This is a genomic window from Bradyrhizobium sp. dw_78, from assembly GCF_018449525.1.
In the GTDB taxonomy this organism is placed as follows: Bacteria; Pseudomonadota; Alphaproteobacteria; order Rhizobiales; family Xanthobacteraceae; genus Bradyrhizobium.
Genome location: NZ_JAAVUS010000011.1, coordinates 56758 through 113203 on the forward strand (window position 1 = coordinate 56758; position 56446 = coordinate 113203).

At 60.4% G+C, this 56446-nt stretch carries 55 protein-coding genes and 3 pseudogenes (2 of these 58 running past the window's edge); 26 read left to right on the forward strand and 32 right to left on the reverse strand.

The features are described 5' to 3' along the window. The 4 genes and pseudogenes from HB630_RS24425 to HB630_RS24440 all read right to left on the reverse strand — a co-directional run. Window positions 1-329: the 5' portion of a nuclear transport factor 2 family protein gene (locus HB630_RS24425; RefSeq protein WP_213775274.1), read on the reverse strand. Its footprint begins 82 nt before the window's first position; only the first 329 of its 411 coding nucleotides appear in the window; the start codon lies at window positions 327-329; the stop codon falls past the left edge of the window. A 174-nt stretch (window positions 330-503) separates the two neighbouring features. Further along, complete coding sequence (locus HB630_RS24430) at window positions 504-1133, reverse strand: SDR family oxidoreductase (protein WP_213775275.1); 630 nt, start codon at window positions 1131-1133, stop codon at window positions 504-506. A gap of 83 nt (window positions 1134-1216) precedes the next feature. Continuing rightward, a pseudogene (locus tag HB630_RS24435) lies at window positions 1217-1339 on the reverse strand (alkene reductase); the annotation flags it as partial. Between the two features lie 122 nt (window positions 1340-1461). Continuing rightward, on the reverse strand, window positions 1462-2502 hold the full coding sequence (locus tag HB630_RS24440) for a histidine kinase dimerization/phosphoacceptor domain -containing protein (RefSeq protein WP_346656131.1): 1041 nt from the start codon (window positions 2500-2502) through the stop codon (window positions 1462-1464). 330 nt (window positions 2503-2832) lie between these two features. On the opposite strand from HB630_RS24440, the gene HB630_RS24445 reads away from it, so the two are divergent. Continuing rightward, window positions 2833-4176, forward strand: coding sequence for an inorganic phosphate transporter (locus HB630_RS24445; RefSeq protein ID WP_213775277.1), 1344 nt, complete (start codon window positions 2833-2835; stop codon window positions 4174-4176). A 192-nt stretch (window positions 4177-4368) separates the two neighbouring features. On the opposite strand, the gene HB630_RS24450 is transcribed toward HB630_RS24445, so the two are convergent. After that, the gene (locus tag HB630_RS24450) at window positions 4369-4779 is read right to left on the reverse strand and encodes a nuclear transport factor 2 family protein (RefSeq protein WP_213775278.1); all 411 of its coding nucleotides are present in this window, start codon (window positions 4777-4779) and stop codon (window positions 4369-4371) included. Window positions 4780-4903: 124 nt separating this feature from the next. Between HB630_RS24450 and HB630_RS24455 the strand changes: the two genes are divergently transcribed. After that, complete coding sequence (locus HB630_RS24455) at window positions 4904-5527, forward strand: TetR/AcrR family transcriptional regulator (RefSeq protein WP_213775279.1); 624 nt, start codon at window positions 4904-4906, stop codon at window positions 5525-5527. A gap of 222 nt (window positions 5528-5749) precedes the next feature. Here HB630_RS24455 and HB630_RS24460 read toward each other — a convergent pair whose 3' ends face one another. The 3 genes from HB630_RS24460 to HB630_RS24470 form a co-directional block, all read right to left on the reverse strand. Continuing rightward, window positions 5750-8155 (reverse strand): EAL domain-containing protein, encoded by a 2406-nt coding sequence (locus tag HB630_RS24460; RefSeq protein WP_213775280.1) that lies wholly within the window; start codon window positions 8153-8155, stop codon window positions 5750-5752. 799 nt (window positions 8156-8954) lie between these two features. Beyond that, entirely contained in the window at window positions 8955-9719 is a 765-nt protein-coding gene (locus tag HB630_RS24465; RefSeq protein WP_213775281.1) for a Crp/Fnr family transcriptional regulator, read from the reverse strand. A gap of 139 nt (window positions 9720-9858) precedes the next feature. Then, a complete protein-coding gene (locus tag HB630_RS24470; RefSeq protein ID WP_213775282.1) occupies window positions 9859-10248 on the reverse strand; it encodes a response regulator in 390 nt (129 codons plus the stop codon). A gap of 428 nt (window positions 10249-10676) precedes the next feature. Here HB630_RS24470 and HB630_RS24475 point away from each other — a divergent pair, with 428 nt between their 5' ends. Next, window positions 10677-11888: a histidine kinase dimerization/phosphoacceptor domain -containing protein gene (locus tag HB630_RS24475; RefSeq protein ID WP_213775283.1), complete on the forward strand. Its 1212-nt coding sequence runs from the start codon at window positions 10677-10679 to the stop codon at window positions 11886-11888. A gap of 250 nt (window positions 11889-12138) precedes the next feature. On the opposite strand, the gene HB630_RS24480 is transcribed toward HB630_RS24475, so the two are convergent. The 3 genes from HB630_RS24480 to HB630_RS24490 form a co-directional block, all read right to left on the reverse strand. Continuing rightward, the gene (locus HB630_RS24480) at window positions 12139-12483 is read right to left on the reverse strand and encodes a hypothetical protein (protein ID WP_213775284.1); all 345 of its coding nucleotides are present in this window, start codon (window positions 12481-12483) and stop codon (window positions 12139-12141) included. A gap of 230 nt (window positions 12484-12713) precedes the next feature. After that, complete coding sequence (locus tag HB630_RS24485) at window positions 12714-12911, reverse strand: hypothetical protein (RefSeq protein ID WP_213775285.1); 198 nt, start codon at window positions 12909-12911, stop codon at window positions 12714-12716. Window positions 12912-13375: 464 nt separating this feature from the next. After that, the gene (locus HB630_RS24490; RefSeq protein ID WP_213775355.1) at window positions 13376-14413 is read right to left on the reverse strand and encodes an IS110 family transposase; all 1038 of its coding nucleotides are present in this window, start codon (window positions 14411-14413) and stop codon (window positions 13376-13378) included. Between the two features lie 419 nt (window positions 14414-14832). On the opposite strand from HB630_RS24490, the gene HB630_RS24495 reads away from it, so the two are divergent. The 4 genes from HB630_RS24495 (at window position 14833) to HB630_RS24510 (ending at window position 21047) form a co-directional block, all read left to right on the forward strand. Then, complete coding sequence (locus HB630_RS24495; RefSeq protein WP_213775286.1) at window positions 14833-16872, forward strand: ParB/RepB/Spo0J family partition protein; 2040 nt, start codon at window positions 14833-14835, stop codon at window positions 16870-16872. Window positions 16873-17668: 796 nt separating this feature from the next. After that, window positions 17669-17980, forward strand: a complete 312-nt coding sequence (locus HB630_RS24500; protein WP_213775287.1) for a DUF736 domain-containing protein — start codon at window positions 17669-17671, stop codon at window positions 17978-17980. Window positions 17981-18200: 220 nt separating this feature from the next. Then, a complete protein-coding gene (locus HB630_RS24505; RefSeq protein ID WP_213775288.1) occupies window positions 18201-19319 on the forward strand; it encodes an IS110 family transposase in 1119 nt (372 codons plus the stop codon). A 537-nt stretch (window positions 19320-19856) separates the two neighbouring features. After that, window positions 19857-21047, forward strand: a complete 1191-nt coding sequence (locus tag HB630_RS24510; RefSeq protein WP_213775356.1) for a DUF932 domain-containing protein — start codon at window positions 19857-19859, stop codon at window positions 21045-21047. A gap of 230 nt (window positions 21048-21277) precedes the next feature. Here HB630_RS24510 and HB630_RS24515 read toward each other — a convergent pair whose 3' ends face one another. Further along, the gene (locus HB630_RS24515) at window positions 21278-21511 is read right to left on the reverse strand and encodes a helix-turn-helix transcriptional regulator (RefSeq protein WP_213775357.1); all 234 of its coding nucleotides are present in this window, start codon (window positions 21509-21511) and stop codon (window positions 21278-21280) included. A 233-nt stretch (window positions 21512-21744) separates the two neighbouring features. Here HB630_RS24515 and HB630_RS24520 point away from each other — a divergent pair, with 233 nt between their 5' ends. The 6 genes and pseudogenes from HB630_RS24520 to HB630_RS24540 all read left to right on the forward strand — a co-directional run bounded on the left by HB630_RS24520 (window position 21745) and on the right by HB630_RS24540 (window position 24436). Beyond that, a complete protein-coding gene (locus HB630_RS24520; protein WP_213775289.1) occupies window positions 21745-22008 on the forward strand; it encodes a DUF2285 domain-containing protein in 264 nt (87 codons plus the stop codon). A 175-nt stretch (window positions 22009-22183) separates the two neighbouring features. After that, a pseudogene (locus HB630_RS28500) lies at window positions 22184-22384 on the forward strand (DUF6499 domain-containing protein); the annotation flags it as partial. Window positions 22385-22493: 109 nt separating this feature from the next. Then, on the forward strand, window positions 22494-22967 hold the full coding sequence (locus HB630_RS24525; protein WP_213775290.1) for a DUF2285 domain-containing protein: 474 nt from the start codon (window positions 22494-22496) through the stop codon (window positions 22965-22967). A gap of 217 nt (window positions 22968-23184) precedes the next feature. Continuing rightward, window positions 23185-23466, forward strand: coding sequence for a helix-turn-helix domain-containing protein (locus tag HB630_RS24530; protein WP_213775291.1), 282 nt, complete (start codon window positions 23185-23187; stop codon window positions 23464-23466). Continuing rightward, window positions 23463-23975, forward strand: a complete 513-nt coding sequence (locus tag HB630_RS24535) for a DUF2840 domain-containing protein (protein WP_213775292.1) — start codon at window positions 23463-23465, stop codon at window positions 23973-23975. Before HB630_RS24530 ends, HB630_RS24535 begins: the two co-directional genes overlap by 4 nt. Then, window positions 23972-24436, forward strand: coding sequence for a S26 family signal peptidase (locus HB630_RS24540; RefSeq protein WP_213775293.1), 465 nt, complete (start codon window positions 23972-23974; stop codon window positions 24434-24436). The genes HB630_RS24535 and HB630_RS24540 overlap by 4 nt, the downstream gene beginning before the upstream one ends. 277 nt (window positions 24437-24713) lie before the next feature. On the opposite strand, the gene HB630_RS24545 is transcribed toward HB630_RS24540, so the two are convergent. Then, window positions 24714-25403, reverse strand: coding sequence for an antibiotic biosynthesis monooxygenase (locus HB630_RS24545; RefSeq protein ID WP_213775358.1), 690 nt, complete (start codon window positions 25401-25403; stop codon window positions 24714-24716). A gap of 225 nt (window positions 25404-25628) precedes the next feature. On the opposite strand from HB630_RS24545, the gene HB630_RS24550 reads away from it, so the two are divergent. After that, window positions 25629-26180 (forward strand): TetR/AcrR family transcriptional regulator, encoded by a 552-nt coding sequence (locus tag HB630_RS24550; protein WP_213775294.1) that lies wholly within the window; start codon window positions 25629-25631, stop codon window positions 26178-26180. Between the two features lie 328 nt (window positions 26181-26508). On the opposite strand, the gene HB630_RS24555 is transcribed toward HB630_RS24550, so the two are convergent. Beyond that, window positions 26509-27765 carry an alpha/beta fold hydrolase gene (locus tag HB630_RS24555; RefSeq protein WP_213775295.1) on the reverse strand — a complete coding sequence of 419 codons (1257 nt, stop codon included), beginning with the start codon at window positions 27763-27765 and terminating at the stop codon, window positions 26509-26511. A 303-nt stretch (window positions 27766-28068) separates the two neighbouring features. Between HB630_RS24555 and HB630_RS24560 the strand changes: the two genes are divergently transcribed. After that, entirely contained in the window at window positions 28069-28683 is a 615-nt protein-coding gene (locus tag HB630_RS24560) for a TetR-like C-terminal domain-containing protein (RefSeq protein WP_213775296.1), read from the forward strand. 176 nt (window positions 28684-28859) lie between these two features. Here HB630_RS24560 and HB630_RS24565 read toward each other — a convergent pair whose 3' ends face one another. Beyond that, entirely contained in the window at window positions 28860-29903 is a 1044-nt protein-coding gene (locus HB630_RS24565; RefSeq protein WP_213775297.1) for an aldo/keto reductase, read from the reverse strand. 85 nt (window positions 29904-29988) lie between these two features. Between HB630_RS24565 and HB630_RS24570 the strand changes: the two genes are divergently transcribed. Then, complete coding sequence (locus tag HB630_RS24570; protein ID WP_213775298.1) at window positions 29989-30576, forward strand: TetR/AcrR family transcriptional regulator; 588 nt, start codon at window positions 29989-29991, stop codon at window positions 30574-30576. A gap of 18 nt (window positions 30577-30594) precedes the next feature. Here HB630_RS24570 and HB630_RS24575 read toward each other — a convergent pair whose 3' ends face one another. Then, window positions 30595-30813 (reverse strand): S1/P1 nuclease, encoded by a 219-nt coding sequence (locus tag HB630_RS24575; protein WP_346656132.1) that lies wholly within the window; start codon window positions 30811-30813, stop codon window positions 30595-30597. 18 nt (window positions 30814-30831) lie between these two features. Here HB630_RS24575 and HB630_RS28505 point away from each other — a divergent pair. From HB630_RS28505 to HB630_RS28705, 6 genes and pseudogenes are all read left to right on the forward strand, one after another. Beyond that, window positions 30832-30984, forward strand: a pseudogene (locus HB630_RS28505) (peptidase); the annotation flags it as partial. Window positions 30985-31786: 802 nt separating this feature from the next. Beyond that, window positions 31787-32422, forward strand: coding sequence for a MarC family protein (locus tag HB630_RS24580; RefSeq protein ID WP_213775300.1), 636 nt, complete (start codon window positions 31787-31789; stop codon window positions 32420-32422). A 15-nt stretch (window positions 32423-32437) separates the two neighbouring features. Continuing rightward, entirely contained in the window at window positions 32438-32710 is a 273-nt protein-coding gene (locus HB630_RS24585; protein ID WP_213775301.1) for a hypothetical protein, read from the forward strand. Between the two features lie 148 nt (window positions 32711-32858). Further along, window positions 32859-33314 (forward strand): Hsp20 family protein, encoded by a 456-nt coding sequence (locus tag HB630_RS24590; RefSeq protein WP_213775302.1) that lies wholly within the window; start codon window positions 32859-32861, stop codon window positions 33312-33314. A 79-nt stretch (window positions 33315-33393) separates the two neighbouring features. Further along, complete coding sequence (locus tag HB630_RS24595) at window positions 33394-33885, forward strand: Hsp20/alpha crystallin family protein (protein ID WP_213775359.1); 492 nt, start codon at window positions 33394-33396, stop codon at window positions 33883-33885. Between the two features lie 270 nt (window positions 33886-34155). Further along, complete coding sequence (locus HB630_RS28705) at window positions 34156-34665, forward strand: amidohydrolase family protein (RefSeq protein ID WP_346656133.1); 510 nt, start codon at window positions 34156-34158, stop codon at window positions 34663-34665. Between the two features lie 353 nt (window positions 34666-35018). Here the strand turns inward: HB630_RS28705 and HB630_RS24605 are convergent, their stop codons facing one another. The 7 genes from HB630_RS24605 to HB630_RS24635 all read right to left on the reverse strand — a co-directional run bounded on the left by HB630_RS24605 (window position 35019) and on the right by HB630_RS24635 (window position 43232). Then, a complete protein-coding gene (locus tag HB630_RS24605) occupies window positions 35019-36602 on the reverse strand; it encodes an efflux transporter outer membrane subunit (RefSeq protein WP_213775303.1) in 1584 nt (527 codons plus the stop codon). 2 nt (window positions 36603-36604) lie between these two features. Beyond that, window positions 36605-38143, reverse strand: coding sequence for a DHA2 family efflux MFS transporter permease subunit (locus HB630_RS24610; protein ID WP_213775304.1), 1539 nt, complete (start codon window positions 38141-38143; stop codon window positions 36605-36607). Further along, entirely contained in the window at window positions 38143-39444 is a 1302-nt protein-coding gene (locus tag HB630_RS24615) for an HlyD family secretion protein (RefSeq protein ID WP_346656134.1), read from the reverse strand. Before HB630_RS24615 ends, HB630_RS24610 begins: the two co-directional genes overlap by 1 nt. Then, entirely contained in the window at window positions 39437-39907 is a 471-nt protein-coding gene (locus HB630_RS24620) for a MarR family transcriptional regulator (protein ID WP_213775306.1), read from the reverse strand. The genes HB630_RS24615 and HB630_RS24620 overlap by 8 nt, the downstream gene beginning before the upstream one ends. Before the next feature lie 441 nt (window positions 39908-40348). Further along, complete coding sequence (locus HB630_RS24625; protein ID WP_213775307.1) at window positions 40349-42193, reverse strand: glycoside hydrolase family 15 protein; 1845 nt, start codon at window positions 42191-42193, stop codon at window positions 40349-40351. A gap of 137 nt (window positions 42194-42330) precedes the next feature. Further along, window positions 42331-42558, reverse strand: a complete 228-nt coding sequence (locus tag HB630_RS24630) for a hypothetical protein (protein WP_213775308.1) — start codon at window positions 42556-42558, stop codon at window positions 42331-42333. Window positions 42559-42761: 203 nt separating this feature from the next. After that, window positions 42762-43232 carry a MarR family transcriptional regulator gene (locus tag HB630_RS24635; protein ID WP_213775361.1) on the reverse strand — a complete coding sequence of 157 codons (471 nt, stop codon included), beginning with the start codon at window positions 43230-43232 and terminating at the stop codon, window positions 42762-42764. Between the two features lie 518 nt (window positions 43233-43750). On the opposite strand from HB630_RS24635, the gene HB630_RS24640 reads away from it, so the two are divergent. Further along, the gene (locus HB630_RS24640; protein ID WP_213775309.1) at window positions 43751-44548 is read left to right on the forward strand and encodes a MetQ/NlpA family ABC transporter substrate-binding protein; all 798 of its coding nucleotides are present in this window, start codon (window positions 43751-43753) and stop codon (window positions 44546-44548) included. A gap of 145 nt (window positions 44549-44693) precedes the next feature. Here HB630_RS24640 and HB630_RS24645 read toward each other — a convergent pair whose 3' ends face one another. Beyond that, window positions 44694-45791: an aminotransferase class I/II-fold pyridoxal phosphate-dependent enzyme gene (locus HB630_RS24645; protein ID WP_249781029.1), complete on the reverse strand. Its 1098-nt coding sequence runs from the start codon at window positions 45789-45791 to the stop codon at window positions 44694-44696. 456 nt (window positions 45792-46247) lie between these two features. Here HB630_RS24645 and HB630_RS28515 point away from each other — a divergent pair, with 456 nt between their 5' ends. Beyond that, window positions 46248-46463, forward strand: a complete 216-nt coding sequence (locus tag HB630_RS28515) for a hypothetical protein (RefSeq protein WP_249781030.1) — start codon at window positions 46248-46250, stop codon at window positions 46461-46463. Window positions 46464-46495: 32 nt separating this feature from the next. Then, window positions 46496-47449 (forward strand): aliphatic sulfonate ABC transporter substrate-binding protein, encoded by a 954-nt coding sequence (locus HB630_RS24650; protein ID WP_213775310.1) that lies wholly within the window; start codon window positions 46496-46498, stop codon window positions 47447-47449. 86 nt (window positions 47450-47535) lie between these two features. Here the strand turns inward: HB630_RS24650 and epsC are convergent, their stop codons facing one another. The 6 genes from epsC to HB630_RS24680 form a co-directional block, all read right to left on the reverse strand. Then, a complete protein-coding gene (epsC, locus tag HB630_RS24655; protein ID WP_213775311.1) occupies window positions 47536-48486 on the reverse strand; it encodes a serine O-acetyltransferase EpsC in 951 nt (316 codons plus the stop codon). A gap of 139 nt (window positions 48487-48625) precedes the next feature. Then, window positions 48626-49855: an acyl-CoA dehydrogenase family protein gene (locus tag HB630_RS24660; RefSeq protein WP_213775312.1), complete on the reverse strand. Its 1230-nt coding sequence runs from the start codon at window positions 49853-49855 to the stop codon at window positions 48626-48628. Between the two features lie 63 nt (window positions 49856-49918). Next, window positions 49919-50917 (reverse strand): NrtA/SsuA/CpmA family ABC transporter substrate-binding protein, encoded by a 999-nt coding sequence (locus tag HB630_RS24665; RefSeq protein ID WP_213775313.1) that lies wholly within the window; start codon window positions 50915-50917, stop codon window positions 49919-49921. A gap of 19 nt (window positions 50918-50936) precedes the next feature. Beyond that, window positions 50937-51662, reverse strand: a complete 726-nt coding sequence (locus HB630_RS24670; RefSeq protein WP_213775314.1) for an ABC transporter ATP-binding protein — start codon at window positions 51660-51662, stop codon at window positions 50937-50939. Continuing rightward, complete coding sequence (locus tag HB630_RS24675) at window positions 51659-52525, reverse strand: ABC transporter permease subunit (RefSeq protein ID WP_249781031.1); 867 nt, start codon at window positions 52523-52525, stop codon at window positions 51659-51661. The genes HB630_RS24670 and HB630_RS24675 overlap by 4 nt, the downstream gene beginning before the upstream one ends. Next, complete coding sequence (locus HB630_RS24680; RefSeq protein ID WP_213775366.1) at window positions 52485-52895, reverse strand: hypothetical protein; 411 nt, start codon at window positions 52893-52895, stop codon at window positions 52485-52487. The genes HB630_RS24675 and HB630_RS24680 overlap by 41 nt, the downstream gene beginning before the upstream one ends. On the opposite strand from HB630_RS24680, the gene HB630_RS24685 reads away from it, so the two are divergent. After that, window positions 52889-53989, forward strand: coding sequence for an LLM class flavin-dependent oxidoreductase (locus tag HB630_RS24685; protein ID WP_213775316.1), 1101 nt, complete (start codon window positions 52889-52891; stop codon window positions 53987-53989). The genes HB630_RS24680 and HB630_RS24685 overlap by 7 nt on opposite strands. Before the next feature lie 10 nt (window positions 53990-53999). On the opposite strand, the gene HB630_RS24690 is transcribed toward HB630_RS24685, so the two are convergent. Both HB630_RS24690 and HB630_RS24695 read right to left on the reverse strand, forming a co-directional pair. After that, complete coding sequence (locus HB630_RS24690) at window positions 54000-55340, reverse strand: LLM class flavin-dependent oxidoreductase (protein ID WP_213775317.1); 1341 nt, start codon at window positions 55338-55340, stop codon at window positions 54000-54002. Window positions 55341-55406: 66 nt separating this feature from the next. Further along, window positions 55407-56446: the 3' portion of an acyl-CoA dehydrogenase family protein gene (locus HB630_RS24695; protein WP_213775318.1), read on the reverse strand. 184 nt of this gene lie beyond the right edge of the window; only the last 1040 of its 1224 coding nucleotides appear in the window; its start codon lies beyond the right edge, outside the window; the stop codon is at window positions 55407-55409.

Sequence of the window (56446 nt, forward strand, 5' to 3'; positions counted from 1 at the left end):
TCAGGCTGGCGGCGCGCGATCTCGATCGCACTGCCCGTCAGCGTGATTTTGCCTTCGTGACGGAAGCGGTAGTCGGCGCGCGCCAGAGCGATATCGCCATTGACGCCGACGAAATTGACCTTGGTTTCGATGGCGCCGGGCACGTTCGCCAGACCCGCGAGGCTCTTGCGGATCGCTTCATGCCCAATCACCGGGCTGGGGCCGTCGAACAGGACCGCATCCGGCTCATACAGCGAGACCCAGGCGTCGACGTTGCGGCCCTCGTTGAAAATCCTGGCGAATGTCGCATTGGTCTGGCTGGGATCAGTGATCTTGTAAGCTTTGGACATCAGTGGCTCTTGGTTGGGAGACCCAGCAGCCCGGTTTCCCCGCTGATCGGGAAAGGCATTGCAACGGCCGCTGCCTGATGACGCGCCGCGGATCGTTACGCGCGGCGCCGACAAAGAAGACCGTGCGGCCTCGTGAAAAAGCCACACCACTTCATCCGCGCCAGCGCAATCGTTTCACCAAGTTATCAGAGGAGCGCGGCGAAGCCAGGCGTCATCGGTCAATTGCTTGACGACGAACTTCGCGACGTCGCGGCGAGCCACGGTCCCGCCATGGACCCGGGATAGATCGGTTTGCGCATGCACCGACCCCTTGGCGGGCTTGTCGTTCAGGATTGTCGGCCGGACCAGCACCCAGTCGAGATCACTGCCGCGGACGACATCTTCCTGGCGGTTCTTGTCCTGGTAGACCTTCCTCAGCAGCAACGGCAGAAACAATCTGTCGTAAAGAAAGCCGCCGTGACCGCGGCTGTCGCCGGCCCCCACGCCCGTGATGCACACCAGGCGGCGTACCTTCCGGTCGTCCATCGCTTTCACGAGCGCGCGTGTTGCCGCCGAAAGAAGGGTGACTTCGCGGAAGGGACTCATGGGTGTACCCAAGGAGCTGATCACGCCGGAACAACCCTCGAGCGCGCGCAAGAGGGCCTGCTCGTCGCGGGCGTCGCCCTCAACGAGGTCGGCCCCGGCAAGATGGGTCGCCTTCGCCTTGGATCGCACCAGCGCCGTGACCGAGTGGCCCTGCAGGGCCGCTTCACGCACAATCTCGCGACCGGTGCCACCCGTTGCTCCCAGAATCAGGACTCGCATATCGACAGCTCTGCCATGAAGAACGCCTCCTGCTTGGAGTAGTGGGTGGTTGTCATCTCGCTGCCTCCGGAGCGTTCGCCGGTTCAGGCCGCCTTTGCGGTCTTGAGCGTTGGGTAGACGGTGTAGCCCTTCGGCCCCACGCCGTAGAAGCTCGACGGATCAGGCTTGTTGAGCGGCGCGTCGGTTCGGAGGCGCTCCACCACGTCGAAACGAGCCCCCGCGAATTTGCCGCCGGCGCCGACCGCTAGGATGGTTTCGCTCATCTATTTTGTCCTCGCGCGCAACGAAACATTTGTCGCCGCTCTTGTGGCAAACCCTCTAATCGCTTCTATCCGCCTGCGAAGGTGGCGTGAGTAACCGATACTGTCGTCCCCTTGGGACCGCTCATGGTGACGACCTGAGAATCGAGTTGCTTTGCAAGGGCTTTGACAATACCCGTTCCCAACCCGGTTTTCGGTTGGGCAAAAACGCCATCTGGCTTGCCCATTCCGTTGTCGGCGACCGAAAGCTTCCAGTCGGTCCCGGACACGTCGTATGCAACGGTAATCTGCCCGTCTTTCGTTTTTTCGTCGAAAGCATGCTTCAGCGCGTTTATGACCAGTTCGGTGACGATCAATCCCAGACTCTCGGCGTTGACGCAGGTCGAAAGTCCGCCCTTGCCGAGCACCTTCAAAGAAATTGAAGCGCTGTCACCAATCATTGAATGCGTGAGTGCGCCGCAGAGCGTGGTTAGATAGGGCAGCATTTCCATCGTCCCAAGGCCGGCTGCAGCGTGAAGATGTCGCTGCACGGCTGCAACCGATATGACCCTGTTGTGGGCGTCCTGCAGATGACGTCGTGTCTCCTCGGACTCCACGGATTTTGCCTTCAACATGATGATGCTGGCGATGATCTGGAGACTGTTGGCAACGCGGTGCTCGAGTTCATCGAGCAGCACATCCTTTTGTCGCAGCAACTCGTCCTTGTCGCGCTCCAGCGTACGTTGGACGGTAATATCCTCAACGCTGAGCAAGATATTCTTGTGCGCTTTCTCATAAAGAACGATGCAGGCATTCAACAGCAGGATGCGTTTTCCGATGCGAGGAAATTCATGCTCGACTTCATAATCATCCATCGTACCGTGGTCCGGTATGATTTTTTCCAGCAATGTTCGAAGCTTTGGAATGTCCCACTCGCCGGCGCCCAACGCGTAAAGATGCTTGCCCCGGGAATCGTCGGGATTGGTTGCGAACTTCACATAAAAGGATCGGCTCGCTGCGATGACCCGCAGGTCCTTGTCGAGAACGATGAGAGGTTCACGGACGGTGTCCACCATGGCCTGCGCAAGGGCACAGGCATCTTCGACTTCACTGAATTGCTTTTTGAACACGAACGGCCTTTCCCTCGGAGCGCGCGACACCGGGATAGCGAGGCGTAGACCGGGGTATGGAGAGGATACAGACCAACGGCCAGATCGAGACTTAGGTCCGTGTTGTAGCTGGATTATAAAGTGAGCAATATTGATCACCAACCTCGGGAGTGAGTGGCAAATCGCTCGCAATGTCGTCGACCGACTGATAGTCGGGTGCAGGCCAAGCCATGCGGTCTTTTGCGAAGTTTTTGCGACGCCGGAACAGAGAACAGTCGTCAGAGCTTGCTTCTGAAATCCGTTGAGGACACCGCATGCTCGTTTCCATTTCGCAGGGTTCGGCCCGCAGCATTGGCGATTCTGTCGGGTTGTTTCCTGCTGGTGCTGATCTTCGAATTCTCCAACGGCTTTCACGACACGGCCAACGCGGTCGCCACGGTGATCTATACCAACTCGCCGAAGCCGACCTACGCCGTTATATGGTCCGGATTGATGAATTTTCTCGGCGTGATCCTCGGTGGCATCGCCGTCGCCTACGCGCTGGTGGAGCTGATTCCGGCCGAAGTGCTGTCGCCGCCGGACGGCGAGGTCGCGGCGGGCATGCTGGTGGCGCTGTTCACCTCGGCGCTCCTGTGGAACGTCGGCACCTGGCGGCTGGGAATTCCCAATTCCAGTTCGCACGCCTTGATCGGATCGCTGATCGGAATCGCCATCGAGACCGCGCTGACGCATGGACGCGGGTTGCACGACGGCGTCGACTGGCAACAGGTCTGGAGCGTGCTGGGTTCGCTGCTGCTGTCGCCGATATTGGGCTTCGGCCTGGCGCTGCTGCTGTTCAAGCTGCTTAGCAAGGTGATCCACGACAAGCATCTTTACGAGCCCCCCGAGGGCGACAAGCCGCCGGTGTGGTGGATGCGCGGCCTCTTGGTCCTGACCTGCACCGGGGTGTCATTCGCGCATGGCACCAATGACGGGCAAAAGAGCATCGGCCTCATCATGCTGACGATCATCGGCCTGTTGCCGGCGTCCTATGCGCTGAACATGAATATCACGGCGCAGCAGATCGCCGGCGTCGCGCAGGCCATGCCGGCCGCCTCGAGCCTGATCGAGCGTTACGGCAGCGAGCAAAAGCAGGGCGGCCTCGAGGGCGTCCACGCCCTCGGCGATCGCTTCGGCCGCATCAAGTCGGCTGACGACATCCCGGAGAAAGAGCGGTCGGCGGTGCGCAACGATCTCAACCGCGTGCTGGAGCAGTTGAAGAACGCAGGCGAGGCCAAGGGCATCTCGGACGCCGACGAGAAGCAGGCCAAATCGATCCACGACGAGCTGATGAGATCGGTCGAATATGCACCGTGGTGGGTGCGCGTGTTGAGCGCGCTTTGCCTCGGGGCCGGCACCATGGTCGGCTACAAGCGGATCGTGAAAACGCTGGGCGAGGGGCTGGGCAACTCGCATCTGGTGCCAGCGCAGGGCGCGTCCGCCGAACTGGTCGCCGCCGGGCTGATCGGCTTTGCCGGTTTCTCCGGCTATCCCGTCAGCACCACGCATGTGGTCACCGGCGGCATCGCCGGAACCATGGTGGCGTCGGGCGCCGGCGTCCAGAGCGCCACGCTGTGGCAAATCGGGGCTGCGTGGCTGTTGACCCTTCCCGGTACGATTGCGATTTCAGGAGGGCTCTTTTATCTGCTGTCTTGAGCAAATGACGTGGCTTCCCCCCGATTTCGAAGCGGCAACGATAAGATCCGTCATCAAGATTGGATGCGTCGTCGGACCCTGAATGATTGGCAGGTCAATGCCGATCGGATTCTGAATCCGGCGATCCAGCCGCTTGAAGCAGATTCCTCCCATCGATGGCGGCTGTGACCACCGGGCTTAAAATTGTCGGCCTCAGGCCTTGCCGGATTCGGCCTCCCAAGCGGAGGGGACACTGGCACCGGTGGCGTGGTCGATGATGAACAGCCAGTTCCCGTCAGGCTGGCGGCGCGCGACTTCGATCGCGCTGCCCGTCAGCGTGATCTTGCCTTCGTGACGGAAACGGTAGTCGGCGCGCACCAAAGCGATGTCGCCATTGACGCCCACGAAATTGACCTTGGTTTCGATGGCGCCGGGCACGTTCGTCAGACCGGCGAGGCTCTTGCGGATCGCTTCATGCCCGATCACCGGGTTGGGGCCATCGAACAGCACCGCATCCGGCTCATAGAGCGAGACCCAGGCGTCGACGTTGCGGCCCTCGTTGAAAATCTTGGCGAATGTCGCATTGGTCTGGCTGGGATCGGTGATCTTGTAAGCTTTGGGCATCGGTGGCTCCTGGTTGGGTGACCCAGCAGCCCGGTTTCCCCGATGATCGGGAGTTTGGGGCTTTATCTGGAGTGATCACTCCCGTATAGTCTCGATCAGATGTTGGATGTCAAGGTTTTGTGGAGTGATCACACCAGAAAAAGCATGGGTGCGGCGTGGCAGCGGGCGGCGGCACGCCTTTGACCGCCAGACCGTGGTCGAAGAGGCCATGAAGCTGTTCTGGGAGCGCGGCTACGAGGGGACGTCCTTTGTCGACCTGATCGCGGCCATGGGGATCAGCGCCTCGACCTTCTACAATTCATTCGGCAGCAAGGAGCAGCTCTTCATCGAGGCGGTCCACCACTACATCACCGGCCCGGGGGGCGAGCGGGTGACGAAGATTTTCTCTGCTCCCCATGATACCTGCACAGCCTTCGAGTTGCTGCTTGAGGCGGCGGCCTTCGATTTCACCAATTCGAATTACCCTGCCGGATGCATGATCTCGCTGGCCGGCACCCATGTCCCGCCAGACCAGCGCTCGGTTCGCGATGCGATGGTCAAGTTCCGAGCCAATTTCGAGCACATGCTGAAGGATCGCTTGCGACGGGGCGTGGAAGCCGGCGACCTGGCGCCGGATACGGATGTGACCGAATTGGCCAGCTTCTTCGGAACCGTATTCCGCGGCATGGCGGTGCAGGCGCGCGACGGCAAGTCGAGGAAGCATCTCCGGGGATTGGCGAAGATCGCCATGCGGGCGTGGCCCGCGTAGAGCAAAGCCTTGCATGCATAAAGATTAGGTAAGGCGTCCACGGTTTTTCACCGCCGCATTCCGCGCGCCGATATCGACGCGCTGGACGAATGACGGCGAATTGTCGCCTGTGCGGGGACGGGGTGGGCATTGTCGCCAGCGCGCCGATTAGTCATTGGCTTCCGGTTGGGCTAGGCGGTCAGGGTTTGTGGTGGAGGAAGGCTGAAGTTGCCGCTAGCAGCGTCATGCGACGATGCGCAAACCGCTATCGGACAGCATCTTTTCGACCTCGGATGCCGGTCGCGGCGGATTGAAAAGATAGCCCTGGACCTCGTTGCATCCTTCCGATCGAAGAAGAGCCAATTGTTCGCTGGTCTCGACCCCTTCCGCGGTCGTCAGGATACCCAGACTCTTCCCAAGGCCCGTGACGGCCCGCACGATGGCGGCGGAGTCTTCGCGGGTGGCGAGCTCGTTCACGAACGAACGGTCGATCTTGATCTTGTCGAACGGAAAACTGCGCAAATAGCTCAGGCTTGAATAACCAGTTCCGAAGTCATCCATCGAGATATTGACGCCGAAGCCGCGCAGCTTGTGCAACGTGGCGAGTGTGGTCTCGGTTTCCTGCAGCAGTACCGACTCGGTGATCTCCAGTTCGAGACGGCCGGCTACCAGGCCGGAGTCGCTCAACGCCGAGACCACGGATGAGAGCAGGTGTCTGTTCTTGAATTGCGCCGGAGACAAATTCACCGCAACACGAACCGCCTGCGACCAGCTAGCCGCATCTCTGCAGGCTTTCCGAAGTACCCATTCGCCGATCGGGATAATCAATCCGGTCTCCTCCGCGAGCGGAATGAAGTCGAGCGGCGGGATGAGGCCGCGGAGCGGGTGGTGCCAGCGGACCAGGGCCTCAAAGCAGATGATGCGGTTGGACTTCAGATCATGGATCGGTTGGTAGTATACCTCGAATTCGCTTCGTTTCAGGGCCGCCCGCAAATCGATCTCCAGCAGGCGGCGGGCCTGCGCGCGGGCATCCATTCCGGCCTCGAAAAAGCGGTAGGTGCCGCGACCGTCCGACTTGGCCCGATACAATGCCAGGTCGGCGCTCTTCATGATCTGATCCGGGCCATCTCCGTCCGACGGTGCGAGCGAAATCCCGATGCTGACGCCGATCGTGAGTTGATGTGCCTGAATGACGTAGGGCGCCTCGACGGCCTCGATAAGGCGCCCGGCCAGCGATGACGCTTCCGAGGCCTGAACTTCGGCGCTGAACTGGACGATCGCGAATTCGTCGCCGCCCAGCCGGCACACCATGTCGCGCTCGCGCAGGCACGCGGACAACCGCTTGGCGACTTCCTTGAGCAGTTCGTCCCCGACGGAATGTCCCAGCGAGTCGTTGACCTCCTTGAAGCGATCGAGATCGAGACAAAGCACCGAGATGTGGTCGCTTGATCTGGCATGACGAAGCGCCAGATCCAGCTCTTCACGGAACTTGGCCCGGTTCGGAAGTCCGGTCAGCGAGTCATGGTGGGCCATGTGGGAAAGCTGGGCCTGCGCCTTGCGCCATTCGGTGATGTCCTCGACCGTTGCGACCCATCCACCACCTTGCATAGGCTGTTCCACCACCCGGATGACCCGACCCGACAAGGTTTCCATGATTTTGGTATTGGAGTTGCCCGCCTTGATGTCGGCCAGCACCCGGGCGAAAAATTCATCCGGATCTTCGGCAAATTCTCCCGCGGACTTCCGGTATTTGAACAGTTCCAGCAGAGACCGGCCCGTGATCTGGAGGCCGGATACACCCGTCATTTCGGCATATCGATTGTTGAAAAGCCTGACGTGGCCTTGGGCGTCGAACATGCAAAGGCCCTGTGACATGTTCTGCAAGGCCGTATCGAGCAAAATCTTCTGTCGCCGTAGTTCGAATTGCGACTGCCGCGAACTCAAGGCCGCCACCAGGCACATGCCGAGCACGATCGCGGCGGCGGCACCGATGATGTGCGAAAGGGAAGTCGACGATATCGAGAGAGCGTCAGCGGCCACCGTGGGGTCCGGGACGAACGTGATCGCCGCCATCGCAGTAAAATGAAGTGAAACGACGGCCATCGCCAGCAGCAGTGTCGCGAATAAGGTGTGCGCGAGGTCGTCGCTCTTCGCGGCCACCATCAAAGCCAGGGTGCCAAACGCACAGGCCAGCACCAGCGCTGCAACAACAAGATGGGTGGACCATAAGATATGTCCCGGTATCTGAAGGGCGAGCATCCCTGTGAAATGCATCGCCGCGACGCCCGCTCCTAACGTGGCGCCTCCGAGGCCAGGCGTCCATCGCGAAGGGACTTGCAGCGCGATCGCAAGACCGGCGCCGGTCACGACGGAGGCGATTAGCAGTGACACGACGGTCAGCGGGAAATCGTATCCGAACGTGGCGCCGGGATCGTAGGCAAGCATTGCAATAAAGTGCGTCGACCAGATTCCGCAGCCGCCGGCCGCGGCGTCCAGCAGCAGCCACCTCAGCCGCGCTTTCCCCGTGGTGGCCAGAGCCCTTTGAAACAGGCTGATGACGACGCCGCTCGCGAGAACACAGACGCCGGCCGCGAGCAGTACCAGGTACCAATCATGGTCTACCGCCAGGCAATGGAACACTTGGAACATTCTATGGACCGGTTGGATGGATTAGCTGTTGTTAACGCGCGTCAAATGGCATTGGCCTTAAGCGGCTGCCGTTTCTCGGACAACGTCCTTAACAAAGTACCCAGAAACAAAAGCCGCATGGACGTAGCTGCGTGGCTTTGTTGCTGTCACGTATGGCTCGCGATCCAGGCAACAAGAGATGCGCCCATAAATGGCGCCGGCGGACGGACTTGTTTGGCAACGAACAGGATCCGTGCATTCGCAAGCGCCGCGTCGGCGACGCAGCACTTGCGATTGCGGTCCGTGCTGGCGTCAGCGTCGGCGGCGGATCGCGCGGCTTTGGCCGCTTGGGGCGGCCGCGGTCGTTGTGTAGCCCATAATTTGAGAGCCATCCGGACGGCGCTCGACCTCGATTGTAAATCCGACAATTTAGGAACGATTTGGCTTTGCTCTCGTTAAATTCGATCTAACCCATCCAGAGTTTTGGCTTCCACTCTTTAAACATGCATTTGAGCGTGTCGGATGGCTAATGTTGCCAAGCAACCCAGCAATGGAGAAACCCGAATGGAATTGATTCTGATAATTGTGGTGCTCGTCCTGCTCTTCGGTGGCGGTGGATATTGGGGGCGCCGTCGAAGATATTGGTGAGCGATGACGCACTTGCACTCCGCGCCTGGCTTCCAAGCCCGTCGCGAGATTGATAGTGCCATTGCCGCCTGGAGTTCGGGATAATCGGGGTGACTCCAGTGCAGCAATGCACCATTAAGAACGTCAGCCGGCAGGTGGTAGAGTCGCAAAATCTGGCGACGGCTCTGTCGTATTACTCGCTCTTGCGTCGGCCCCTGTTATGACCCTGCACGGCGGTCGAGGGTGGCTTTAGAAACGCGTCGAAACGCTCTTTGACAATGGCATAGCACTCGCACGAGGCCTTTTCGAGGCCCGCGCGATCAAGTACCTGGATGGTGCCCCGACGATAGCTGATAAGGCCGGCCGCTTGCATCGACAGCGCCGCCAGCGTTACGGATTTCCGATTGGCACCGAGGATCTGCGACAGAAATTCATGCGTGTACGGAAGCGCTTCGCCCTCCGCCCGATCATGCATCATCAGAAGCCATCGGCACATCCGCTCTTCTGTCGTGTGCATCGCATTGCAAGCCACTGTCTGCTGGACCTGGGAAAGCAGCGTCTCCGAATAGCTCACAAATAGATCACGAACGTGCTCGCTGTTCTTGAACTCATATTGCAGCAGCTCGATCGGACAACGAACCGTGTGACCCTCGAGTTGAGCGATGCACCGGTTGAAGGAGACACGGCTGTACATGGCGGCGAAGAGACCGAAGGCTCCTTCGCGCCCGATATTGGCGGTCTCGATCGCGGCGCCATTCTCCAGAACCGTCAGCAGCGAGAGGACCGAGCCTTGCGGAAAATAAGCGTGCTTGAGAAGGCCGCCGGCATCGCAGACGATCTCACCAAGTTTGAACTCGATCGGTTGTAGATGGGGCTCTATCCGCTTGCGGCTGGCTGGCTCCAATGCGCCCAGCAATTGATTGCTTCGCAGGTCATGATCCATTTGTGCTTTTGGCATTATTTTGTGTCAATACGAACGGTTGACATAGCCCGCCGACAAAACATCGACGATGTCCAATGCTTGCTTGACTGTTTGAACGCAATTACACGGTTGGTCTGAGCAAAACAGCTCATATGTCGGGTCCGCAATGCGGACTTTACAACGGTGCCCTGGCGACAAGCGAACGCAGTTCCTCGATCATAGCTTCGGCCCGATAGGGCTTTCCGACAAAGCAGCTATTCGAAGGCAAATCCGACGGAGGCAGCTTAACCTGGCCTGATACGACGAGGATCTTTATGGATGGCCAGCGACCTCGAACCGCATGGGCTAGTTTAAGCCCATCCATGCTTCCGGGCATATTGATGTCTGTGAACAGCAAAGCAATGTCGGGGTGAGTTTCCAAAAGAGCAACCGCTTCATCCGCATCGGCAGCTTCCAACACCACAAAGCCTGCCTCCTCGGCGACTTCGACGGCAAGCATTCGCAACAGCGGTTCGTCGTCGACAATCAAGATAACGGGCAAGGAGCCGATGGGCGTCCCGGTCATCACGTCAATTCAGATCCGGGAAAAGCGGTTCCCCGGACGGGCTTTGATCAGCTTGATGGGACCAGACCTCTGCCATTCGCAGAAAGCGCGCCTTCAGATCCGCATTTGGAGTGCTGTTCGCCAGTTGTGTCAGTTCTGACGCCAGCCGCAAGCACTCCAGCTGTCGCCTATTCTCGGAATCGGGCACGAAACGCCTCCTGTCGCAGGAGTCATCGCACACCATCCCGGCTCCGGTCGGTGGTACACACCACAGAGCGGCAGCATACATTTCGGCTGCAAACAGGTCAGGTTCGCAAACGCCCATCACCTGTGAAAGTGAGCTGTTTTGCTCAGACTCTCATCGCTAAAACGGTCAAGCTTTAACCGGAGGGGCGTCGCCTGGTTCTGGAACTCATTGCTCGGCGACAGCCGTGTCCTCAGGATTCGCTATGTTGGTGTCTTTCGAAGCCGGCCGAGAGTTGTCCCAGTCTACCGCAGCCCCGCTGGTTCGAGACGAACTACCCTATCGGTTGCGACAGCAATCCCTGCTCGGCGAGTTCGGGCGCAATGCCATGCAGACACGGGACTTTCGGCAAATTCTTCAGCGCGCGACGGAACTTTGCGCCCAGGGACTGCAGGCTCGCTTCGCCAAGGTCCTGGAGTTTTTACCGGAGGAAGATCGCCTGATGGTGCGCGCAGGCGTTGGCTGGGGACCGGACACCATCGATGTCGTCTCTCTTTCCGCCGATCTTGGGTCGCCCGCTGGATACGCGTACCAGACGGGCGAGATGGTCATCTCCAACCATCTGGACGCGGAAACGCGCTTTCGGACGCCTCCGCTTTTAAAGGATAATGGCATCAGGCGCGCAATCAACGTGCTGATTGAACGGGGCGGAGAGGGCAAAGCCTTCGGCGTGCTGGAAGTCGATAGCCCTGATCCCGGCCGGTTTGATGAGGCCGATGCCGATTTTCTGACTGGCTTTGCCGGATTGCTCGGCATCGCCATCGAACGCCAGCAGGCCGACGCCAAGCTCCAGGAGGCGCTTGATCATCAAGCGTTGCTGACGCGAGAAATGAGTCATCGCGTCAAGAACAGTCTTACTTCCGTCGTTGGCCTGCTTCGAGTCCAGGCTCGCAGCTCCCAATCCGAGGACGTCCAGAACGCCCTGAAAGATGCGAGTTCGCGGGTAGCGACCATAGCCCAGGTCCATGATCATCTTTGGCGGGGGTCGCGGATCGGCTTCATCGACCTCGCAGATTTCATGAATGAGTTCTGTAAGAAGTTGCAGGGGACGACCGGAGGACACGCTCTGCACTGTCACGCCGACGCGATGTTACTTTCGGCCGACCATGCCATTCCCTTGGGGCTTCTGATCAACGAACTCGTTACCAACGCCGTCAAATATGCCTACCCAGCGGGTCCAGGCGCCATCGAGGTCTCCGCCCGCGAAATAAAAGGGCATCTGCACGTCGCAGTCTCCGACCAGGGCGTCGGCCTTCCTGACGGCTTCGACATCGATCAGCCCCGCGCCAGTCTGGGCTTCAAGGTGATAGCCGGTATGGTGCGTCAGCTTCAGGGGCATTTGACCGTCATCTCAAATGAACCAAGAGGCGCCCATTTCCTGCTCGACCTTCCGATCCTCCCCGAGCCGCAGGAATAGGACGTTCGGTCAACCCATTTGTTACCGGCAGGGTCTTCCGGGGCCCCATAGGCGTTCGATATAGTTTCTCGAAACCCTTCGCGCGTTGACTACCCGGTGGATGTCGGGACACGCACGCTCGGCCGCCTGAATTATCGTGTATTGTAGCGAACGCCAGCCGAGGGCTTTTTTCGAGCCGATCCAGGCTATGGGAACTGTTATTGTTCCTGCAGGGCTGCCAGTTATGGCATTTTAACGTTGGGTTCGCGCGTTACTGCTTGAGTTGGATTTGTTTGGTTTGGTTGGTTGCGGCGGCGTCGGTCACCACAACCAGTTTCGACGCCTCAATGCATAAGCGGGTGGCGTCTCGGAAGGTTATGCTGAATAGATCGGCTTTCGCGCCTTCCCGCAGCACATTTAGTTGGTCGGTCTCGTGAGATGTCGTCCAACAGCCGATCATGATCAGGGCGCGCGGAAGTTTGCGGCGTAGCCGTAGCGTCAGGGTTTTCACCAGCGTGGGGGAGGGCCCGTTGGCGCGCCGATCGTCGCGCGCGGCGCCGACAAAGAAGACCGCGCGGCCGCATGAGAGTGATGCGATCAATGCGGCTGTGATCACGCCATGGCTTCAAATGAATGGCAATATTGGGCGCATCCGCATTCGCGGACCAGGCTCTCGTGAACCGCGCCGCAAGAGCGTCGCGGCCATGCGGCATCGATCTTTCGCGCAGGAGCAGATCATGCCCACCGGAGCAGAAATGAAAAACCGGACCTTTATGCAGTAGCCACCTGCACAAAGGTCCGGCCTTATCTTACCTTGCCGCGATACCGAACGGCTGCAAGGACCCTTCATATCCTTTGCGAGAGGTTTTGCTTTGCATCTGGGTTGCGACCCGGAGGCTGCCATCTCTCGGTCGTGGATGCGATTACTTCTTTTTCTTTGAAGTCTTCTTTGCCACTTTCTTGGTGGCTGCCTTTGCGGTCTTCTTTGCCTTCTTCGCTTTCTTGGCCATGTCGTCCTCTGTAAAAAACTGGCTCAGTGAACATGCACACGCCGTGGATCGACATGCACAACATTGAGACGATACCACAAATGCAAAATTGATACCAACGCGTCGTGAACTCACTCTTGAGTCACTCGCCGGGGGCAGTCGGTCCCGCGTCCCGCCTTCGGCGGCGCTATGCTGACGCTCCTGCGGCTGCCCTGTTAACCGGTCTTCTCTAACCGGGGTTGAGACGTCAAGTACCAAATCTGATCCAATTACCGCATTGCCGTTCTGCCTTCTGAACCTACCGTGGTGTCAAGCTATCCGGCGATCGCGCTTCTCTTCGAGGTCGGAATCCCCGCCTCATGATGATGTTCGTGAAGAAGTGGCGGGACCATCTCGGGGACGCAGTCGTGGGGCAATGTGCTCGCGCTGCAGACCGGTTATCACCCTCGCCATTCCTCGTCCTGCCGGACTCCTTGACAGCCTCTCGGCCGTGTTCTTCTTGATCAGTGCAATCGGGTGTTAGGCTGCCGCTGCGGCCTCTGATTTCTCCCACCGGAAATCGCTGCCGTCGCACCACATACGGTGCAGGATGACGGATATCTTGCGAGCCACCGCGACCAGCGCATTTTTCATGGAACTGCGCTTGGCGATGCGGATGCCCCATGCCTTTAGCGAACACCACCGTCTAGTGTTGACCATCAATGAATGAGCGGCTTCAAGGAGGTGTTCTCGAGCAAAGGCATCGCCGCATCGGGTGATACGCCCGTTGTAATCAACCTCTCCGGACGCGTATTTGCCTGGGGTCAGTCCAAGATGGACGCCAACGTGCCGTGATTTGCGGAAGCGGCCTGGGTCATCGATGGTCGTCTTGAATGCCAATGCTGTCAGGGGGCCAACGCCAGGAACCGTCATGAACCGGCGGCAAGTAGCATCGCTGCGAACCAGGCGCCCAATCAGGCGCGTCAACACGCGTGCTTGTTCGCCAAGTATGCGCCGAGCTTCCAGCAATGGAACCACGAGGGCCTGTAAATCTCCATCATCCACGATCAGCTCGCGTACACGCTCTTCAAAGCGGCTTTGGCCGATAAGGCCCACTTTGAATCCGAAGGTTCGGAGTGCCGCCCGAATATGATTGTTGAGGTCGCGTTGCTTGTCGAGCAGGCACCGGCGACTGCCCATCAAAGCTCGGAGCTTTTGGCTGTCTTCGGATTTGATGTGAACCGCCTTAAACCACCTTGTTCGCATCATTTGCGCAAGCGCACGAGCGTCGTTGCGATCCGTCTTGACAGTTTGAGCCTGCATCACGCTCTTTGCGTGCCGGGTCTCAACACAAATGACGGATAATCCGCCTTCCGAAAGCCCCTTGTGCAGCCAGGAGGAACATTGAGCGGCTTCTAGCCCAATGCGCTGCAAAGCGAAGCGGGTATTTCTTAGCCAGGAAATTAGCGCCTCGGGTTCGGTATCCGTCACTCCTTCCCGGACGATATTTCCATCTCGATCAACGATGCAGATCGCGGTGCGCTTCAAAGACACGTCGAGTCCAGCGAAGTAATTCATCAGGATCTCCAGCTCATCTTGTTGGGCGAATCGATCCACGTATTATGCGCCCGAGAGGTCGGTGCCCGGTTACTTCATCTCGCGACCCGCGAGTGGTCTCCGCTGACGCTCCGCCCATACGCTTCTTTTTCTTATTGAAGAACTATGGGGCTCCGCCCCTCGCGCGCACCAGGGTAAAGCGCCGGCCAACGCCAGCGCCGACCCGAGCGGTATCCCCGGTCTTCCGCGCTTCGTCAGATCCTTAAATCGTCGCGGCCAGTCATGCGCTTGTGCAGACCCGCTCTTCGAGCGGCCCTTCAGGGCGGGCGATCCCCCTCCACTCGGGTCGCCCTGGCACTTGCTACCCCCGGTCTCGCCGACGGGCAGGGGTGCAGGCGCGAGGTGCGCCTCGCACCCATGCCCTCAAAAGGAGATTAATCATGTCGGCCAAGCACGTTGAAATCGTTACGGAGAGCGGGACCGAAAGTTTCATTCCGCTCCACAAGCTCAAGAAATCCCCGAACAATGCTCGCAAGACACCGCATAGCGAGGCGTCGATCGAGGCCTATGCGGCCAGCATCGCCGCCAAAGGCATCCTGCAAAATCTTGTCGTCGAGCCGGAATTTGATCCGGACGGCGTGGCGACCGGGTTTTATTTCGTCACCATCGGCGAGGGCCGCAGGCTGGCGCAGCTTCTGCGGGTCAAGCGCAAGGAGATCAAGAAGACCGAACCAATCCGCTGTGTCATCGACACCACCAACGATCCCCACGAAATCAGCCTCGACGAGAACGTCACACGCGAGAACATGCATCCGGCCGACCAGTTCGAGGCGTTCAAGAAATTGGCCGAGGAACGCGGGTTCGGCGCGGAAGAAATCGCCGCCCGGTTCGGCGTGACGCCGCATGTGGTGCGGCAGCGCCTGCGCTTGGGTGCGGTCTCGCCCAGACTGATGCAAATCTACCGCGACGGCGATCTGGCGATGGACCAGTTGATGGCCTTTGCCATCACCGAGGACCATGCCCGGCAGGAAGCCGCCTTCGAGCGGCTATCCCATAACCGCGATGCCAGCACGATCCGCCGTCTGCTGACCGAAACCAACGTTGCCGCCACGGATCGCCGCGCCATCTTTGTCGGCGCGGAAAAATATACCGAAGTGGGCGGCACGATCCTGCGCGACCTCTTCACCGAGGATCGCGGCGGCTATTTCGAGGACGCGGCGCTGCTCGATATGCTGGTCTTGGCCAAGCTGGGCCGTGAAGCCAACGCCTTGATGGAGGCGGAGGGCTGGAAATGGGCGCAGGTCTTTCTGGACTACCCACACAGCCACGGGCTGCGCCGGACCTATCCGCAGGCCGTGGACCTGTCGGAGGAAGATCAGGCCACGCTGGATGCCGCGCAGGTCGAGTTCAACAGCCTGACCGAGCAGCATGAGGGCGCCGAGGAACTGCCCGATGAGGTTGACGCGCGTTTCGGAGAGCTTGAGGCCGAGATCGAGCGGCTGGAGGCCAAGCGTCAGGCCTACGACCCCGCCGACATCGCCCGTTGCGGAGCCTTTGTCATCCTCAATCATGACGGGACGTTGCGCATCGAACGCGGCTTGATGCGGGCCGAGGACGAGAAAGCCGAGCCGGTAACGGTGAATGCGAACGGCGAAGGGGAGGGCGGCGACACCGGCGATGACGGTGGCGCAACCGGCCCGGACGGTGAACCCGGGGGTGACACCTTGGATGCAGAGGTCGAGGAGGCCGACGATCACAAGCCGCTGTCGGACATCCTGATCCGCGATCTCACCGCGCATCGTACCCTTGGGCTTCGCCTCGCCGTGAGCGAGCAGCCGGAAATCGCCATCGTTGCCGTGACCCATGCGCTATCGGCGCAAATCTTCTATCGCGGCGCGGACGCCCATGTTCTGGACATCCGCCCGGTCAGCACCGTGCTGGCCGGGCATGCCGATGGTATCGAGGATACCAAACCGGGCAAGGCTTGGGCGGATCGCCATGCCGGGTGGGCGGCGCAGATGCCGCGCGACGTGACCGATCTGTGGGCCTTTGTCGTGGCGTTGGACCATGACAGCCGCATGGCGCTGTTCGCGCATTGTGTCGCGTGGACGGTGAACGCGGTCAAATTGCCGTGGGAGGGTAAGCCCCGTAGCATGACGACAGCGAACAGGCTGGCGGAAGCGGTGTCGCTCGACATGACCGAGCATTGGAGGCCAACCGTGCGGACCTATCTCGGCCGCGTCACCAAGACGCGTATTCTTGATGCCGTGCGGGAAGCCGTCAGCATCGAGGCCGCTGACCGGATGGCCGACATGAAGAAGCAGGATATGGCTGAGACCGCCGAGCAGTTGTTGGCTGCAACCGGTTGGCTACCCGCGCCGATGCGGACGCCGCGAGTGGTCTATGAGCCCGCCGAACGACCGCAGGCGGGCGATGTGACCGAGAAGGATGATGAGGCCTATTCTGACGCAGCCGAGTGATCGGCGTAGCCGGGACCGTGTGAGCGGTCCCGGCTTGCTGTCACGCAACTGTCGGAAATCTTGGCCGCGCGCCTTCGGGCGCGCGGCCAAACGCATGATGCTCACGCCCGCGACCGGGCGCATTATCGAAAGCCAGACATTTTCCGCTGATAGGGGAAAGACGCGTTGAGGCCCACGCCCATGAATCCGGTCCGAAGGCGTGCGCCACATCAATCCAGTCGGATCAGTCGCCGTTGCGGCGCGACCAGATCAGCGCGAAGCTGGTGTCGATGCCCTGGCCTTTCACCAGCGAGGGTAGACCGTCTCGGGCGTATCGAACATCCCTGACATCGAGATTACGATCTGGACTTTACGGGTCTTCGGTAACGGGGACGCCAACCGGGCGCCGCGATGCTCATTCATGCTGCGTTGTTCACTCCGTCGCGCCCTTTGCTTTACGTTGATGCGTGAGTGCCAGTCTTTGCATGATCGGCGATGCCGTGTCCTGGCGCGGTGACGATAGCAGCAGTCACGGTGGTCTCCATCAGTCTGGTTGATGGGCGCGCCCCACGCGACCTCGAATGGACGGATCAAGCCCGAGGGACGGCTGCGCCTCGATCGCCTTCCCGCAACGGCTTCGCCGGCTTTTTTCCCCTGCCGCCAAGCAGCGGCATTCCTCGCGGAAAACAAAAAAGCCGGCTGCCGCCGTCCTCCGCTGCGCTGCGGGCCTGACGGCTGCGGGCCGATCCGCTCCCCGGGCCAAGGACCGCCATCGAGGCTGCGATGGTCGCGGCCCGACAACAGAACGGAGACCACCATGGCTACCATCGGAACCTTCACGGCGTCGGACAACGGTTACACCGGATCGGTCAAGACGCTCACGCTCAACGTCAAGGCGAAGTTCGTCGCGACCGAGAAGGATAACGACAAGGCGCCCGACTATCGCATCTTCGCCGGCACCACCGAGTTTGGCGCCGCCTGGAAGAAGACCGCGAAAGAGACCAGCCGCGAATATCTCTCGGTCAAGCTCGACGATCCGAGCTTCCCGGCCCCGATCTACGCCTCGCTGGTAAAGGGCGAGGGCGACGACAGCCACACGCTGATCTGGTCGCGCCGTAACGGCGACTGATCGAGACGGATCGACGCGCCCCGCCTCTTCGGCGGGGCGTTTTCCGCGCTTATGGCCACTGTCGCACTGAGGAAGAGGAAGACCTCCGGTCTGCTTGTTTGCAGGATGATTGCTAAGTCCGTATGTCCTTTGGCGCCCGGAGCCCAGGCGCCGCAAGTCTCCGGCATAGTCGAGCCGCCGCCGCTCATGAAGGCGCGGCGGCTCGACATCGGAGAGAGGCATGCAAAAGATTCTTTACGTTGGGCTCGACGTTCACAAAGCCAGCATTTCAGTCACTACTGCCGAGGAGGGACGGGACGGCGAAGTCCGTTTCATCGGCGCCATTCCCAACACGCCGGCGGATGTTGCCAAACTCGCCAAGAGACTGGCCAATGAGGGCCGTCGCTTGGCGTTCTGCTACGAGGCTGGTGGATGTGGGTATGGTATCTATCGACAACTCGTAGGTCTCGGCCACGGCTGCACGGTGGCGGCGCCGACACTGATTGCCCGCAAACCTGGTGAACGGATCAAGACAGACCGAAGGGATTCCCAGAAGCTCGCCCTCCAGCATCGCTTTGGCGATCTGACGTCGGTCTGGGTTCCAGATCCGGTTCACGAGGCGGTCCGCGATCTCGTCCGCGCCCGCATGGATGCCGTGATGCAGCTGATGCGGGCTCGCCAGCAATGTCTCGCCTTCCTGCTTCGCCACGGCCGGAACTACGGCCCCGGAAAGAAGAACTGGACTCTGCGTCACCGGCGCTGGCTCGCCACCCAACAGTTCGACCAGACCACCCACCAGATTGTCTTCCAGGACTATGTTGAAGCGGTGTGGTCCGCCCAGGATCGCCGCGATCAACTCGAAGCGCGTATATCGGCGATGTTGTCGGATTGGTCGATGGCACCGTTGGTTGAGGCACTGCGAACCGTCCGCGGTATTGACTTGATCTCATCGGTGATCTTCGTGGCGGCCGTGGGCGATCTCGGCCGCTTCGGGTCTCCTCGCCAACTCATGGCCTATCTCGGCTTGGTACCGTCTGAGCAATCGAGCGCCAGCCGCATCCGGCGCGGCGGTATCACTCGGGCTGGCAACGGCGAGGCTCGCCGCATGTTGGTAGAAGCCGCCTGGAGCTATCGCTATCAGCCGCGCGTCTCGTCGGGCAAGACCGACGTTGTGGAGCGCCAACCAAAACCAGTACGGGACATTGCATGGAAGGCGCAGGTTCGTCTCTGCGGCCGCTATCGCAAGCTCGCCGCCGCAGGCAAGAAGCCCACCGTGGTCGTCACCGCGATCGCCCGCGAGCTCAGCGGCTTCGTCTGGGCCATCGGTCAGACTGTGAGGTCGCCGATGCCTATGGTGTAAATCCGCCGACCTGTTCGGCCGGGGGCGGAGCGCAAGGTCAGGCAATCCTCGAGAGCCCAGTGGGCCGGTTCAATCCGATGCCCGTGCTAAGTCAGAGGTAGGCCGCGACGAAAGGCGTTCATGCGGTATCCAACCCGCGAATGGAAGATTGATCGACCGTCGCCATCGGCGCTTCGCCCCCGACCCAACGGGAAAGAACACTCCTCTGTCGCCGCGCCTCCGGCACGGCGAGGGTTCTCGCACATCTTTTTACTTGCAAAAGGACATGGAGGGCTCCGCCCTCGCGCGCCCAAGGGTAAAGCGCCGAAGCCGGCGCCGGCCTGGGCGGTTTCCCCGGTCTTCCGCGCCAGCGCAGGTCTCTCAGAACATCATGGTTGTCAGCGCGTGCAGACGCGCGCGGTCCGCGCGCCCCGATGGGCGGGTGATCCCCCTCCGCCCCGGCCGCCCTTGCCCTTGCTACCCCGGTCTCGCCGACGGGCAGGGTTGCAGCGCAGCGCTGCGCTTTAACCCAGCCCAATAGGAGAATAAGCGATGACCATGATCACCCTGACCCCAAACCAGCCACCTGTTTCCAGCGGATTCCGCGTCGACGTGTCGCGCGGCGAGCGTATCGGCCGCGTGTCGTCGGAATGGTTTTCCCGACCCGATGACGAGCGCTATCTGAATCTCACCGATCTTTACGACTCGGTGCGCCGCCGCGCCGATTGCGCGCAGGCCCGCACGGTGGAAAGCCGCGCCGTGAAGGTCGAAGCCAGCCGCGACAACGCGGAGCGGTTGGCGCTGATCGTGCCGGGACGTGACGAACCGGTGGCCCCGACACATTGGAGTTTTGGGCAATTGTGTAGCCTTGTCGGTGCGCCGTCATCCTATATGCGGCAACTTCCTGCGCCGCTGGCCGGGATCAATCTGCAACACGGCCTGCTGTCGCATCGCGCCGAGCTCGTCAAAACGTTGGAAGCCGATGACGGTCGCATCGAGCTTCGCGCCGTCACCGGCCCGGATTATGGCCGTATCTGGGATCACGAGCTTGTCGCCGCCGTGATGAAGATTGCGGGCAACGGCACCGGCGACACCAGATGGAAGGTGCCGGGCGTGCTGGATTGGGCGACCATGATGCATAACCCGTTCGTGGACATCACCAAGGACACCACGACGCTTTATGCCAGCGACCGCGACGTGTTCCTGTTTCTGGTCGACGACACCCACCCCATCGAGGCCGGACGGCTGCCGGACGGATCGCCGGATTTGTATTTCCGGGGGTTTTATTGCTGGAACAGCGAGGTCGGATCGAAGACGCTGGGCATCGCGTCTTTCTATCTTCGCGCGGTCTGCATGAACCGTAATCTGTGGGGTGTCGAGAATTTCGAGGAAATCACCATCCGGCATTCCAAATTCGCCGCGCAGCGTTTTGCCCACGAGGCCGCGCCCGCGTTGACGAGCTTCGCCAATTCGTCGCCCGCGCCGTTTGTGGCCGGGATCAAGGCGGCACGGGAACGGATCGTCGCCCGTACCGACGACGACCGCGAAACGTTTTTGCGCAAGCGTGGTTTCTCCAAGGTCGAAACCGGCAAGATCATCGAAACCGTATTGAACGAGGAAGGCCGCCCGCCGGAAAGCCTGTTCGACTTCGTGCAAGGTCTCACCGCACACGCCCGCACCAAGACCCATCAGGACGCCCGGCTTGAATTGGAGGGCAGGGCCAAGAAACTGCTGGAACGCGCCGCATGAGGAAACGGCCGCGCAGCCTCAACCGGCTGCGCGGCCATTTCTCAAAAGCCGATCGTGCGTCGGCCGATCCGCTTGCGGCGAATCGGCCAGGCACGTTGGTGCCGTCGCGCGCCGGGCCTGACGGCCCGGCGCGCGATCAACGTCACCCATTTTTGGTCACGGCCTTGAAAGGGACAACGGCTGAGACGGGGCGATCAGGGCCATGATCGCCGTGGGCACGTTCGCCTCTGCTATCTCTTGCCCCGGATCGGCCTGGACGCGCGCCGCAGCAATTCGTCCGGCTCGACGCCAAGAACGTCAGCGAGTTTGCCCACCATGTCGATGGTGGCCGCGTAAACCCCGCGTTCGAGCGCGCTGACATAGGTCCGATCGACCTCCGCGTCGTGCGCCAGCGCCTCCTGCGACAGGCCCTTGGCGTGCCGGCAGCGGCGCAAATTGCGAGCGAACACCTCCCGAATCTCCATCGGGAAACTGTTCGGCTTGTAGGGTATCCCACCACGGAGTATACTCGACAATCCTGTCCCGCAGGCGGCTCCGGGGGCCTTCGAACCGGGGACGTTTGCGGAACAGGCCACTTCAGAAAGCGGTTCAAAAGCCGAGCAATCTGTTAATTGTCCAACAACTGTCATCGATCCGCAGCAAGAGTGCCGTATTTTCTACCACTGATGCCGCTAGACGACTGGCGCGAGTACCCGCCATGACCATTCCTCCGTTCAACGACAACCCTCCCGACCTGCCGCATGTCACCCCCTATGATGAGCGGCACCTCAAGATCTACATCCGGCTGCTCGATGCCGATGAGGAGGGCGCCGACTGGCGCGAGGTCGTAAAGGTGATTTTCGGTCTCGATGCCGAGCGCGAGCCCGATCGCGCGCGTGGCGTGCATGACAGTCATCTTGCACGAGCACGTTGGATGGCCAAAGCTGGGTACCGCGACCTGCTCAAGCCGCCGCTCCAATGAGTTGACGGCGCGGCATTTTTCAATCGCTGCTTCTATTCCCTCATGCTCAGTCGATTGAGTCCCTGCAACACGGGTTGCGACTCTGCGTCCTTCCGGGTCTCGCCGACCCCGCGAACACTCGGTCACGGGCAGGGGCGTGTCTCGCTTGGGGAGCGAGTGATTCTGGAGTGATCGCATGCCGGATGATGAAAGCTGGCGGTCGCAGGATGCGACCGCCTATCTGGATCGCGTGCAACGCGCGGGTTTCGCCTGGGAATTCCTTCGACGCAATCCGGACTACCGCAATGATTACGAAGACATGCGCCGTGATGTGGCGAGCGGAACCGCCGCCACGCTGGAGGCAGCCCTGGCGCTGGCCCAGCGCTGGGGGTTGAGTTTTCCCGTGCGATCCGCAGCAGCCAAGCGACCGCGCCCTGACATTGTGGGCGTTCAATACTCTCCCGGCGGCGACCGCACTCACGGCGGCGCCGCCCGGCACCGAAAGCATGCTGCGCTTCGATTCTTTGCCATCGCCGGCATTCTCCGTGGACTGCGACGACGGCCGACACCTCCTGTGGTGGGAGACCCAGGACGAACAGCGGATTTGGATTCTGCCGGATGCGACGGCGACTGCCTCCGTTGCCGCTATCATCCCCTTCGACCAACACCTCCCGGATCGGCTCGCAACTACCCTTCACCTGTGGCAACGCCTGACCGGAGTTGCGACGGCGCCGAGTGCATCGTCGTCGTTGACCAGGCAGCAGCGCCACCGCCTGATTTTGATGCTGAGAGCACTTGACGGCCGGCACGACCGCGCGAGTTACCGCAATCTCGCTGCTGTATTGCTTGATCCGGATGTGCGGCGGCAAAGCCGGCACGACTGGCTGACGTCGCCGCGCCGCGCGCAGATCATTCGTCTGGTCAAGGATGCGGTCCGCCGCATGGAAGGCGGCTATCGCGACCTGCTGCGCGGTCGATAGCTTTCGTCGCCAACGCCTCTTCGACACCGGTGCCGCTGCGCGGACAGCACGGCGCCCCTGTTGCGTTTGGCCCGTTCAACGGACCGCGCAGGCGGGGGGATGGACAGAAACCGAGTCTTCATCTTCGTTCATCCTCCTTCCGGCATCAAATCCGCCATGCTGCGCGCGTCACGCCGTCGATCGCCGATCGCGGCCGATGCCACACCGGACGGATGCCATGAGCGACAAGCCAGTTCATCCCCAACAGCGTTATCTGCGGACCCCCGAGGCGGCGCGGTTTCTTGGACTCTCCGGCCGCACGCTCGAGAAGCACCGCACCCACGGCACCGGCCCGCGTTATCGCAAGCTGGGCGGCCGCGTCGTCTATGCCGTCGAAGACCTGCTGGCGTGGGCCGACATCGGCCTTCGCCGCTCGACGACCGAGCAGACCAACGGCGTCGTTCATGCGGCCAAGCCGGTGCCCGGCTTTGGATCTCTGGCCCGCGGCCGACGGCCGTGAACGCACGGGCCGCAGCCGCAACGAGCGCGTCGACCGGTGTTCCGGCCGACATCCTCACCTATGTCGAATTGACGTGGCATGCCAAACACGTCGAGCACCGCATCCGCTTCGGTCATCCGGTCCGCCGAGAACGGCGCGATCGTCGACATGGCCGCGTTGCTTTCGCCCCTGGCAGCATCTTTGCCGTTATCCGTTGGGCGGCCAATGATTTCGGTACCGTGTTGTCGCGGATCGATATCCTGCGCGCGGTCGGCGCAGGCGAACGCTGCACCACCGTGCCGTTCGTCGAGCCGGGTGCTGCCATCCTGCTCTCGATCTCAGGCTGGCCCAAGGTTGAGCGGGTGTTGCAGGCGATCGACGGCGTCGAGGCGCTGCGCATCGATCCCGCTGACGCCGCGCCGGAGCATTGGCAGCACGTTCACAACCGGCTCAGCGTCAATGAGGTGCCGCGCGGCTACACACGCAGCCGTCATCAGATCTGGCTGAAACGGCGAAGGATCGCGCCATGACGCGTCGCACCGCTCTCATCGTCGTCACGCTGCTCGGTGTCGCCATCCTGGTTCCTCCGATCGGATCGAAGCCGTTGCCGCATTACATCTGGAATCTCACTCCCAGCGTTCCGCTTGGTCTCTACGGCGTGCGGCCACCTGACGAACTGCGCGTCACCAGCCTGGTCGTGGCGATACCGCCGGAGCCGCTCGCGACGCTGTTGGCCGATGGCGGCTATCTCGCCCACGGCGTACCGCTGCTCAAGCGCATCTTCGCGCTTTCCGGCCAGATCGAGTGCCGCCTTCACCGCTGCTTCTCCGGTCGCCGGCAGGGCGATGTCGCCCACATGGGCGATCGCGCGCTTTCCGTTGGCGTCTGTTTGCTTGGCCGCGGCCTGGGCCTTGGCGGCATCGCGTCCGATGATGACGACAGATCCGCCTTCCGCGACAAATCGGGTCGCAACTTCCTTGCCGATCCCTGAACTGCCCCCTGTGACGATCGCGACCTTGTCCTGAAAGCGCATGGGTAGCTCCATTGTCTCACTCTACCTATCGATAGATTTATACGTTTGGGAGAACTAACCTCGGGAAACTGGATGCGTCAAGCTCGATCTATCGATAGAGAGATGAACGATGTTGTGACCGGCGGCGAAACGACTGACCGCTTCGCCGAAGAGGCTCCCTCGGTGTCATTTCGCTGAGCAGGGAGAGGTGTAGTCGGGAGCGCGGAGCCGCCTTTATTTTAGCGAACCACGGCGCTTATCGGCGTGTCGTCGAGCCACGTAGAATGTCAGGATAATATTGCGGGCTCTCCCGTCGATCGTACATGCCGTAATCACGCACGATGCGCACGACGCGATGGCGGATCGCGTCGGCCTCGGGGAACAGCTCTGGTTTAAACTGCTCAGCGGAGCCGCGGTCGCGCCAGGTCGCTAACAATGCAAGTTTTCCCGCGTTGTAGATGCTTGCGAAAACATCGTGGTCGATCAGGGCCGGGTGCGTTTGGTCGAGCGACAAACGGTCGGCGAGCGCCGACGAAGCCAGTGATCCTGCTCCGGCCCGTGCCGGCAAAACCTCGGTCAGCGTCGCAAACTTCCCGGCGCCGACCTCCGTCTCGTCCAAACGCTGTTCCAGCAGAGATACGCCGTCGGGAGGTGCCGAATCCGACACGACTTCGCCAACCCGCAAATGATAATCTTGGAAGACGTCGTCGCGGCCGCGCTGTTGAGTCTCGTGGTGCTTGGCGACGGTGCGCCATCTCACAACAGACTTTTCGTCTCGCCACGTGGAATGCGACAGGATCCACCCTGGCCGACGCGCGCTTTCGAAGCGCTCGTTGTCGACGAACCCGTCGATGCCCTCCAGGATCGGCTTCAAGTCTTTTGCAAGCGCGAGGTAAAGCTCGAATCGTTCTTTCTTGGGATGGACTTCGAAGATCACCGAGAACATCTTGATCACCCTGCTCGTCTGTGAGGTTCGTGCTCGGGGGAGGGGTAATATCTTTCTGCCGCGATCGACGAGCCGGAGCCCGGCCAATGGCCCGAACCTCAGGATTGCGACAGGCCCTCAATGCCTCATTTAGCACATTACCCTATCGATAGATAGACTGACAAGGCATTGTTTTTGGTCTCTTTAAGCCCTACCTATCGAGAGGTAGCCACGGGAGCAGATTCAATGAGTGACGTCACCGCCGCCATCATGGACGCCGCTGAGCGGCGAATGCGGAAGGGCGGCTTCAACGGTTTCAGTTTTCGAGAGATTGCAGCGGACGTGGGCGTCAAGAGTTCGAGCGTCCACTATCATTTCCCGACCAAGGAAGACCTCGCAGCGGCCGTCATTCAGCGCTATACCGCACAGACCGCGGATTTGTTCGAGCGGGAGCTCCAAAAGGAGCCAAACCCGGTGAAGGTTTGGGTCAGAGCATTCCGCGGCACGCTGCACTCGGAGGATCGCATGTGTCCGTGCGCGGTGCTCGGTGCATCAACCATGGATCTGCCGCTGGAGGTGTCGACGGAGGTCAAGAAGTTCTTCAAGATGTGTCATGAGAAGCTCGTCGAGAAGGGCCTCTCGTCTGATGAGGCCTCGCATCTGCTGGCAACGATTACGGGGGCATTGGTGGTGGCTAATGCGGTAAATGACTTTGCGACATACGATCGAGCTACACGTGAGTTTACCCGAACGTGGAAGCCTGCGTCGGCGAAAGTTGGTCGCCAGCGCTCGAAGTAAGCATCGAGCTCGCGCCGCGTGAATTCCGTTTCAAAATCACGGCTAATGAAGGTCCGTTCGGCAGGAGCGCGATCCGCGGCCGGGCCGCAGTAGGAGAAGTAACCGCTCCCCCTTTATCTTCGCCCGGCCCAGCTCCGCCCGGCCGCCAGAGCCTGGCTGTCTAATTGTGGCTCTACGCACCACCCGCTCATCGCCTATCAAGTTGCGTTCGGCACGAACCTTCTTCTGCAGAACATTGCGTGGATCTGGTTTTCATGGCCGCGCGTTGGCGCCGCGATCTTCTCCCCACGACGGAGCGATCGACGTCATACGTCCGAGGCTGCCCGTGTCAGCCATTCGCCACTTGGACGGCAGAGTCCGGGAGCGCAGGAACGCGCCGACGTCCGTCGTGCAGATCAAGCGTTTCGTCCAGCCAGTTGAAGACGACTTCGTGGAGGTAAGCCAAGGCGCCCGATTGGCAATGATTTTCAGCCCCGTCTTCGCTGGTGAATCGGAACAGGGTCTTCGGAGCTTGCAACGCATCGTAGATTTTCTGCGGCTGGCCGCGGAAAAACATGTCCCCCTCGGCCTCCAGAACCAGGCAGGGGCACCGAATCTGTCCCGCGACGCCCTGCATCGTGAGCGGCTTGGTCTTTGTCAGAAAATCGACAATGCTCGAAGCTCCAAAACACCAGACACCCTGTGTGATGCCCCAGCGCAGATTCGTATTGCTCGCCATGGCTTTGCGGATGATCTGCTCGCACTTGACGGTGTCGCCCGTGTCCAGAGCGGCGACCGCCTCTTTCGGCAGCATGCCCCGAAAGCTTTCATGGCAGTCGTATACGCCGTCGAACAAGACAGTTGCGCGAACTCTATGCTCAAAAGCCGCGGCGCGGGCAGCGAGATAGCCGCCCAGGCTCATGCCCATGAGTGCGAGATTCTCGCCGTCTACGTCCGGCCTGGTCAGGGCGTAGTCCACGACAGGGGTCAGCACCGCCTCCCAATCGCATCGGAAGGGGAGCTTCTGTTCGCGCATCGGCGCACCCTGTCCGGGGCCGTCAAAGGTCAGACAGTTGTAGCCCCGCCGAACAGCGGCGGCCGCGCCGAAATAGAACAGCTCCTCGAGACTCGAGTCGAATCCGCCGTGGAAGATCAGTGTGGGGCGCGGCTTGCCGGAATTGTCCACCTTGTAAAAATATCCAGGTAGCGTGGTTCCTTCGTAGGGAATTTCCACCGCCTCCCATGTTGGGCCGGTGAGCTTCGCCGCTTCGGCATACGCCTTTTGCGACGCCCTGGACTCCGAGAGAATGCGGGGGTCGGCAGGATCGCCATGGAGATAGAACTCGGCCGTCCGAAAGTAGGTGGATGCGCGCAGATAGGCTTCGCGGGCGCTTTCCAGGTGACCCGCCCCCAGGCTGGCGTCAGCCCGCGACAAGATCCGTCGCGCCAGCCTGTTCCATTCCGCGTACCAGCTCTCGAAATCACCTTCCTTGATCCGTCCGGCGGCAGCCATCATCTCGCCGATATCCGAGCCTCCATAGTAGACGAAGCCGAGGTTGCGAACGAATTCGAATGCAAACGACTCATCTTTGAATGCGACCTTCATTGTCTTCTCCAGTTCGTCGGTTCTAGGGGCCGCGATCTGCCGACATCGGAGAGGCGGGGCGGAATCCACTTACTTCGGCCTCTACCGCGCGGGGCTCTGCCTCACGATCCGCAGTGTGGCAGTCTCAACTCCATCATCACGTTGTCGACGGCAAAAAACTCTTGACGGGGCGTGCCGCGTCGGCGGCGGAACTCTGGCCGAGGGCCGGGCGGAGGAGGGTCGAGAAGCTTTTCACCGCGTCGTTCATGCTCTAAGTCTCCATGAATGGAACGCTATCGTTCCAACCAACTGGGGATGCCGACGATGGAACGCAACCGTTCCGACGATAATTATTCGCCGCGCCGGCCGAGCGGAGCGGCCGTGATGCGGGTCGAGGTGACCGACGCGCTGTCCCGTGCATTCTTCTCCGAATGGTCGCGGGTCGGCTATGTGGGGCTCAGCCTCGAGCGCGTGGCCAAGGCGGCAGGCGTTGGCAAGGCGGCCCTCTACAGGCGCTGGCCGTCCAAGGCGGCCATGGCGAGCGACCTCCTCTCGCGAGTCGGCCTCACGCTCGCCGAGATTGGGGACGCGGGCTCGTTGGAAGCGGACCTGCGGGCACTGCTGCTCGCCTTCCGGCGCCTGCTGCGCCATCGCTTGATCCGCCGGATACTGACCGATCTTCTGGCCGAAATCGGACGCGAGCCAGCGCTTGAGACGGCGCTCCGCCCGTTCCAACGAACGCGGCGCGACCGTGTCCGACAATTGATCGAGCGCGCCATCATGCGTGGCGAGCTTGCCCCAACGGTGGACCGGGAGACGATCCTCGATTTCCTCGTGGGGCCGCTCTATTGGCGCCTCGTCGTTACTGGCAAGCGCTCCGACGTCGCGCATATCGAGCGTCTCGTACGCATGACGAAAGCCGCGATGGAGGTCGGTTGACAGAGCACCACATGCTCCGCTTTCACACCGCGATGGCGTACCCCATTCTCCGCCACAACGGCGTCGACGTCGGCAAGCTGGACTTTCTCGGTCCTATAAAGTTTGTCGAGCCTTGGCTACCCGGCGCGAGGTGTGATGCCCTTCGTGAAGTCGTTAAGCACCCGCGTCCACACAAATCAGGCCGCGGCCATTTTGAATCCCGTCGCTGCTTCCGCAGCGCGGGCCAGCATGGCCGGATCGGAGACTCCTTGGTGATCCCGGCGCGGGGTGTACGGCGCCTCCAATCGCATTGCTTCGTCGTCGGTCAGGATGATCGACAGTGATGTGATCGCGTCGTCGATGTGCTTGGTCTTTAGCGCACCGATGATCGGCGCGGCGACCACGGGATTGCGACCGAGCCAACTCAAGGCGATTTGTGCCTGACTAACGCCACGTTCCGCTGCGATGGCACCCACGGCTTCGACAATCTTCTGATCGCTTGCTGCAGTGGCCTCATCTTGCTTGGCGCCGGCGAGTTCGGCTTCCGAGCGTTCCGTCGTTGTCCCCCACGCTCGGGCGAGGCGGCCCCGCGCCAGCGGACTGTAGACGATGGTCTGCACGCCTTCGTCGGCACACAGCGGCAGCATCTCATGTTCTTCCTCGCGGGTGAGCAGATTATAGGTGTCTTGCATCGACACGAATTGCGCCCAGCCGTTTGCTTTCTGCAGATGCAGCGCCTTGCTGAATTCCCATGCCTGCATCGAAGAGGCGCCGAGATAGCGCACCTTTCCCATTTTCACGAGGTCGTGCAGCGCCTCCAGGGTCTCTTCCCACGGCGTTCGCTGATCGCGACGATGGATCTGGTAGAGATCGATGTAGTCCGTCCCAAGTCGGTGCAGGCTGTGATCGACTTCCGTCATGATGGCCTTGCGCGACAAGCCGGCAGCATTTGGGCCGTTACGCATCGGGGCCATGAGTTTGGTGGCAATGACCACGGCGTCCCGGTTGGTGAAATCCTTCAGCGCCCGGCCCAAAATCTCTTCGCTCGAACCGTTCGAATACATGTTGGCGGTGTCGAAGAAGTTGATACCGGCCTCGATGGCATGGCGGATCAGCGCGCGGCTGGAGTCCTCATCGAGCGACCATGACGGGTAGCCGCGGGATGGATCGCCAAAGCCCATGCAGCCGATACAAAGGGGGGAGACATCGAGACCCGTGTGACCGAGCTTTACGTATTGCATGCGATCTCCTTGCAGGATAGAAACGGACAACTCTCCGATTGCTTGTCTGAAATAACGGAGAACTCTCCGCTTAGTCAAGGGGCTCATGACCGCCGAAGAGGAAAACCTGCGCGCCGACGCGCGGGCCAACCGGGATCGCATTCTGGATGTGGCGCGCGAGGCGCTCGCTGCTGACCCGACAGCATCCCTCAGCTCCATCGCGAAGGCGGCCGGGGTCGGCGCGGGGACGCTCTATCGTCATTTTCCGAGCCGCGAGGCGCTGGTGCTCGGTGTTTACCGCACTGAGATTGACGCGCTGGTCGACCTTGCGCCGCGGCTGCTTGCCAAGCACCCGCCGTTAGAGGCCTTTCGACTATGGTGCGATAGGCTCGCAAAATTCGGCAGGATGAAATACGGCATTGCAGACATCGTCCATGCGGCGACATCGGAACAAAATATTCAGGAAACCTATGGACCGCTGATCAATGCCGTCCGCGAGATGATGGATGCCTGTAAAGGGTCAGGCGATATCCACCCCGAAGTCGACGCCGAGGATCTTCTGATGCTTTTGGGACTGTTGTGGCGAATCCCTCCAAATGCTGCCGGACAGGCGCGGACAAAGAGACTGCTGGCCCTTATTTTTCGGGGCATGGGCGCAAAAAACACGGCCGCGCCGGACGCCGTCCCGTCGTGACGCAACTCAGGCTCCGCGTTATTTCAACGCCTCATTGATTAGATTCGCTAGCCGTGCTGCGGCAAGCGCCGCCTGACTTCGAGCAATGTTGCGTGCGCTGGTCTCGTAGTCGCGTGTCAACATCACCGCAGTTTTCCCCATCCTCACCCGCGGCGCATAGGCGAATTGCTTGGCAAGGTCTGCGCTTTCCTCCACCCATGCCTGTGGATCGGAGACCTGGGCCGCAGCGTTGTTCACGCTGATGCTCGCGAGGCCATCCGTAGCGCAACCCAGATGCGCAACCTGATCGGACTCACGCCGGTCGGCCAGCAGGTTCGCCTGACCATCGAACGCAAGGGCGCTACTGAAAATGTGACGGTGGAAGTCGAGCCACTGCCGGAAAAGGCGAGGCAAAGAAACTCTGGTTGAGCGAGGGCCCATCGACCTGCAAATGCAACATACGAGCATTTCGAATTATCGCAGTTCAGAGGGTTCTTGAAAGATCAAAAAGCTTTCCTAAGTCGATCGCCGCCAAGTCCCGTTGCAGGGAATAGCACGCCAAATGCCGCGAGGATTTGGCGTCCGGACATAACCATGTTGCTTACAGGAGGATGTGGCTATGAAGACCTATCATCTGCCCTCTGTGCCCCGCTGGGGTGCATCCATTGAGCGAACCTTCAGGCGGCTCGGCCGCCATCTCTCCAGTCCACTCAAACATTGGCGCGCCAGGCTGCCAGCCTGGAAGGCCAAAAGCTGAAGTGGGAGGAGGAGCCATGCGCCGTGTTCTCGCAGCTTTTGCGATGTTGGCCATCGTGTTCAGCACAAGTCAGGTCGCCGGCATGGAGCGGACACCGCCAAAGCCGAACGCGCAGTCTGCTCAAGCGGTTCAGAGGAGGTCGTCCGAGCGGACGATGCCGAGCCGGAAGGTGAGCGCCAGCCCCTCAATCAGCGCGACTTCGGACTTCCGTGCTGAAGATCTCATTCCGGACATTTGCAGGGGATGCTCTTCCTGAATGGCGCCGGAGTTACATAGGGAGCGTTGGCATCGCTGACCGATCCATCGCGCGGCTCCGCACCGCGCGATGGCGTTTTGAATGCTCAACATGCGGTGGTCCGCCTTCACACCATCCGGCGATGGAGCGGCTCGGTTGCTTTCCTCCATGGAAGGACCACCGGGGCGGAGCGTTTTTCCATCCTCCTTCATGACTTCTGACGGATCTATGTTGGAACCATGGCTTGGAATCAGTTTGTCGGAATTACGATGTTGCTGTATGCGCTGACAAACCCCGTCGGGGCCATTCCGATCTTTTTGTCGATGACCCGCCGGGCAGGAAGCGTGAACAGACACCGCATCATCATTCTGGCCTGCACAGCCGTCGCGATCTTCTTTGTGGGCGCCGCGTTGCTCGGCAAGGAGATCCTTGCCTTCTTCGATGTGGGCCTCGACGACTTTCGCATCGCGGGCGGGTTACTGGCGATCGTCATCGCGCTCGAGATGTTTCAGGCGCAGTATGGAAAATTCATCCAACCAGCCGGTGGCGTAGACAGCGGCGAGGTGGACATCCATGGACTCGCCATAACGCCTTTTGCATTTCCGCTGCTGGTTGGACCCGCCGAAATAAGCATCATCATCACTCTATCCAACGACAATCCTGGCTGGCTTTCAAAAATTCTGCTTGCCGTTGCCTCGATGATGGCAACTTTCCTGATCGGGTTAACATTGTGGACGGCCAGCGGAATTGAACGGTACCTGGGAAAGACCGGGATCAACCTCATGACGCGAATCATGGCTCTCATTGTCGCCGCGATAGGCGTTAACTTCATCATGACGGGATTGCGGAGCGAGTTTCCCGGCTTGGCGCACTAAAGTAGCCGCGCCGCGATGACTGTCGGCAAGACCGGCTATGGTGCCGCCGCCAACGCCGTATCTCATTCGACGCCGGGTCGATGCCCGCTAGGACCGAACGACTTCCCGTGGGAACTGAAAAATCTCAAGAGTTGGCCGCCGCTGCATGATCCGGCAGCAGCGCCGATCAGAATCTCCTGGCCGACGAGCTTGGCAAGGTCAAGCCAGATTTCAGGATCTAACTTCTTGGGACGTCGCCTGAAATTGCCCCGGAAAATCGAGCTAAAAATTTTTTGCCGCTACCCTTGAAATTGATTTCGGTTTTTCTAATTCGATTATTGCCGCTTACGGGCGGTGCCGGGCGCCAGCTTTGGGTCCGGCAGACTGAAGCCGGGCGCCGGACAGTCTTGCACGCGTGTCTTGCGCCCCTTCGTATCCATCTTGCTCTTAGGAGGACTTGGCTAGGAGGACTTACGATCTTAACCCACTCTGGCGGTCGACCGTCGGATTCGACCGCCTTTTCGATCTCCTCGACGAAACCCAGCACAGGACCGAGGATACCTACCCGCCCTACAATATCGAGCGGATCGGCGAAGATCGTTACCAGATCTCGCTCGCCCTGGCTGGTTTCAGCCCGGATGAGATCGCGGTGACGGCCGAGCAGAACGTGCTCACGGTGGAAGGCCGCAAGAGCGACAAGGACCAGCACGAATATCTTTATCAGGGGATCTCGGCCCGGCCCTTCAAGCGGCAATTCAACCTTGCCTATTACGTGCAGGTGAGGGCTGTGACGTTCGACAACGGGCTGCTCCGGGTCGAGCTGGTCCGCGAAATCCCCGAGGCCATGAAGCCGCGGCGCATCGCCATCAACGGTGGCGCTTCTGCCGGGCAAATCACGCAGAGGGCGGCTTAAAGCTGCTTCACGCCTGAGACCATCGCGCGCGGACGTTAACCGTCCGCGCGCCGACCAGCTTCATGTCAAGGAGGATATCATGGGTATTCGTGATCTTGTTCCCTGGACCAAAAGCCAGCAGCTCTCGACCGGGCGCGAGGCTTTCGATCCGTTTCTGACGCTTCACCGCGAAATGAATCGGCTGTTCGATGACGCGTTCCGTGGCTTCGGTTTGTTTGGTCGTCTTGGCAATCCGTTGATGGAGAGCCAATTCGCCTGGCCCAGACTTGAAGTAAGTGAAACGAAGAAGGCCGTGACGGTCTCCGCCGAGCTTCCAGGGTTGACCGAGAAGGATGTCCAGGTCGAAATGGCCAACGGCGTCCTATCGATCCGCGGCGAGAAGAAGGCCGAGCGCAGCGACGAGTCCAAGTTTGTCAGCGAGCGCTACTACGGCTCGTTCGAGCGGCAGATCCCGCTTGAAGGCGTCGAGGAAGACAAGGCCAAGGCGGACTTCAAGAACGGCGTCCTGACCGTGACGCAACCGATGAGACGGCTTATGCGTGACTGGCTGGCAGATGGACGACGGGCATGATTCAACTGAGTTGAATCGTGCCCCGTGAGTATGGTGAGTCTTCTTCGAATCGTCATCCAACTCTATCTTTTTGTTTGAGCATGGTCTTTCTGCACAAACGCGTTCCGGCCTTGTCGCGAGGAAAAGCCGGTTTCCGCTTTTCCGGATCATGCTCGAGGAGGTGCTCACGGGACTGCGATCAAGGCTCTGCGCGGGGCTACCGTTTCCTTTCGCCAAAATCCGTTCGAACAGGTCGCCGAGACCTGCCTCGTCCATCATGAGGATGCCCTCGTGATTATTGAAGACGGCAAGATCCAGACGATTGAGCCCTATTCCGAGATCATCGCTCGACTTCCGACCGGCGTGGTCCCGACCGAATACCCGGATGCGCTCATCTCGGCCGGCTTCATCGACACTCACGTTCACTATCCACAAGTCGAGATGATCGGCGCCTACGGATCGCAGCTTCTGGAGTGGCTGAATAACTATACCTTCGTGACCGAGCAGAAATACGCCAATGAGGCCCATGCGGAATTGGCGGCGAGGTTCTTCCTGCGCGAGTTGCTGCGCGCCGGCATGCAACTCGATTTCGTGGACGATGTCGTGCTGGGGGTGGTGGCGCTGAAGCCGAAAGCCGTGGTGCTTTATCCGCTTCATGAAAAATTCCATGAGATGATGGGAGCGAAATCGAGGCCGTGGTCGGAATTCGAGGCTGCGATCAATGCGAAGTTCCCAAATGTGAAAACCTACGTCGCGGCTCCAGGAGACGAACTAGATCTGAACACCTATGCTGCACAATGATCCGACATTATGACGCTCGGCTTGTTCGCTAACGGGGCCACAGCGCTGTCGCCGGCTCGGGGCAGCAGTTTTCGATGGGCAGCCCAGCGAAGCAGATCGAGTAACGGTCAAATATTCCGGCCGAAGATCGATTGCATTGCCATGGAGTAAGGTCTTTTACGTTGTGCTACAAAGCGTCGGGGGTGCCGCTCCGGTCAAAATCAAGCCTTGTTGATCCGTCATCCGAGTGACCTGATCGGGCGTACCGATATCCATCTCGAGCTCGTCGATGACGACGGGTTTACCGACGTGGTCGAGCGAATGGCGCATCGAGGGTAGGTTGCCTGTCGCAAATCCCCGTCAGGAACACTACGTCAGTGCTGGACCGTGATCGGTATCTGACTTGGATGTGGATCATTATGGGCTAGATTGTGATCGTTGTCTGTTGAAGCGAGCTTTTGGTCCCACCAGCCGCCACCCATGGCCACCATGAGCTGGACCGTGTCCTGGTAGCGCTGTGCTTCTGCGCGAATATAGCCGAGCTGCGCCTGTTGATACTGCCGCTGCGCGTCGAGCAGACCGATGATGCCTGAACCGCCGCTGCCATAGTTGATGCGTTGCAGACGTACGGCTTCAGAGGCCATGGACAGCGCGTGCTTTTGAGCGACCAGAAGATTCGTATCGTGTGTCAATGCCTGCAGGATGTCCGCGACCTGTCCGAAAGCTTGCAATACGGTCTGTTGGTAGTCGGCTGCAGAAGCCTTGAAGGCAGCCAACGCCTCGCGGCGCTCGGCTTCTCGCATGCCGCCGTCAAAGATCGGCTGCGTGAGCCCCGAGGCGACGCTCCACACCAGGCCGGACGGGGTGAACAGGTCACCTCCATTCAATGATGAGGCATTAATGCCGGCCGAAAGAGTTATGGAGGGATAAAGTTGTGCCGTGGCGATTCCGATCTGAGCGCTTGCGGCGTGCAACTGAGCCTCAGCCGCATGAATATCGGGGCGCTGATGGACGAATTCTGAGGGAATGCTGACAGGCAGACGGTGAGGGAGCGCGAAGACTGCCAATTCAAAATTAGGAGGCGACCAATCGCCGGGCGGCAGCCCAATAAGAACCGCCAGTGCATGCTTGGCCACGCTCAATTGCTGTTCCAGTCCCGGCTGCAACGTCTCGTCTGCGGCAAGCTGGCTTTCGGCAACGATGACATCGCTGTCGGGTACAGTTCCGGCCTGGCGCTGCTTGCGAACGAGCTCCACATTTTGACGATCGATGGCAAGGATGTCGTTGAGAGCCTTCAATTGAGAACGGGCCGTGGCAACCTGAAGCGCCAGGGAAACCGTGTTACCGGTTAGAGTCAAATATGCGGCGTCGAGCTGGTCGCTCTGATATTCGGCCAGCGCAGACTGTTGTTCAATCCGGCGATGCGTTCCACCAAACAGGTCAGGCGTGTAGCTGGCAGTCGGGCCGACCTGAAACAGATTGAAGCTCGGTGGAAGCGGGAAAGCATTTGGCGACAATCCGAACGTGGCGGCGCTTTGTTTTTCTTCCTGTGCGCTGGCGCCGAGCCCGACCTGGGGATAAAGCGCGCTTCTGGCGACCGCAACCGCCTCCCGCGCTGCCACCAATCTTTGCTTTACACTCTCAAGCGAACGGTTGCCTGCGATGGCCTGTTTTACCAGGAGGTCGAGGTCCGACGATCGAAAGAGCTTCCACCAATCGGCCGCAACCTTTTCGCCGACCGTGATCGCCTGCGTAGGCACCGCCTTTCCGGCATCGCGAGCCGGTGCATTGATCTCGCTTGGTGAGATGTAGCGGGTAACTGAAGGGGACTCCGGCGCCTCGAAATCCGGTCCCACCGTACAACCCGCGACGGCGATGCCGAGCGTGGCCGTGACGGCCCATGCTGTTGAGCGCGGCGCGATGCGTCGAAGCGATATTCGGAATGATAGAGCCAACATCGTTATTCCATGGCGGCGTGTACGGAATCGTTGACCGCACTGGGTGGAGGCTTCTTGAAAATAACGAGAAGGGGCATTGCAGCGAGCGTCGCGATCATCAGCAGCTTGTAATCATCCATATAAGCAATGATCTGGGCCTGCTGGGTCACTATGGCATCGAGCGCGGTACGACCCGCGGCGCTAATCGGGTCCCAGAACTGCGTAATCGCCAGGTCCTCGAACGTTCGATTGACCGACGTGACACTGCGCGCGATTTCGGCGTGGTTTACCTGCGTATTGATCGTCAGCAGGCTGTTCACCACGGAAATGCCGACGCTGGAACCAATATTGCGCGACAAGCTGTAAAGGCCGGCGCCCTCCGCCCGAAGCTCGGGTGCCAGCGTTGACAGGGTCACCACGCTCAACGGCACAAAGAGAAAGCCAAGGCCGACACCCTGGATCATGCCGACGACAACAATGGTCGTCTGCGAAACGTCCGGTGTCCAGCCCGTCATCACATAGAATGACCAGGCTGTGAGCCCGAGGCCCAGAGCCAGAAGAAATCGCGTGTCGACCGGCCCGATCAGCCTTCCAACAATCAACATGGAGCCCATGGTGCCGATGCCCCGAGGTCCCAGCACAAGGCCGGCGCTGACGATCGGGTAGTTCATGAGATTCTGCAGATAGGGAGGCTGCAGAGCCAGCGAAGCATAATAGGTGAGACCGACGATCGAAATGAACAGAACTCCAGCGGTAAAGTTGCGGTCGCGGAACAGAGACGGCCTTACGAACGGCTCAGGCGCCGTGAAGGTATGGATGATGAACAAATAGAATGCCGATACAGCTATGATGGCTTCGGCAACGATCTCACCGGAGCTGAACCAGTCGAGCTCTTCGCCACGATCGAGGAGAACCTGCATGGCAGCGATCGCCAGGCTCAGCGTACCAAACCCGAACCAATCCAGCTTGGCCGCAGCGTTCCGTGGCGTATCGGACAGAAAAGTCGTCATTCCGAAAAAGGCAAGGAGGCCGATCGGCACGTTGATGTAGAAGACATAACGCCAACTATAGGCTTCGGTCAGCCAGCCGCCGAGCACCGGCCCGAGCACCGGGCCGGCCATCACCGCAACCCCCCATATCGCCATCGCGGATCCCTGCCGCTCCTTTGGATTGATGTTCATCAGTACGGTTTGCGAGAGAGGGACGAGCGCCGCGCCGAATAAGCCTTGCAGAACCCGGAACAACACGATCTGCACCAGAGATTGCGCCATGCCGCATAGTACCGAGGCAATGGTGAAACCGGCGACCGAGACCAGGAAAATACGCTTCAGCCCGAACCGGCTCGTGAGATAGCCGGTAGGCGGCGTCATGATCGCGGCCGCTACGATGTATGAAGTCAGCACCCAGGCGATCTCATCCTGACTCGCCGAGACGCTGCCCTGCATATACGGAAGCGCGACATTGGCGATGGTGGTGTCGAGCGCCTGCATGAGCGTGGCGAGAATCACGCAGACGGTAATCGCCACCCTGGTGGATTTGGGCAGGGTAGTCTGGTCGGACATTACCGGCCCTGACGATCGTGACCGAACATGGCGGTCAGGAAGTGGGGCAGGCCGCGCCTATGTCCGGTATCGACGTCGACCTCGACGCTCATTCCGGCGCGCAGCGGTGGCAAGCTCTTGTCTTTCGTATCGACCCGCACGCGCACGGGAATGCGCTGCACGACTTTTACCCAGTTGCCGCTGGTGTTTTGCGCCGGCAGAAGCGAGAATTCCTGCGCGGCCGCCGGACTGATGCTTTCGACGCTCCCGTTCCATTGCAAATCGGGATAGGTATCCACCGATACCGTAGCCGGCTGGCCGGCCCGCACATAAGTCAGCTCCGTCTCCTTGGGATTGGCGACAACCCAGACACGATCCGTAGCGACGAGATAGAAGGCGGTTGCCGAGGCCTGGAGATATTTGCCGGGTGCGATTGACGGGACGTTCGTCACGATACCGGCGAAAGGCGCCTTGACAAAAGTGTGTGCGAGCTGCCGTGCCGCCTCGTCGCGCTGCGCGATGGCATCGAGGTAGCGCGGATTCTTTTCCACGGGGCCGTCAGGGTCGCTGTCAAGGCTGGCGGCGATCCCGTCAAGCTGCTGGTTCAGGGAAACGAGCTTCTGTTGCGCATTTTGCAGGTTGCGGCGCGCCGTATCGAAAGTTGATTGCGAAGCGACATGCGCGGCCAGAAGGTCCTGCTGACGGTGGAATTCGGTATTGAAATAGTCGATGTCGTTCTGCGCCTGCTGGATTTGAGCCTGCATGTCGCGATAATTCGTCTTGAGCGCATTCAGGGAATCTCGAACCGTACCGATCTGCGCCTCGGCGCGCTGCAATGCGAGGCGAAACTGGAGATCTTCGAGGCGATACAGGATTTGGCCGGCCTCGACATATTGGTTCTCCGCGACGGCAACTTGCTTGACGATTCCGGCAACATCGGTCGAGACGCCGACCTTGTCGGCTTCGACATAGGCGTCGTCCATCGAAATCGTCTGCCCGCCAATGACATACCAGAACGCGCCGACGATGAGCACCAACGGCAACAGCGCGAACATCAGCGACCGAATCCGCGACTTCTTCGATGTTTCGGGTGTATCAGGCTTTGGGTCGGGAGAGGCCCCTGCCTTGTCTTTTACCTCTGCTTCACGGCTACTCGGATTCAACGCCCTGACGTCCGGTGCCGTGACCTGGCCGAGAGGCAATGCATCTTTCGCTTCGCCGGCAGGGCGGTCCAGCCGATGGACCTTGTCATCGCGAATGCGGGCCGCGTCCGGCTCGGCGCTCACTTCACGACGTGGATTGATTTCATTTGGATTAGGCACTGCCTGCTCCTTCTTGTTTCGCAACCGGCGCATCGCACACTGCCGTCAGGTTCGTCTTCAGGATCTGCAATGTATTCAACAGGTGGACCCTGTCGGCCTCGGAAACTCCCGCCAATGCCTCGCCACGCGTAATGTCTCCCACCGCGTGAACCTCTGCGAGCTTTGGGCGGGCTGCAGGGGCAAGATGAAGAAGCCATACCCGGCGATCGGAGGGATGCGGACGCCGTTCGACCACCCCCAGCGCCTCGAGCCTGCCGACGCTGCGGGACAGCGTAATCGGCTCAATCTCAAGAAGCTCCGCCAAGGCACTTTGGCGAATGCCTTCGTTTCGAGCGAGTTGGGTAAGCACCTGCCACTGCGATCGGGTCAGGTCCAAGTTGCGCGCATGTTGCTCGAAGCGCTTTCTGAGGAGGCGTGCAACATCGTGCAGCACAAATCCCAGTTGGGAAGAATTAGCTTCCATTGACCTGCCAGTTAGTAAGCAAGCTTATCATAAGGATGCTACTATAATTGATCAAGCCGGCAGCCGCGCGACGACGGCATTCCAGCTCATCGATTTGCGAATGCAGCTACATCAAAACGCAGCCAGGCAGTCACGCGCCTGTGAGGCAATGATTCGTGCCGAGCCAAATTGGCGACGTTCTGGCCCCGTACAGGCTATTGTCCTTTTTGGGATTCCCGGCCTGGTCTGCATTGGTATAAGGCTGCTGCCGTATGCACAGGAAATCATTCAGCGGCAGGATTGCGTCCCGAAGCTACGATCGTTGGCGTGATAACACGAACGGAGTGACGTCGGACGAGGTTCATCGCGAGAACCGCTCTGGTTCTGCAATAGACGGCGATCCTCTCGGTCAGAATGTCAGTCACTCTTTGCATGCGCGTAGTGGATACGACTTCCGGCCACTCATGACTTCAGATCGGCGCGCTCTTCGGACGGTCCCTGGTAGCGAGTGAGATTGTAAGCCGTGTTGACCAGCGCGACATGGCTGAATGCCTGCGGAAAATTGCCCATCTGGCGATTCGTGGAGGGGTCGTATTCCTCGGCGAGCAATCCCACATCATTACGAAGCGCCAGCAGGCGCTCGAACATTCCGCGCGCTTCAGTGATGCGACCTTGCAGGATAAGATTGTCCACGAACCAAAAACTGCAGGCAAGGAACGCGGCCTCGCCCGGCGGCAGGCCGTCTTCCGTTTCGCCGGTGTCGTAGCGGAAGACGAGTCCGTTCACCAGCAGGCGATTCTCGATCGCCCGCAAGGTTCCTACAATTCGCGGGTCGGTCGGTGGCAGGAAGCCAACAATGACGAGCAGCAACAGGCTGGCATCCAGTGCTTTTGATCCGTAGGCCTGCACGAAACTGCCGAGTTCGCGGTCGAACCCATTGTGACATACGTCCGCATGAATGGCCTCCCGAGCGGCTCGCCAGCGGTCGATCGGCCCATCGACGCCGAGTTGCTCGACCGATTTTATGGCCCGATCGAATGCGACCCACGCCATCACTTTGGAATGCGTGAAGTGCTGCCGGGGACCGCGCACCTCCCAGATACCTTCATCCGGCTCGCACCAGATGACCTCGAGATGATCGAGAAAGGCGCGGCCAATCGCCGACCAGCGCTCGGCCGCTGGCAGGCCGTGCGAACGAGCCTGGAACATCGCGTCGACGATCTCTCCATAGACATCGAGCTGGAGTTGGGCGGCGGCCGCATTGCCGACGCGAACCGGACGTGCGCCTTCGAAGCCTGATAGCCACGGCACCTCCCATTCGGGAAGACGCCGTTCACCCCCGAGACCGTACATGATCTGCAACTGGTCCGGCCGGCCCGCAACCGCGCGCAACAACCAGTTACGCCATTCCTGTGCCTCTTCCGTGTAGCCGGCGCTTCCGAAGGCGAGCAGGGTAAAGGTCGCATCTCTGAGCCAGCAGTAGCGATAGTCCCAGTTGCGTACGCCGCCGGCCTGTTCCGGCAGCGACGTGGTAGGCGCAGCGACCATGCCGCCGGTAGGCGCGTAGGTCAGGCCTTTCAAGACGACAAGCGATCGCTTGACATCTTCGGTCCAGTCGCCCGCGGGCGCGCAACGCCCGGACCAGCCGCGCCAAAATGTTTCCGTGTCTTGCAATGCATCGACAGGATCAATCGCGGGCGGCGGCGGTGACTGCGAGGCGCCATAACTCAACATGAATGGTACCAGTTCTCCGGCGCCGACCGTGAAATCGCCGACCGTGGTGAAGTCTTGGCCGTGGAGGTGTACCGGCGTGCGCAGCACGGCCATTTCGGGTCCGGCAATGGCGCGCAGGCCACCACCGCCCTTGAGGCGTTCCACCCACGGCACGACGGAGCCATAGTCGAACCGCAGAATAAACTCGGTGCGCAAATCGACCCGCCCGCTCACGCCGCGGATCAGACGGACGAGATCTGCGATGCCGTTGCGCGGCGGCATGAAGTCGACCAACTCGACCGTTCCCTGTTCGGTCTCGAACGTGGTGACGAGAATGAGTGAGCCATCGAGATATTGCCGCCTGACCCGCGCAGCCGGGTCCTTTGGCGCGATCAGCCATCTTCCGTGTTCCGGACCGCCGAGTAGTGCTGCAAAGCAGGCGCCTGAGTCGAACCGAGGCCAGCACAGCCAGTCGATGGACCCGTTTCGACCGATCAGTGCGGCTGTCTCGCAGTCGCCGACGAGCGCATAATCTTCGATCAGTTGTGCCGGGATTTGGAGATCGGCAGGAGGACTTCTTTTGCGTCGAGACATCTTAGGGATTCAATTCCATTCGCGCGATGATGGGATTGGTCTCGTCCTGGACCGGGCGCGGCCTTCGTCGTGGAGCATCCGGCGGACGAAGGGATTGCGTGATAGCGAGAGCGGGGCGGCCACGCATCGATCGGTCATTATTGTCCGTGACTGACCAGTACCTGGCGACAGGCGGCCCTCAATTTTGGACGATTTTGCTTAAGACAAGCCAGAATAGCGAAATCGCCTTGATCCATCAATTTGCGGCAGAAATGCTCGACGTCGTGCGTGCAAGCCTCCTGTTCCTTGTCAGTACCGCTATGTTGAGCGTTGGCCGTCGAAATTGTTGCGGACAACAGGAAAGCGGCGAAGAATAATTTATGCATTTGCGTTCCATTCGTTCGTAGTCTTTTTATCTTTGTCGCCAGACGTTCGAATTCCAAATGGCCGATGCCGTGAGCTGAACGTTGAGGAGATGCCCAACATCGGCGACCCCAGATGATGCACTTTGGCGTTACTGCGGGCGGCGCCTCTCGGAAAATCGTCACTTCATTCAGTCTGCTTGTTTGATCAACCATGACTTGTTTGATTAGCCATGGCTCGCCCGCTTAGGCACCGCAGCCGGCAAGTCACATGCTTTGGTCAGGTTCTCTTTCAATGCCTGCAACGTCTTCAACAAGCGCTGCCTGTCAGCTTCCGATACGCCGACCAGTGCCTCGCCGCGAGTGACATCGCCGAGCTTGCGGACCTGTTCCAATTTGGGTCGAGCAGCCGGTGTGAGATGAAGAACCCACACGCGGCGGTCTGTCGGGTGCGGGAGCCGCTCAATCAATCCCATCGTATCGAGTTTGTCGACGATGCGGCCAAGCGTGATCGGTTCGATTTCGAGTAACTCCGCCAGACCGGTCTGGTTGATGCCCTCGTTTCGGGCGAGATAGGCCAAGACCTGCCACTGCGATCGGGTGAGGCCGGATCCACGGGAGTTCTGCTCGAACCGCTTTTTCAGCAGGCGAGCCACATCGTGCAGCAAAAAACCAAGCGTGGGCGAATTAGCTTCCATCGGCGAGACTTTCATAAGCATGCTTATAATAGTCATGCTTCTGGTTCGATCAAGGTGTTTATTTCCGCTACGGTCTTGGCGCCGGGGACTAAGTTGAGATCCTCAGCTGACGGCGACGACGGTGGTCTGCCATCGCTCGACATCATGGCGGATCCCAACGGTCTAGACGTTGTTGTCTGTGACGATCGCTTTTTGAACAAGGATCCGTTTTGGGCAGACGGGAATCGCAGAGTTCAGTGCGCCAACAGTTTGAATCTCATTTACGCGCTGTCCGGCATGGATGCAACCGAACGGCCCGCACATCCGAGGTTTGAACGATGCAACGTCGGACATAAATTCTCGAAACCGCGGTTGCGGCGCAACCAAAATTCTCCGCCGGATGTTCCAATCTATCGCGGGGGCATTTGTCGCAAGGTCTTGTCCATCGCAACCTGCGATAAAAAAATAGCCATCCCGTTGTTGGCGGACCCGTCTCGCCTACTATCCACCGCTGGATCAGACAAGATGGGATCAAAATGATGAAGACGTTCTTTCAGATGGCGCGCGCCGCCGGCCTGCTGTTGGCGTTGACGGCCGCCGCTGCAGCCGGGGAACCGCTGAAGATCGCCACCAGCGCGGGTCCGGTCGGCCAGCTTGTTTCATTCGCGGCCAGTCTCGCGAAGGACAAGGGGATCGACGTCAAGGTGGTCGAACTGACCGACTGGGTTGCGATCAATGAGGCAGTTTACAGCGGCGACGTCGACGCCAATCTTTTCCAGCACGGAATCTATCTTGCGCTTCAAAACAAGCAGCGCGGCTTGAATCTCGTTCAGGTCGACAAGGTCGGTGTCATCGCGCCGGTCGGATTGTTCTCGAAAAAGGTCAAGACACTCGACGAGGTCAAATCCGGCGACAGCGTCGCGATTCCGAACGAACCGCTGAACGGTGCGCGCGGCCTGATCCTTCTGGAACGGGCCGGCTTGGTCAAACTGGCGCCCGGCAAGGGATTCGCGGTCAGCAAGTTCGACATCGTCGAAAATCCAAAAAACCTGAAGATCGTCGAGCTCGATCCCGCACAGACCTACCGCTCGCTTGACGATGTCACGCTTGCGCTTGTCAACACCACCTATTTGATTGCGGCCGGCGGCGATCCGAAATCGGCGCTGCTCATCGACCAGACCGTCGATGACGGGCTGGTGCTGCGCTTCACGGCGCGCGCGGACAGAAAGGACGATCCGCGGCTGAAGGCCTTTATCGAGGTGTTCAAGTCACCGCAGGTCAAGCAGTTCATCGCAGAAAAGCTGCCGGCGTTCATCCCGGCTGGATTCGATAGCTAGGTCTGATCGATAAATCCGCGACGTTGGCGGAAATTACCCTTTGTTTCCGGACGAGTACCGCGCCCATCCTATGGGCTGTAAAGATGCAGGTCGCGAAGAAAGACAGCGATGTTGGATCGGTGCGGTGTGCCGGCCATTCACCCGATCACGGTGAATGCAGCAGGCTGGCGATGACTTGCCGTGCAATTGCGTTCTCGCCGGGCAGTCCAATCGAAATACGGACCCAGGTGTCGAGAGGAGGGTAGGGCCGGCCGATGTCGATGCCTTGTGTCGCAAGCGCCGCCGCGACCGCTTGATGTGGGCGGCCGGAGTCAAAAAAGACGAAGTTTCCAAGCGAGTCCGAAAAGCGGACCTTCTGCTTCCGGAACAGGTCATGCCAGGCGTTGCGTTCGGCTGCGACCTTTGCACGAACGGACGCGACATAGCCTGGATCCTTCAGGCTTGCGTTCGCCGCAATCAGGCTCAGGCGGTTAAGATCGTAAAAAGCGCCCATGCCGAATTGTTTTAATGACCTGGCAAGTTCACTGGGAGCCAGCGTGTAACCAATGGCAAGGCTGGCGAGCCCGTAGATCTTTGAAAATGTTCGGAATACCGCGACCTGTGCGCCACTGCGAACCAGGCCGGCAACGGTTCTCTTTTCAAAATCTCCGGTAAATTCGAGATAGGCCTCGTCAACAATGACGAGGGTGCGTTTTGAAAGCTCGCGTACGAAATCGATGAAACGCGTCGCCTCGCTTACCGTGCCGGTCGGATTATGCGGATTAACAAGATAAACGGCGCGCGTGCGGTCATTGACCTTGTCGGCGATGGCAGGGAGATCGTTTTCAAAATTCGCGTTGAGCGGAACGCCGACGACAATACCGCCGCCGGGCGCGACGGCATTCACCAGAGCCGTATAGCCGGGCAAGGAATAGATAAATTCGCCGCCGGGACCGCCATGCGCCGACAGATAAAGGCCGAGCACGTCGAGCAGTTCGCCGAGCACGATCTGTCCCGGTGCGACGCCTTCGCGGGTCGCGATGGTCTGGGTCAATTCAGCGACTTCATTGCCCGCATAACGACTGAGGTCGGCGAGGTGGGCTTTAATGGCTTGCACGGCGTGTGGAGATGGTCCGAGCGGATTTTCGTTTAATGACAAGCGAGCCGGGTCATGCCGCGGTGTGCCGGCCATTGCCGGACGGAGAACACCGCTCGCTGCGGCGGTCGTGATCGTCAGCCATTCGCGGCGACTGAGGTCGGTCAAAATACGGTTCCTTTAGAATCGAAAACCAGAGCCTGCCCGATATCCTGATCGTAATGCGTCCGAGGTTCAAGTGACGGCGGTGCATTCTGCGTTAGGTCTGGTTTGAAGACAAGAATTCTAGTCGTGCGCTATTCGGCGCCGCTGTTCGAAGGTGAAACCGTTTTGTCCGTTTTCGGGACCTCGCATAGGAGGGCAAGCGCGCCGCAACGGCAAAATTGGGTACCCATTTCATTGACCGTTTCACCAGATCGCCTGATACTCACTGTCGTAAAATTGGCTCCGAGGCTTACCGCATGAAGTCGAATAGCAAGTTAGCGGCTGGCGATATGCGCAAGCGCATCGCCCGGCGCTGCCTCTCCGCGGTGACCGGACCCTGTCGCTGATCGCAGCGCGGTCAAGAAACAATCAATTTTCGATTTAGACAGGAGCGCCGGTAATTCCGGCGGATGAAAACATATGTCCAACGCTTACATCATTGAAGTCAGAAACCGGACCGTCGGAATCGTTACAAGCGACGAACACGGATTCCGGTTCTTTTCCTCAGAACGTGCTTTCGACAGCATCGATGGCCATGAGTTCCATTCCCCGCGCGATGCCGAGCGCGCGGCGAGTGCCCTGATCAAGGGCCAGCATGATCCGGCGGGCCGGCGGGCGCTTCCCGCCATGTATTGAAACATGCAGCCGAGCCTCGAAGGGGCGCAGTGATGATTACAAGGCGAGTTATCCTCCAGGGAGGGCCGGTGCTTGCCGCGCTGGTGGCGTTTCCCGTGCGCGCAGAGGAGAGTCCGGCCGAAATCCGCATCGGCACACAAAAGGGCGGTTTCTTTCCGGCCGTACGGCAGCGCCATTCGCTGGAGGATGCATTCAAGCCGCTCGGCATCGAGATCAAATGGATTGATTTCCAGTTTGGGCCGCCGCTCCTGGAGGCGATCAATGTCGGCAGCGTCGATTTTGGCTTTGTAGGCGACGCCCCGCCGATCTTCGCGCAGGCGGGCGGCGCCCGGATCCGCTATGCCGCGGCCGTCAAATCCGAGGGGACGACACAGGCGATCATCGTTCCGCAGGATTCGCCAATCAAGACACTGGCTGACCTCAGGGGCAAACGGATCGCCTTTGGCAAGGGATCGAGCGCGCACAATTTGCTTGTCGCCGCCCTGGAGAAGGCTGGGATCGACTGGAGCGACATCACACCGGCTCCGCTGGCACCGGCCGATGCGACCGCAGCGTTCGTGAAGGGATCGGTCGATGCCTGGTCGATCTGGGATCCCTATTTGGCGCTTGCCGAGCTCAAGCAGAATGCACGCGTGATCGTTTTCGACAAGGACGTACACAAGCCCAATGCATTTTATATCGTGGGTTCGGATTTCGTGGAGAAATATCCCTCTCTGGTTGCGAAGCTGAACGCCGTTTTCGCTTCCGAAGGGGAATGGGCCGATGTCCATCACGAGGACGTCGCGAGAGCGCAGGCAGAGGCGACCGGTGTCGATATTGAAGCCATCCGGCGTTTCGTCGATCGCTCGAACTACCGCGTCGTTCCGGTCGACGATGAAATCATCAAGAGCCAGCAGGTGGTTGCCGACCGCTTTGCACGACTGGGCCTGATTCCGAAGCCGGTCAAGGTTTCCGATATTGTCTGGAAATGGACGCCGGGGTCCTGATTTCCTCCAGCACCCGATAGGACAGATGCGTCACCATCGGATTTGTTTAAAGAGTGGGGCCGAGGTGGAGACGCATTGCAACCCGCTTACGGCGTTCCGATCTTGCTGCGAACCGTCGCCTGGGTCACGAAGCTGTTCGGCGCTACGTCCTGCGTGAGCCAGACGTTTCCGCCGATGGTTGAGCCGCGGCCGATGACGACTCTGCCAAGGATCGTGGCGCCGGCATAGATGACGACATCATCCTCCACGACCGGGTGACGCGCATCGCCCTTGATCAGATTGCCATGATCGTCGGTGGGAAAATGCCGTGCGCCGAGCGTGACGGCCTGATAGATTCTCACGTTCTCGCCGATGATGGCGGTCTCGCCGATCACGACGCCGGTGCCGTGATCGATAAAGAATCCGGATCCGATGCCCGCTCCGGGATGGATGTCGATGCCGGTTTTGGCATGGGCGATTTCGGCCATCAGGCGGGCAATCAGCCTTGCGCCCAGACTGTGCAGAAGATGGGCAAGGCGATGATGGATGATGGCCGTCATGCCGGGATAGCCGATCAGGATTTCGGGAAAGTTTTCGGCCGCGGGATCGCCGACAAAAGCGGCTCGCAAGTCGCTGATGAGCAACCCCCGCACGGCCGGCAGTTGCGACGCGAATGCGCGCGTGAGCTCGACCGCGTCCTGTCGGTGGAATCCCGGCAGTAATTCGTCGCCCACGAACAGCGCGCCGCGGTGAATCTGGTCGCATAAGGAATCGAGCGCCGCGCTCAGCGTATGGCCGACGAAATAATCGATATTCTCGCCGTCAAACTCGAACTGGCCGTAATGACGGGGAAACAGCGCTTCGGTGATATTGCCAAGGATGCCATCCAGGGCATCCCGGGACGGTGCGCGCCGCGCTTCTCCATCACGCCGGATACTATGGGTGACTTCCCGGGACGTGCGCAGTTCGGAAACGATCTGATCGAGCCGCCAGCGTGTCGGTGTTGGGGCGGCTGGGCCGGCCGCAGCCGGTTGGGCCGACACGATATCGTCTTTCATTTGTTGCCCGTAGCTGCCGGAGATTGCCTGTCATTGTCCGTTCCGCTGACGAGATGCATGGCCGAGCTGCTCAACTTACGCTCCTTTCGTCATCTGTCCGGCGATTGTCGGCGGGGGCACGGCAGAGGCTGCCCTCTCGTCAAAAGAAACCTTTGGCAGGAAGCGGCGTGCCGCTGATCTCATATTGTCCGATCGATCGCGCCTTGAAGGTGGTCGGATTGTGAGAGGACAAGGTTCGCGCATTGCGCCAGTGGCGATCGAAATTGGTGGCTTTCTTGGTGGCGGACGCACCCCCGACGTCGAACAGCAGGCTGCCGCTGCGAATGGCAAGCTCGTCGGCGACGATCTTGGCCTTGGCCGACAGCAGCGCCGCCCTGTGCGCCTCCTCGACGGCATTGGCGCTGCCGGCATCGAAAGCATCGGTCGCGACATCGAGGGCATCAGCCGCCGCCAGCACGACGGTTTCCGCGGCGAAAGCCGCGCTGGCGATTTGCCCGACGGTCTGCTGTAGCAGGGGATCGTCGATGGGATGTTCGTTCGGCGCGTAGTAGAAGGTCCGTTTCCGCGAACGAACCAGTGCCGTGGCGTCGCGCAGGATGGCTCTTACGATGCCCGCATTGACGGCCGTCAGAAAAAGCTGGGCGAACGTGTTCGAATAGGGGACGCCATATCCGACATCCGGCGCATCGAATACGATTTCCTCACGCTTGACCCGGACATTGCGGAAATGCGTCGTTCCGGTCGCGGTCAGCCGCTGTCCCAGCCCGTCCCAGTCGTCGATCAATTCGACGCCATCCCGCTGCACCGGAATGATCGTCGCCCCGTTCGCGCCGGACGGATCGGCGGCGCGGACAAGGACGTAGTCCGAATAGAGCGTGCCGGTGCTGTAATATTTCGTGCCGTTCAGCAGGTAGTCGCTTCCGTCCGGTGTCAACGTCGTGTTCGGCGTGACGTCGCCGACCTTGGGCGACTCCAGTTCCGTCGTGGCAAGACCGATGATGGCGCCATCGGCAACGGCTTTCTGCCACTGCCGGCTCTGTTCATCCTTCGGCCGTCGCACCAGCCGCTCGACCACGGAGAAATGGTTGCGCAGGATATGTGCGACATTGGCGTCGGCCTCTCCAAGACGCACCACGATCTCGAGCAATTCGCGGATCGAGCTTCCGCCGCCGCCGACCTCGGCCGGAATTCGCAACGCGCCGAGGCGAGCGCGGCGAATGAGGTCGATCGCCTCAAAGGGAAGTACGCGCTCGCGCTCGCGTTCGCTCTCGCCTTCGGCGATATGGTCCAGCAATGCCTGAAGGTCAGGCGAACGGGGATCTAGACGGTGCGAGGGCTGCAATGAAAAGGTGGATACCGGCTTGTTCATGGTTCGGCCTTGAATTGGGTTGGATTTGGATGCTTGGAGCGATGATCGCGATCATTCTAGGAGTTACACCAGGTGATTGGTCACCTTGACCGGTTCCGGCAGGATGTTGCGGGCCGTGAGCCAGTCCGCGGCCCTCTGCAGATCGGCGACGAATGGTTTGTCGTCGACGGAGAAGTAGCGATATTGGCGGTTCATCGCGATGAACCGGTCGCGGACCTGATCACTGTACTTTCCGGCCTTTTGCGCAATGTATTCGGCCTCCCTGCTATTCTCGGAAATCCATTTTCCCTCGGCGCGGAAGGCGTCGTTCACGGCGCGGACCAGCGCCGGATTATCAGTCGCGAATTTGCGGGTGGTGAGATAGGAGGTGTAGTCGATCTGAAACTCCAGATCGCGGCCTTCGAGAAACAAATCGTGCGCCTTGTATTCCAGCCGGGCAATATCGACGCCGGGGCTCCACATCGACCACGCGTCGACCTTTCCCGACGCCAGCGCCGGAGCGGCATCGGGAGGATTGAGATAGACGAACTTCACCGTCGAGCGGTCGATCCCGTGCTTCTCCAGCGCCGCCACCAGCAGGAATTCGCCAAGGCCGGAGCGGTTGACCGCGACCGATTTTCCGACCAGGTCCTCGATCCTGTTGATGCCGGAATCGTCCTTGGCGATGATCGCGGTGGTGCGAGGTTCGTAGACAACGAACTGGGTGAACACCAACGGCGAGCCGGCGATGATGGCGGCCAGCGCCGGCGTGGTGCTGCCGCCGAAGCTGAAGTCGGCGCTGCCGCCGGTGACCGCCTGCAAGGTCGGTGCGTGGTTCGGAAACGGGCCGAGCCATTCGACCTTGATGCCGTCCTTGGCAAGAATCTTGTCGAACTCGCCGCGTTCCTTGGCGATGAGGTTCAGGCCGCTGAGGCCCCAGGTGAGTCGGACCGTGTCGGTGACGCGCCCCGAGGACGACCAGGCCGGCCGGCCGAGGTCAAGTCCCGTAAGCGTGCTTACGCCGAATGCGGCGGACCCAAGAAAAAGTCGCCGGGATAGCAGATCGAAGGAGAAGTCGGGCATCAGCGATCCTTCCAGGGGCTTAAGCGGGAACGTGAGAGGTCAATACGCCGAGCTCCGCCAGAAGATCGGTGCGCGCCATCGAAGCCGGGCCATTGCCGTTTGTCCGGTGTTCAAAGGCGATGGTGCCGTCGCGCATCACCAGGATGCGGTCGGCGAGCGCGATCGCCTCGTCGACATCATGCGTCACGAGCAGGACGCCGGGTCGATGGTTCGCGACCAGTTCGCGGACCAGCTCATGCATGCGGATGCGGGTCAGGGCGTCGAGCGCGGCGAACGGTTCATCCAGCAGCAGAAGCTCGGGTTGCTGCACCAGGGCACGTGCCAGCGCGACGCGCTGGGCCTGACCGCCGGACAGGTTGCGCGGCCAGTCGTCGAGCCGGCCGCCGAGCCCGACTTCGACCAGCGCCGCGCCAGCCTGCGCGCGCGCGTCCGGCGCCGGGAGACCAAGGGCGACGTTGCGCCACAGATTGTCCCACGGCAGCAGCCGGTGCTCCTGGAAAACCACGGCCGGCCGTTTAGGCGCTGCGATACGGCCGCCCTGGATCGGATCGAGCCCCGCCAGCGCCCGCAGCAGCGTGGTCTTGCCGCAGCCGCTTTCGCCCAACAGCGCGACGAATTCTCCGCGTTCGATACGCAGATTGAGGTTTTCGATCACGACCCGGTCGCCGTAAGCGCGCCTGAGATTGGTCACCACCACGGCCGGTAGCGCCGGAGAAGACAATGGGAGCGGCACATGGAAGGTCATCGCGTTCCCCCATAGTTCGGATGCCAGGCGAGCAGACGCCGTTCGAGCCAGCGGGCGATTGCATCGGCGGCGATACCGATCAGCGCGTAGATCACGATCGTCAGCACGATCACGTCGGTTCGCAGGAACTCCCGCGCATCCATCGCCAGAAAGCCGATCCCGGACTGCGCGCCGATGGTTTCCGCGACAACAAGCGCAAGCCATGCCGTCGCCAGCGCATAGCGGACACCGGTCAAAATGGACGGCAAGGCGCCCGGCAGCACCACCCGCCGGATGAGCTGCAACGCGTTCAGACCCTGAATGCGTCCAAGTTCGACCAGTTTCGGATCGACCTGCCGAATGCCCAGAATGGTGTTGATGTAGATCGGAAAGGTGACGCCGAGCGCGACGAGAAAGATCTTTTCCGCCTCGCCGACGCCGAGCCACACGATCACGAGCGGAAGCAATGCGAGGAACGGGATCGCGCGGATCATCTGGACGCTGCGGTCGATGGCGGCTTCCGCGATGCGCGAGAAACCGACGAAGGTACCGAGAGCGAAGCCGATGCTGGCGCCGATGGCAAACCCCGCGGCCGCTCGCAACAGGCTGACTCCGAGATCGTTCAGCAGGCTTCCCGTCGTTGCGAGCTTGATGGCGGTTCTAGCGACCTTGCTCGGAGCAGGGAGTACTTGCGGCGACAGCCATCCAGCTTGCGCCAATATCTCCCACACGGCCACGAGCGCGACGGGCGCAAGCCAGGAGATTAGCTGCAAACTGCGTTTGCCGAGCCTGAAATCCGGCCGCTGCGCCGGCGAGGAAAGCCCCTCGGCATACTTGAGCCGATCAAATTCGACCGTAGCGGCGGTCTGCTCGAGGTTGCTCAAGACGATTAATCCTGAAATCACGGTGCCATTGACGAACCGGCAGACGCAGATCAGCGAAGGCTGCCGCATACAGGCGGCGCATCACCCGATTGGCGACGCTCCTCCAACAAGACAAACGGAGCCCCGATCGCTTATTGCAAACTGTCCCACGAATTCGACCGAACAGAAATAGAGCGGTTTTCCAATTGTTGTTGGTTCCGGAGTTTTCTGATTTCTTTGCAAGCGAAACGCGGCAAGGAATATCTTTCAATATTCTATTGCCGCTTTTTGCGGCCAGTTGTGCTTGATCTCTCGACGCGTTTGGCGAAACATCGTGTGCTTCAGTGGATGAAATGACGCGCACGGGTCGAAGAGAGAACACCAATGACAACGCATCCCCTTCGTTTCGGTATCTGGGCGCTGGTTCACGGCTCTCGTGCCGCACATCAGGACCCTGAAGAGCCGTATGATGCGTCGTGGGAACGCAATCGCGATCTGGTGCTGGCCGCGGAAAGGCTCGGCTACGATTCGACATTGATTGCGCAGCACACCATCAATCCGCATCAGGAGGATCTGGATCAGCTCGAAGCCTGGAGTTCGGCCGCAGCGCTTGCGGCGCTGACGAGCCGGATCGAGATCATCGCCGCGATCAAGCCGTATCTCTATCATCCGGTCGTGCTCGCCAAGATGGCGCTTCAGATCGAGAACATCAGCCGGGGGCGGTTTGCCATCAATCTCGTCAATGCCTGGAATCGTCCAGAGCTGGAAAAGGCAGGTATCGGTTTCCCGGAGCATGACGCGCGTTACGCTTACGGCCGTGAATGGATCTCGGTCGTATCGAGCTTGATGCAAGGGGAGCATGTGACTTACAAAGGCGCGCATTTCGACGTGCGCGATTACGCCCTGCGGCCCAAGGATCTCTACCGCGCGCGCCCGACGATCTATGTCGGCGGCGAATCCGAGCCCGCCCGTGCGCTGGTCGTCGATCATGGCGACGTATGGTTCATCAACGGGCAGCCGCTGGAGGACGTGGCCGACTTGATCGCCAATGTAGCGGCGCGTCCGCGTCCTTCTGTGCCGTTGCGGTTCGGGCTGTCCGCCTTTGTCATCGCGCGCGAGACCCATGAACAAGCGCAGGCTGCCTATGAACGGTTGTCAAATCTGGCGGCAAAGGACGCGCCGATGAAGGCGATCCAGAAACAGAACACCGATCCGAAGGTCGTGATGATGCAGACGATGCAGAAAACGCCGCGCCTCGGCAGCAATGGTGGAACGGCGGCCGGACTGGTCGGCAGCTACAATGAAGTGGCGTCGCGCATCGGCGCCTTCCATGCGGCGGGAATCGAACTGTTCATGTTGCAATTCCAGCCGTTCGAGGCGGAGATGGCGCGCTTCGCGCAAGAGGTCATTCCGCGTGTGCGCCAGTTGCAATCCCGGCCATTGGCCGACAGGACCGGGGCTGGATCGCTATCGAGCCTGCGCTGACAGACGATCTTCACGCTGAGGCTGCCGCCGATGCCCGCTTTGCAAACCGGCTCGGCGGTTTTGGCAGACCGAAATGGTCGCGCAAGGTAGATCCGGCATATTCTTTACGGAACAACCCGCGGTTTTGCAGGATCGGCACCACCGTCTCCACGAACGCTTCGAGTCCGTCTGGCAGCACGTCCGGCATCAGGTTGAAGCCGTCGGCCGCGCCGGCCCTGAACCATGCCTCGATGTCGTCAGCGATGCGCTCGGGCGTGCCGACGATGATGCGATGGCCGACGCCGCCTCCGAGCGCCCGGAGAAGTTCGCGGACGGTCAGGTTTCCGCGGCGCGCCAGGTTAACGGTGCCATTGAACATCGTGTGGTTGGCGTTGGCCGGTAGCGGCAACGGATCGGGCAACGGTTTGTCGAGTTTGAGTTGTGCGGGATCGATCTGGAGCGTGCCGGCGAGGCGCGCGAGGCTGTACTCGATGGGGACGAGTTCCCAGAGTTCATCCTGCCGCCGCCTGGCCTCCGCCTCGGTGCTGCCGATTACGGTGGCGAGCCCCGGCAGGATGACGATGGCATCGCCCGGTCTTCCGTAGGCGGCCGCCCTGGCCCGCAGGTCGCGCGCATAGGCCACGCCTTCGTCGATCGTCTGTGCGAGCGTGAAGACGGCTTCGGCCTGAGCGGCCGCGAGGTCGCGGCCGTCGTTCGATCCGCCCGCCTGCACCGTGATCGGCCGCCCTTGCGGGGAGCGCGGCACGTTCAACGGCCCCGCCACCGAATAATATGTTCCGCGGTGTGCGATCGGATGAACCTTCGAGGTGTCCACGAATCTTGCCGTGGCCTTATCGCCGACGAAGGCGTCATCTTCCCAGCTATCCCAGAGTGCATGAACGACTTCGGCAAATTCCTTTGCGCGATCGTAGCGTGCCTTATGTTCCAGCACGCCGGACAGGCCGAAATTCCGGCTCGAGGCAGCATCCGCCGTGGTTACAGCATTCCAGCCGGAGCGTCCCCCGCTGGCGTGATCCAGCGTCGCAAACCGCCGCGCGATATTATACGGCTCGTTATAAGTCGTGGAGGCGGTTGCGATCAGTCCGATGTGGCTGGTGGACGCGGCAATCATCGCCAGAATGATCGTCGGTTCCAGGGACATGAACGGGCGATAGTCGATGCGATCGGTGACCGCCGGCGTATCGGCGAGAAAGATGGCGTCGAGCTTGCCGCGCTCGGCGATGCGCGCGACGCGCACGTAGTGACCGACATCGAAACAGGCGCGCGGATCGCTGTCCGGTAACCGCCATGCCGACGCGTAGACGCCGGAGTGCAGAAGATTGACGTTGAGATGCAATTGGCGGGACGACATGCGAGGATTTCCAGGTTCAAGGTATCAGCGGCAGCTTTCAGCCGCGGTGCCGCCAACGCATTTCTTTCAAGTATAAAGCGGGTCCGATGTGATCCTGCCGTTCAGCGCGAAGTTGCCGACCTCTCTTGCCTTGTAGGCAACGGGATCATGCAAGGTATGGGTGCGGACGTTTCGCCAGAAGCGGTCGAAACCGTAACGGGCGGAGGTCGAACGTGCTCCCATGAGATCGAAAATGCGTGAAGTGATGTCCAGCGCAACCCGGGTGCTGTTGACCTTGGCTGCATAAACGGTCGTGGCCGCCGAGTTGCGCTGATCCGGAGCAAGCGCCGCGCCGCGTCCGATTGCGGCCTCTATCTCGGTCGCTGCGACTTCAGCCAGTGCAATGCTGGCGCGGAGGTCGGAATGAAGAGAGCCGTATAGTTCCAGGATGTATGGATCCTCGCTGGCCCGCGCGACTCCTGACGTTTGCCATGGCTTTGCTTGGGCTCGAATATATCGGTTCGCTTCCAGCAACGCGCCTTCGGCTGTCCCGAGGTAGAAGTTCACGAACAGCAATTGATGGATGGGAACCACCAGGGTCGTCAGCGCAGGCAAGGGGGCGTCCGGCTTGGGCGGAAAAAGTCCGAGAATATCGTCTCGTTCGACGCGCACATCGTGGAATTCGATGCTGCCGCTTTCGGTCAGCCGCTGGCCGAAAGCGTCCCAATCGTTGCCATGCACGATCCCGTCATTTGCACCGGGCAGGGCGATCAGCACGACCGCATCGCCGAAGGCCGCGCGCAAGGTGATGCGGTCGGCCCGCGATGCATTGGAGGCGAACGTCTTGCGGCCGTTCAGCCGGAAGCCGTCGCCATCGGCGGTCAAAATCGTGAGCGCGTCGCGCGGATTGGAGGCGCCGCCCCAGAACCACTTCTGCCCGACGGATTGCCGGACAAGGCGTTCACACTGCTCCTGGTCGGCACGCCAGAACGCGCTGTGCGACAGCAGATAATGATAGCTCAGGATTTGCGCGATCGAGGTGTCCGCACGTGCAAGGATTCTCACCACGCGGAACGCATCCGTGAACGTTGCGCCGGCGCCGCCGGCCTCCTTCGGGTTCAGCAAGG

Coding starts and splice junctions, on each gene's coding strand:
- HB630_RS24430 (WP_213775275.1), bottom strand. CDS start 1,133: ATGCGAGTCCTGATTCTGGGAGCAACGGGTGGCACCGGTCGCGAGATT.
- HB630_RS24450 (WP_213775278.1), bottom strand. CDS start 4,779: ATGCCCAAAGCTTACAAGATCACCGATCCCAGCCAGACCAATGCGACA.
- HB630_RS24460 (WP_213775280.1), bottom strand. CDS start 8,155: ATGTTCCAAGTGTTCCATTGCCTGGCGGTAGACCATGATTGGTACCTG.
- HB630_RS24465 (WP_213775281.1), bottom strand. CDS start 9,719: ATGCCAAAAGCACAAATGGATCATGACCTGCGAAGCAATCAATTGCTG.
- HB630_RS24470 (WP_213775282.1), bottom strand. CDS start 10,248: ATGACCGGGACGCCCATCGGCTCCTTGCCCGTTATCTTGATTGTCGAC.
- HB630_RS24475 (WP_213775283.1), top strand. CDS start 10,677: ATGTTGGTGTCTTTCGAAGCCGGCCGAGAGTTGTCCCAGTCTACCGCA.
- HB630_RS24485 (WP_213775285.1), bottom strand. CDS start 12,911: ATGTTCACTGAGCCAGTTTTTTACAGAGGACGACATGGCCAAGAAAGC.
- HB630_RS24490 (WP_213775355.1), bottom strand. CDS start 14,413: ATGAATTACTTCGCTGGACTCGACGTGTCTTTGAAGCGCACCGCGATC.
- HB630_RS24495 (WP_213775286.1), top strand. CDS start 14,833: ATGTCGGCCAAGCACGTTGAAATCGTTACGGAGAGCGGGACCGAAAGT.
- HB630_RS24500 (WP_213775287.1), top strand. CDS start 17,669: ATGGCTACCATCGGAACCTTCACGGCGTCGGACAACGGTTACACCGGA.
- HB630_RS24505 (WP_213775288.1), top strand. CDS start 18,201: ATGCAAAAGATTCTTTACGTTGGGCTCGACGTTCACAAAGCCAGCATT.
- HB630_RS24510 (WP_213775356.1), top strand. CDS start 19,857: ATGATCACCCTGACCCCAAACCAGCCACCTGTTTCCAGCGGATTCCGC.
- HB630_RS24515 (WP_213775357.1), bottom strand. CDS start 21,511: ATGGAGATTCGGGAGGTGTTCGCTCGCAATTTGCGCCGCTGCCGGCAC.
- HB630_RS24520 (WP_213775289.1), top strand. CDS start 21,745: ATGACCATTCCTCCGTTCAACGACAACCCTCCCGACCTGCCGCATGTC.
- HB630_RS24525 (WP_213775290.1), top strand. CDS start 22,494: ATGCTGCGCTTCGATTCTTTGCCATCGCCGGCATTCTCCGTGGACTGC.
- HB630_RS24530 (WP_213775291.1), top strand. CDS start 23,185: ATGAGCGACAAGCCAGTTCATCCCCAACAGCGTTATCTGCGGACCCCC.
- HB630_RS24540 (WP_213775293.1), top strand. CDS start 23,972: ATGACGCGTCGCACCGCTCTCATCGTCGTCACGCTGCTCGGTGTCGCC.
- HB630_RS24545 (WP_213775358.1), bottom strand. CDS start 25,403: ATGTTCTCGGTGATCTTCGAAGTCCATCCCAAGAAAGAACGATTCGAG.
- HB630_RS24550 (WP_213775294.1), top strand. CDS start 25,629: ATGAGTGACGTCACCGCCGCCATCATGGACGCCGCTGAGCGGCGAATG.
- HB630_RS24555 (WP_213775295.1), bottom strand. CDS start 27,765: ATGAAGGTCGCATTCAAAGATGAGTCGTTTGCATTCGAATTCGTTCGC.
- HB630_RS24560 (WP_213775296.1), top strand. CDS start 28,069: ATGGAACGCAACCGTTCCGACGATAATTATTCGCCGCGCCGGCCGAGC.
- HB630_RS24565 (WP_213775297.1), bottom strand. CDS start 29,903: ATGCAATACGTAAAGCTCGGTCACACGGGTCTCGATGTCTCCCCCCTT.
- HB630_RS24570 (WP_213775298.1), top strand. CDS start 29,989: ATGACCGCCGAAGAGGAAAACCTGCGCGCCGACGCGCGGGCCAACCGG.
- HB630_RS24580 (WP_213775300.1), top strand. CDS start 31,787: ATGGCTTGGAATCAGTTTGTCGGAATTACGATGTTGCTGTATGCGCTG.
- HB630_RS24585 (WP_213775301.1), top strand. CDS start 32,438: ATGACTGTCGGCAAGACCGGCTATGGTGCCGCCGCCAACGCCGTATCT.
- HB630_RS24595 (WP_213775359.1), top strand. CDS start 33,394: ATGGGTATTCGTGATCTTGTTCCCTGGACCAAAAGCCAGCAGCTCTCG.
- HB630_RS24605 (WP_213775303.1), bottom strand. CDS start 36,602: ATGTTGGCTCTATCATTCCGAATATCGCTTCGACGCATCGCGCCGCGC.
- HB630_RS24610 (WP_213775304.1), bottom strand. CDS start 38,143: ATGTCCGACCAGACTACCCTGCCCAAATCCACCAGGGTGGCGATTACC.
- HB630_RS24620 (WP_213775306.1), bottom strand. CDS start 39,907: ATGGAAGCTAATTCTTCCCAACTGGGATTTGTGCTGCACGATGTTGCA.
- HB630_RS24625 (WP_213775307.1), bottom strand. CDS start 42,193: ATGTCTCGACGCAAAAGAAGTCCTCCTGCCGATCTCCAAATCCCGGCA.
- HB630_RS24630 (WP_213775308.1), bottom strand. CDS start 42,558: ATGCATAAATTATTCTTCGCCGCTTTCCTGTTGTCCGCAACAATTTCG.
- HB630_RS24635 (WP_213775361.1), bottom strand. CDS start 43,232: ATGGAAGCTAATTCGCCCACGCTTGGTTTTTTGCTGCACGATGTGGCT.
- HB630_RS24640 (WP_213775309.1), top strand. CDS start 43,751: ATGAAGACGTTCTTTCAGATGGCGCGCGCCGCCGGCCTGCTGTTGGCG.
- HB630_RS28515 (WP_249781030.1), top strand. CDS start 46,248: ATGTCCAACGCTTACATCATTGAAGTCAGAAACCGGACCGTCGGAATC.
- HB630_RS24650 (WP_213775310.1), top strand. CDS start 46,496: ATGATTACAAGGCGAGTTATCCTCCAGGGAGGGCCGGTGCTTGCCGCG.
- epsC (WP_213775311.1), bottom strand. CDS start 48,486: ATGAAAGACGATATCGTGTCGGCCCAACCGGCTGCGGCCGGCCCAGCC.
- HB630_RS24660 (WP_213775312.1), bottom strand. CDS start 49,855: ATGAACAAGCCGGTATCCACCTTTTCATTGCAGCCCTCGCACCGTCTA.
- HB630_RS24665 (WP_213775313.1), bottom strand. CDS start 50,917: ATGCCCGACTTCTCCTTCGATCTGCTATCCCGGCGACTTTTTCTTGGG.
- HB630_RS24670 (WP_213775314.1), bottom strand. CDS start 51,662: ATGACCTTCCATGTGCCGCTCCCATTGTCTTCTCCGGCGCTACCGGCC.
- HB630_RS24685 (WP_213775316.1), top strand. CDS start 52,889: ATGACAACGCATCCCCTTCGTTTCGGTATCTGGGCGCTGGTTCACGGC.
- HB630_RS24690 (WP_213775317.1), bottom strand. CDS start 55,340: ATGTCGTCCCGCCAATTGCATCTCAACGTCAATCTTCTGCACTCCGGC.